At 55.3% G+C, this 56,099-nt stretch carries 56 protein-coding genes and 2 pseudogenes (1 of these 58 running past the window's edge); 37 read left to right on the top strand and 21 right to left on the bottom strand.

The window, feature by feature from the left end:
- Both CWM52_RS08855 and CWM52_RS08850 read left to right on the top strand, forming a co-directional pair.
- Nucleotides 1-609, top strand: partial view of a serine hydrolase domain-containing protein gene (locus tag CWM52_RS08855; RefSeq protein WP_100683753.1) — the 3' portion only. The gene continues 483 nt to the left of window position 1, outside the view; only the last 609 of its 1,092 coding nucleotides appear in the window; the start codon falls outside the window, past its left edge; the stop codon is at nt 607-609.
- A 20-nt stretch (nt 610-629) separates the two neighbouring features.
- Nucleotides 630-986 (top strand): hypothetical protein, encoded by a 357-nt coding sequence (locus tag CWM52_RS08850; RefSeq protein WP_100683752.1) that lies wholly within the window; start codon nt 630-632, stop codon nt 984-986.
- Between the two features lie 170 nt (nt 987-1,156).
- Here the strand turns inward: CWM52_RS08850 and CWM52_RS08845 are convergent, their stop codons facing one another.
- Nucleotides 1,157-1,726 carry a hypothetical protein gene (locus tag CWM52_RS08845; protein ID WP_100683751.1) on the bottom strand — a complete coding sequence of 190 codons (570 nt, stop codon included), beginning with the start codon at nt 1,724-1,726 and terminating at the stop codon, nt 1,157-1,159.
- Between the two features lie 396 nt (nt 1,727-2,122).
- On the opposite strand from CWM52_RS08845, the gene CWM52_RS08835 reads away from it, so the two are divergent.
- Complete coding sequence (locus CWM52_RS08835; RefSeq protein WP_100683749.1) at nt 2,123-2,605, top strand: glutathione peroxidase; 483 nt, start codon at nt 2,123-2,125, stop codon at nt 2,603-2,605.
- Nucleotides 2,606-2,786: 181 nt separating this feature from the next.
- On the opposite strand, the gene marB is transcribed toward CWM52_RS08835, so the two are convergent.
- From marB to marR, 3 genes are read right to left on the bottom strand one after another with little or no spacing between them, the layout of a single operon-like run.
- Nucleotides 2,787-2,993 carry a multiple antibiotic resistance protein MarB gene (marB, locus tag CWM52_RS08830; RefSeq protein ID WP_100683748.1) on the bottom strand — a complete coding sequence of 69 codons (207 nt, stop codon included), beginning with the start codon at nt 2,991-2,993 and terminating at the stop codon, nt 2,787-2,789.
- Nucleotides 2,994-3,023: 30 nt separating this feature from the next.
- On the bottom strand, nt 3,024-3,404 hold the full coding sequence (marA, locus tag CWM52_RS08825; protein WP_100683837.1) for an MDR efflux pump AcrAB transcriptional activator MarA: 381 nt from the start codon (nt 3,402-3,404) through the stop codon (nt 3,024-3,026).
- Between the two features lie 17 nt (nt 3,405-3,421).
- Nucleotides 3,422-3,856, bottom strand: coding sequence for a multiple antibiotic resistance transcriptional regulator MarR (gene marR, locus CWM52_RS08820; protein ID WP_100683747.1), 435 nt, complete (start codon nt 3,854-3,856; stop codon nt 3,422-3,424).
- Nucleotides 3,857-4,083: 227 nt separating this feature from the next.
- Between marR and CWM52_RS08815 the strand changes: the two genes are divergently transcribed.
- Nucleotides 4,084-4,752, top strand: a complete 669-nt coding sequence (locus CWM52_RS08815; protein ID WP_100683746.1) for a MarC family NAAT transporter — start codon at nt 4,084-4,086, stop codon at nt 4,750-4,752.
- A gap of 87 nt (nt 4,753-4,839) precedes the next feature.
- On the opposite strand, the gene CWM52_RS08810 is transcribed toward CWM52_RS08815, so the two are convergent.
- Nucleotides 4,840-6,039 carry a sugar transporter gene (locus CWM52_RS08810; RefSeq protein ID WP_100683745.1) on the bottom strand — a complete coding sequence of 400 codons (1,200 nt, stop codon included), beginning with the start codon at nt 6,037-6,039 and terminating at the stop codon, nt 4,840-4,842.
- Between the two features lie 204 nt (nt 6,040-6,243).
- Here CWM52_RS08810 and CWM52_RS08805 point away from each other — a divergent pair, with 204 nt between their 5' ends.
- Both CWM52_RS08805 and CWM52_RS08800 read left to right on the top strand, forming a co-directional pair.
- Nucleotides 6,244-7,035 (top strand): PhzF family phenazine biosynthesis protein, encoded by a 792-nt coding sequence (locus tag CWM52_RS08805; protein ID WP_100683836.1) that lies wholly within the window; start codon nt 6,244-6,246, stop codon nt 7,033-7,035.
- Nucleotides 7,036-7,185: 150 nt separating this feature from the next.
- On the top strand, nt 7,186-7,668 hold the full coding sequence (locus CWM52_RS08800) for a GNAT family N-acetyltransferase (protein WP_100683744.1): 483 nt from the start codon (nt 7,186-7,188) through the stop codon (nt 7,666-7,668).
- On the opposite strand, the gene ptrR is transcribed toward CWM52_RS08800, so the two are convergent.
- Nucleotides 7,622-8,500, bottom strand: coding sequence for a putrescine utilization regulator PtrR (ptrR, locus tag CWM52_RS08795; protein WP_100683743.1), 879 nt, complete (start codon nt 8,498-8,500; stop codon nt 7,622-7,624). The genes CWM52_RS08800 and ptrR overlap by 47 nt on opposite strands.
- A 118-nt stretch (nt 8,501-8,618) precedes the next feature.
- Here ptrR and sad point away from each other — a divergent pair, with 118 nt between their 5' ends.
- From sad to CWM52_RS08760, 7 genes are all read left to right on the top strand, one after another.
- Nucleotides 8,619-10,004: a succinate-semialdehyde dehydrogenase gene (gene sad / locus CWM52_RS08790; protein ID WP_100683742.1), complete on the top strand. Its 1,386-nt coding sequence runs from the start codon at nt 8,619-8,621 to the stop codon at nt 10,002-10,004.
- Nucleotides 10,005-10,083: 79 nt separating this feature from the next.
- Nucleotides 10,084-11,010 (top strand): glutaminase B, encoded by a 927-nt coding sequence (gene glsB / locus CWM52_RS08785; protein WP_100683741.1) that lies wholly within the window; start codon nt 10,084-10,086, stop codon nt 11,008-11,010.
- An 8-nt stretch (nt 11,011-11,018) separates the two neighbouring features.
- Nucleotides 11,019-11,375 (top strand): DUF4186 domain-containing protein, encoded by a 357-nt coding sequence (locus CWM52_RS08780; RefSeq protein ID WP_416308797.1) that lies wholly within the window; start codon nt 11,019-11,021, stop codon nt 11,373-11,375.
- 115 nt (nt 11,376-11,490) lie between these two features.
- Nucleotides 11,491-12,912 (top strand): GGDEF domain-containing protein, encoded by a 1,422-nt coding sequence (locus tag CWM52_RS08775; protein WP_165457208.1) that lies wholly within the window; start codon nt 11,491-11,493, stop codon nt 12,910-12,912.
- An 81-nt stretch (nt 12,913-12,993) separates the two neighbouring features.
- Entirely contained in the window at nt 12,994-13,521 is a 528-nt protein-coding gene (locus tag CWM52_RS08770) for a GNAT family N-acetyltransferase (RefSeq protein WP_100683739.1), read from the top strand.
- Nucleotides 13,522-13,623: 102 nt separating this feature from the next.
- A complete protein-coding gene (locus tag CWM52_RS08765; RefSeq protein ID WP_100683738.1) occupies nt 13,624-15,075 on the top strand; it encodes a tagaturonate reductase in 1,452 nt (483 codons plus the stop codon).
- A gap of 294 nt (nt 15,076-15,369) precedes the next feature.
- Nucleotides 15,370-15,810: a GNAT family N-acetyltransferase gene (locus CWM52_RS08760; RefSeq protein WP_100683737.1), complete on the top strand. Its 441-nt coding sequence runs from the start codon at nt 15,370-15,372 to the stop codon at nt 15,808-15,810.
- 239 nt (nt 15,811-16,049) lie between these two features.
- Here the strand turns inward: CWM52_RS08760 and tam are convergent, their stop codons facing one another.
- The 3 genes from tam to CWM52_RS08740 form a co-directional block, all read right to left on the bottom strand.
- Entirely contained in the window at nt 16,050-16,814 is a 765-nt protein-coding gene (gene tam / locus CWM52_RS08750) for a trans-aconitate 2-methyltransferase (RefSeq protein WP_100683735.1), read from the bottom strand.
- Between the two features lie 178 nt (nt 16,815-16,992).
- Nucleotides 16,993-17,283: a hypothetical protein gene (locus tag CWM52_RS08745; protein ID WP_004862141.1), complete on the bottom strand. Its 291-nt coding sequence runs from the start codon at nt 17,281-17,283 to the stop codon at nt 16,993-16,995.
- 228 nt (nt 17,284-17,511) lie between these two features.
- Complete coding sequence (locus tag CWM52_RS08740; RefSeq protein ID WP_100683734.1) at nt 17,512-18,702, bottom strand: MFS transporter; 1,191 nt, start codon at nt 18,700-18,702, stop codon at nt 17,512-17,514.
- A 201-nt stretch (nt 18,703-18,903) separates the two neighbouring features.
- On the opposite strand from CWM52_RS08740, the gene CWM52_RS08735 reads away from it, so the two are divergent.
- The 3 genes from CWM52_RS08735 to CWM52_RS08725 all read left to right on the top strand — a co-directional run bounded on the left by CWM52_RS08735 (nt 18,904) and on the right by CWM52_RS08725 (nt 21,444).
- Nucleotides 18,904-19,350, top strand: a complete 447-nt coding sequence (locus CWM52_RS08735) for a VOC family protein (RefSeq protein ID WP_100683733.1) — start codon at nt 18,904-18,906, stop codon at nt 19,348-19,350.
- A gap of 79 nt (nt 19,351-19,429) precedes the next feature.
- On the top strand, nt 19,430-20,050 hold the full coding sequence (locus tag CWM52_RS08730) for a LysE family translocator (protein ID WP_100683732.1): 621 nt from the start codon (nt 19,430-19,432) through the stop codon (nt 20,048-20,050).
- 224 nt (nt 20,051-20,274) lie between these two features.
- The gene (locus CWM52_RS08725) at nt 20,275-21,444 is read left to right on the top strand and encodes a YbfB/YjiJ family MFS transporter (protein WP_165785364.1); all 1,170 of its coding nucleotides are present in this window, start codon (nt 20,275-20,277) and stop codon (nt 21,442-21,444) included.
- Here the strand turns inward: CWM52_RS08725 and CWM52_RS08720 are convergent.
- Nucleotides 21,441-22,283 carry a LysR family transcriptional regulator gene (locus CWM52_RS08720; RefSeq protein ID WP_100683730.1) on the bottom strand — a complete coding sequence of 281 codons (843 nt, stop codon included), beginning with the start codon at nt 22,281-22,283 and terminating at the stop codon, nt 21,441-21,443. The two genes, CWM52_RS08725 and CWM52_RS08720, sit on opposite strands and share 4 nt — an antisense overlap.
- 91 nt (nt 22,284-22,374) lie before the next feature.
- Here CWM52_RS08720 and CWM52_RS08715 point away from each other — a divergent pair, with 91 nt between their 5' ends.
- Nucleotides 22,375-23,496, top strand: coding sequence for an NAD(P)H-dependent flavin oxidoreductase (locus CWM52_RS08715; RefSeq protein WP_100683729.1), 1,122 nt, complete (start codon nt 22,375-22,377; stop codon nt 23,494-23,496).
- Here the strand turns inward: CWM52_RS08715 and CWM52_RS08710 are convergent.
- From CWM52_RS08710 to CWM52_RS08695, 4 genes are read right to left on the bottom strand one after another with little or no spacing between them, the layout of a single operon-like run.
- Nucleotides 23,493-24,152, bottom strand: a complete 660-nt coding sequence (locus tag CWM52_RS08710) for a methionine ABC transporter permease (protein ID WP_160704964.1) — start codon at nt 24,150-24,152, stop codon at nt 23,493-23,495. The two genes, CWM52_RS08715 and CWM52_RS08710, sit on opposite strands and share 4 nt — an antisense overlap.
- On the bottom strand, nt 24,149-24,940 hold the full coding sequence (locus CWM52_RS08705) for a methionine ABC transporter ATP-binding protein (protein WP_100683727.1): 792 nt from the start codon (nt 24,938-24,940) through the stop codon (nt 24,149-24,151). The genes CWM52_RS08710 and CWM52_RS08705 overlap by 4 nt, the downstream gene beginning before the upstream one ends.
- The gene (locus CWM52_RS08700) at nt 24,937-25,743 is read right to left on the bottom strand and encodes a MetQ/NlpA family ABC transporter substrate-binding protein (protein WP_100683726.1); all 807 of its coding nucleotides are present in this window, start codon (nt 25,741-25,743) and stop codon (nt 24,937-24,939) included. The genes CWM52_RS08705 and CWM52_RS08700 overlap by 4 nt, the downstream gene beginning before the upstream one ends.
- Before the next feature lie 31 nt (nt 25,744-25,774).
- Nucleotides 25,775-26,803: an isopenicillin N synthase family dioxygenase gene (locus CWM52_RS08695; protein ID WP_100683725.1), complete on the bottom strand. Its 1,029-nt coding sequence runs from the start codon at nt 26,801-26,803 to the stop codon at nt 25,775-25,777.
- Nucleotides 26,804-27,088: 285 nt separating this feature from the next.
- Between CWM52_RS08695 and CWM52_RS08690 the strand changes: the two genes are divergently transcribed.
- From CWM52_RS08690 to CWM52_RS08655, 8 genes and pseudogenes are all read left to right on the top strand, one after another.
- Nucleotides 27,089-27,364 carry a VF530 family DNA-binding protein gene (locus tag CWM52_RS08690; protein WP_100683724.1) on the top strand — a complete coding sequence of 92 codons (276 nt, stop codon included), beginning with the start codon at nt 27,089-27,091 and terminating at the stop codon, nt 27,362-27,364.
- Between the two features lie 240 nt (nt 27,365-27,604).
- Nucleotides 27,605-28,345 (top strand): annotated as a pseudogene (locus CWM52_RS08685) (amino acid ABC transporter ATP-binding protein).
- Between the two features lie 8 nt (nt 28,346-28,353).
- Entirely contained in the window at nt 28,354-29,052 is a 699-nt protein-coding gene (locus CWM52_RS08680) for an ABC transporter permease subunit (RefSeq protein WP_100683723.1), read from the top strand.
- 9 nt (nt 29,053-29,061) lie between these two features.
- The gene (locus tag CWM52_RS08675) at nt 29,062-29,814 is read left to right on the top strand and encodes an amino acid ABC transporter permease (protein ID WP_100683722.1); all 753 of its coding nucleotides are present in this window, start codon (nt 29,062-29,064) and stop codon (nt 29,812-29,814) included.
- The gene (locus tag CWM52_RS08670; protein WP_100683721.1) at nt 29,804-30,646 is read left to right on the top strand and encodes a transporter substrate-binding domain-containing protein; all 843 of its coding nucleotides are present in this window, start codon (nt 29,804-29,806) and stop codon (nt 30,644-30,646) included. Before CWM52_RS08675 ends, CWM52_RS08670 begins: the two co-directional genes overlap by 11 nt.
- A gap of 4 nt (nt 30,647-30,650) precedes the next feature.
- On the top strand, nt 30,651-31,190 hold the full coding sequence (locus CWM52_RS08665) for an L-2-amino-thiazoline-4-carboxylic acid hydrolase (RefSeq protein WP_100683720.1): 540 nt from the start codon (nt 30,651-30,653) through the stop codon (nt 31,188-31,190).
- Complete coding sequence (locus CWM52_RS08660) at nt 31,178-31,933, top strand: VOC family protein (RefSeq protein ID WP_100683719.1); 756 nt, start codon at nt 31,178-31,180, stop codon at nt 31,931-31,933. The genes CWM52_RS08665 and CWM52_RS08660 overlap by 13 nt, the downstream gene beginning before the upstream one ends.
- 25 nt (nt 31,934-31,958) lie before the next feature.
- Nucleotides 31,959-32,747 carry a pyrroline-5-carboxylate reductase family protein gene (locus tag CWM52_RS08655; RefSeq protein ID WP_100683718.1) on the top strand — a complete coding sequence of 263 codons (789 nt, stop codon included), beginning with the start codon at nt 31,959-31,961 and terminating at the stop codon, nt 32,745-32,747.
- Here the strand turns inward: CWM52_RS08655 and CWM52_RS08650 are convergent.
- Nucleotides 32,744-33,709, bottom strand: a complete 966-nt coding sequence (locus CWM52_RS08650) for an AraC family transcriptional regulator (protein WP_100683717.1) — start codon at nt 33,707-33,709, stop codon at nt 32,744-32,746. The genes CWM52_RS08655 and CWM52_RS08650 overlap by 4 nt on opposite strands.
- Before the next feature lie 108 nt (nt 33,710-33,817).
- Between CWM52_RS08650 and CWM52_RS08645 the strand changes: the two genes are divergently transcribed.
- On the top strand, nt 33,818-35,017 hold the full coding sequence (locus CWM52_RS08645) for an MFS transporter (protein WP_100683716.1): 1,200 nt from the start codon (nt 33,818-33,820) through the stop codon (nt 35,015-35,017).
- 12 nt (nt 35,018-35,029) lie between these two features.
- Here CWM52_RS08645 and CWM52_RS08640 read toward each other — a convergent pair whose 3' ends face one another.
- Entirely contained in the window at nt 35,030-35,515 is a 486-nt protein-coding gene (locus CWM52_RS08640) for a GNAT family N-acetyltransferase (RefSeq protein WP_227521272.1), read from the bottom strand.
- A 302-nt stretch (nt 35,516-35,817) separates the two neighbouring features.
- Between CWM52_RS08640 and oxlT the strand changes: the two genes are divergently transcribed.
- From oxlT to CWM52_RS08610, 6 genes are all read left to right on the top strand, one after another.
- A complete protein-coding gene (gene oxlT, locus CWM52_RS08635; protein WP_100683714.1) occupies nt 35,818-37,092 on the top strand; it encodes an oxalate/formate MFS antiporter in 1,275 nt (424 codons plus the stop codon).
- Between the two features lie 700 nt (nt 37,093-37,792).
- Nucleotides 37,793-39,244: a circularly permuted type 2 ATP-grasp protein gene (locus CWM52_RS08630; RefSeq protein ID WP_100683834.1), complete on the top strand. Its 1,452-nt coding sequence runs from the start codon at nt 37,793-37,795 to the stop codon at nt 39,242-39,244.
- Nucleotides 39,244-40,194 (top strand): alpha-E domain-containing protein, encoded by a 951-nt coding sequence (locus tag CWM52_RS08625; protein ID WP_202395528.1) that lies wholly within the window; start codon nt 39,244-39,246, stop codon nt 40,192-40,194. Before CWM52_RS08630 ends, CWM52_RS08625 begins: the two co-directional genes overlap by 1 nt.
- Nucleotides 40,191-43,535, top strand: coding sequence for a DUF2126 domain-containing protein (locus tag CWM52_RS08620; protein WP_100683713.1), 3,345 nt, complete (start codon nt 40,191-40,193; stop codon nt 43,533-43,535). Before CWM52_RS08625 ends, CWM52_RS08620 begins: the two co-directional genes overlap by 4 nt.
- Nucleotides 43,536-43,694: 159 nt before the next feature.
- Nucleotides 43,695-46,106, top strand: coding sequence for a circularly permuted type 2 ATP-grasp protein (locus tag CWM52_RS08615; protein ID WP_206057696.1), 2,412 nt, complete (start codon nt 43,695-43,697; stop codon nt 46,104-46,106).
- Nucleotides 46,103-46,984: a transglutaminase family protein gene (locus CWM52_RS08610; RefSeq protein ID WP_100683711.1), complete on the top strand. Its 882-nt coding sequence runs from the start codon at nt 46,103-46,105 to the stop codon at nt 46,982-46,984. Before CWM52_RS08615 ends, CWM52_RS08610 begins: the two co-directional genes overlap by 4 nt.
- Before the next feature lie 52 nt (nt 46,985-47,036).
- Here the strand turns inward: CWM52_RS08610 and CWM52_RS08605 are convergent, their stop codons facing one another.
- The 4 genes from CWM52_RS08605 to CWM52_RS08590 all read right to left on the bottom strand — a co-directional run bounded on the left by CWM52_RS08605 (nt 47,037) and on the right by CWM52_RS08590 (nt 51,197).
- Complete coding sequence (locus CWM52_RS08605) at nt 47,037-47,798, bottom strand: amino acid ABC transporter ATP-binding protein (RefSeq protein WP_100683710.1); 762 nt, start codon at nt 47,796-47,798, stop codon at nt 47,037-47,039.
- Nucleotides 47,799-47,806: 8 nt separating this feature from the next.
- Complete coding sequence (locus tag CWM52_RS08600; protein WP_100683709.1) at nt 47,807-48,907, bottom strand: amino acid ABC transporter permease; 1,101 nt, start codon at nt 48,905-48,907, stop codon at nt 47,807-47,809.
- A 15-nt stretch (nt 48,908-48,922) separates the two neighbouring features.
- Entirely contained in the window at nt 48,923-50,101 is a 1,179-nt protein-coding gene (locus CWM52_RS08595) for an amino acid ABC transporter permease (protein WP_100683708.1), read from the bottom strand.
- 70 nt (nt 50,102-50,171) lie between these two features.
- Complete coding sequence (locus tag CWM52_RS08590) at nt 50,172-51,197, bottom strand: amino acid ABC transporter substrate-binding protein (protein ID WP_100683707.1); 1,026 nt, start codon at nt 51,195-51,197, stop codon at nt 50,172-50,174.
- A gap of 560 nt (nt 51,198-51,757) precedes the next feature.
- Here CWM52_RS08590 and CWM52_RS08585 point away from each other — a divergent pair.
- From CWM52_RS08585 to CWM52_RS08570, 4 genes are all read left to right on the top strand, one after another.
- Nucleotides 51,758-52,360 (top strand): DJ-1/PfpI family protein, encoded by a 603-nt coding sequence (locus CWM52_RS08585; RefSeq protein WP_100683706.1) that lies wholly within the window; start codon nt 51,758-51,760, stop codon nt 52,358-52,360.
- A 79-nt stretch (nt 52,361-52,439) separates the two neighbouring features.
- On the top strand, nt 52,440-52,718 hold the full coding sequence (locus CWM52_RS08580; protein ID WP_100683705.1) for a DUF1778 domain-containing protein: 279 nt from the start codon (nt 52,440-52,442) through the stop codon (nt 52,716-52,718).
- Nucleotides 52,709-53,191, top strand: a complete 483-nt coding sequence (locus tag CWM52_RS08575; protein ID WP_100683704.1) for a GNAT family N-acetyltransferase — start codon at nt 52,709-52,711, stop codon at nt 53,189-53,191. The genes CWM52_RS08580 and CWM52_RS08575 overlap by 10 nt, the downstream gene beginning before the upstream one ends.
- Nucleotides 53,192-53,241: 50 nt before the next feature.
- Nucleotides 53,242-53,778, top strand: a complete 537-nt coding sequence (locus CWM52_RS08570; RefSeq protein WP_100683703.1) for a dihydrofolate reductase family protein — start codon at nt 53,242-53,244, stop codon at nt 53,776-53,778.
- A 159-nt stretch (nt 53,779-53,937) separates the two neighbouring features.
- Here the strand turns inward: CWM52_RS08570 and CWM52_RS08565 are convergent, their stop codons facing one another.
- On the bottom strand, nt 53,938-54,729 hold the full coding sequence (locus CWM52_RS08565; RefSeq protein WP_100683702.1) for a tetratricopeptide repeat protein: 792 nt from the start codon (nt 54,727-54,729) through the stop codon (nt 53,938-53,940).
- A gap of 209 nt (nt 54,730-54,938) precedes the next feature.
- On the opposite strand from CWM52_RS08565, the pseudogene CWM52_RS08560 reads away from it, so the two are divergent.
- Nucleotides 54,939-56,004 (top strand): annotated as a pseudogene (locus tag CWM52_RS08560) (transposase); the annotation flags it as partial.
- Nucleotides 56,005-56,099 lie beyond the last annotated feature (95 nt).

The raw sequence follows: 56,099 nt of genomic DNA, 5'->3' as shown, positions 1-56,099 counted from the left end.
CCGTGGCGTTTCTCAGAGAATGACATCATTGCAATGCTGCGTAGAACAGAAAAAGAGGAAAATAATTATTTCAGGTATTCCAGTATGGGTTACGCAGTTCTCGGTCTTACGCTGGAGAAAATGACTCATATGTCCTATAGCGAGTTGCTGAATAAACGACTCCTGGCCCCTACAGGAATGAAAAATACCTTTGTCGCGACACCAGACGATGGCGCAAAAAACGACGTCAGTCGCGGTTGGTCAGCCGCAGGATATCGTGAGGCCCCTTGGTACATGCTCTCGTTTGCCCCTGCCGGTGGCGTGAGGTCCACCATCACCGATATGGTTAAATATACGCAGGCCTTGCTCCGCGGCAAATTACCGGGAAGTGTTGCGATGGATCCGAAACGGTCAACGGATGAACGTGACACAAGGATCGGTTACGGCTGGTTTACAACAAAATTCAGAGGACGTGAGATAACCTGGCATAATGGCGAAACTGCTGGCTATGCCTCGGTCATTGCCATCGACAGGGCCAGCAAGACAGGCGTCGTCATCCTTTCTGATACCGCATGGCCTGTGATAACACCTGCAATACGCTTATTAATATCTCAGCCTGTAGATAACTAAATTTTTTCTGGAATGAAAATATGAACTGGATTGATATTATCTGGGCCTTGCTGACACTTTTCTCGGCGGGCGCATTTCACATGAGAAAATGGCTAATCAATCATAAGATGAGATTGCTGAATTATAGTCTGTTTAGCATTCTTATTATTTCTGTTTCAGAGTCGCTGCAAACTATTTCGCGTCTGTCGCCAATAGGTTCTGCTCTGCACATGTTGACATATGTTCTACAGGCCTCGCTGGTGTCCTATGGCGTGTACCATACCTGGGAGAAGCAGTGGTTCAGCGTTCATCAGGGTTCAGGTTCATCGAGAAATCCGCTAGAGAGCGGTATTTTCATCACACTGACTTCAGGCTTAATACTCCTGTTCTTCGCGTGATGCTGTTACTCCGAGGGGGGAGTAGGCTTTGATTGACTGGTAGCAGCCCTGTCAGGGATCGCTGAAACTGAATGGTTTGTTTGAGGGGGGGACTTGCCGTCTGCTCCCGCCCAAATGCAGCAAAGACCAGACGTGCTTCCGCAGCCAGGTCGTCTAAGACGTCGTGAGTTTCATATACAGGGCCCAGTGGCGCATCCGTACATCATGACCAGCGGAAACAAGGGGGCTAAAGGGATCAGGGCGATGGTTCCTGCCGTGCTCAGAGTTTGGGTCTTATCATTAATTGAGACCACTACCGGGTGTTCCAGCTGATACGGAGCTGCCAGTTCTGGTGCGTGCGATGCAGACCAAAATCCTGTCGCTTTAAACAAAACACCGAGGCGATCGTTATCCATCTGCACCGCCTGATACTCATTGGTCAGCAGCGTAAGCTGCCCGGCATCCAGTTTGCGTTTATCCATCACCACCAGGTACTCTGCCGCCACTTCATGTTGCTCTACTACAAAGTTAACCCGCACACCGGAGGCCTGTTGATGAAAGCGGTCATAAAATGTTTTATAACGCTGATATTCCTGCGGCACGCCGTTACGAAAGAAACGGTAACTGTATTTAGCTGAGCTGGCGATAATGCCGGACTCAATAGGTTTCACCGCCACGATGGTATCGGTAGGCGGCAAGTTTGGCGCGCTTGCGCACCCTGACAGAATCACTGCGACCAGCAGCGATAAATATTTCATCATTTCAACCATTCCTGTTTGCTGTTTCCTCTGGGACAACCGATGAATCTCTTTAAGACGCGACTTACTAATGTCCATCGCTGTTTATCATAGCGTCCGAACCTGCTTCAATCATTCGATTTAGCATGGGGCCACCCTGCATCTTGCTCAACGCACAGCGCTTATCGGACTGCTGCAGTCTCTGATGTTAGCGGCCTGCAGGCCATGCATCAGCTGATACATGTTAAGTGCCACGGTGCGTTTGCCCTCGCGGTCAAGTTCGCCCTCGCGAATGCGGACCTGCCACGTTATCATGAGCAGGGTCTGCCCGCCATGCCCGCGTTCCACGCGCTATGTTCATACCCAACGCACTGCGTGGCAATGTCGATGTTGAACGGCTTTTGCCCTGAGGATCCCGCCATGACTCCCTTTTATGAACTTACTGCCACCAGTCTGCGGGGCCAGCCCATCGCTATGGCCGACTACGCGGGCAAGCTGGTTCTGGTGGTGAATACCGCCAGCCACTGTGGCTTCACGCCACAATACGCAGGCCTTGAAGCGCTCTACAAGAAGTACGCCGACCAGGGCCTGGTGATACTGGGTTTCCCCTGCAACCAGTTCGGGAAGCAGGAACCCGGCGATGCCGACGAAATCGCGCAGACCTGTCATATTAACTACGGTGTGAGCTTCCCGATGTTTGAGAAGGTGGCGGTGAACGGGGCCGCAACGCACCCGGTGTTTCGTTACCTGAAAGGCGAATTGCCCGGTGTGCTGGGAGGGCGGATCAAGTGGAACTTTACTAAGTTCCTGATCGGACGCGACGGCAAACCGCTCCGGCGTTTTGCGCCGATCGCCACCCCTGAGAAAATGGAAGCCGCAATCGTTGCTGCGCTTAAACGCTAAGCGTTTTTGTCAAACAAACCCGTCATTTTTAGAGCACTGCCGGTAAACCGCAGGGCATCAAAAAGGGAGCGAGCAAGGGAACAGGCGTCTGGCAGCATACCGACGCGCCGCAGGCTGCGGGTTGGCGTCAGATGCGCAAAAAAAAGCCCCGTAAACGGGGCAAAATGCTCGGGTAGTGCAGTTAATTGTAATACGGTACGCCCAGCTCATCCGATTTGTCGCTACCGGCGGCCATATGATTGAAATCAAATGGCGAGTCGTTATGTTCGGAAGGCATAATCATCGCATCGCGCTGAGTGTGGCGAACCGGGGTAGTGGTTTGCTCCGCATAGCTCTGGCTGGAGACCAGGGCGCCCAGGACAATGGCAGCGGCAGCGAATAGTTTCATGATTTCCTCAATACGTCTTGTTGCAGGCGCTTAACAGCAGTTGTTTAGTGGCATCAGATAGCGGGATTCACCCGGCATATTATTCATGCGATATTTGTGCGGCGGAACGTCGAAGTAGTTTTTAAAGGTTCTCGTCAGCGTCTGTTGCGATTCGAAACCGTAACGCTCTGCCAGGTATAAAATCGGCTCGTTGCTCTGCTTGAGTTTTTGCGCGATTTCCGTCAGCTTGCGGCTGCGGATGTACTGGCCTAAGGAGTGGCCGGTCTCTTTTTTAAACATTCTTTGCAGGTGCCATTTGGAGTAACCAGAACGCTCGGACACTTTTTCCAGCGACAGGGGCGATTCCAGGTTATCTTCAATCCACGACAAAATACTATGGATAGTGATGGCGTCATTATTGCGTCTGGACATCATCTTACCTCTTCTTATTACGGCAGGACTTTTTTGAGTAAATGCTCAAGGTTGACCACTTCATCCGCCGACAGATTTTTTGTTAATTCCTGGTGCAATTTCTGACCCACAACCTGATGACACTGCTCACAAAGGGCCGCTCCGTCTGGCGTTAACTGCACCAGCACGCCGCGTTTGTCATTGGGGTTGGGTAACCGTTCAATCCAGCCTTTACAGACCAGACGGTCGAGCATGCGCGTCATTGCGCCTGGGTCGACCGACAGCACGGTTTTCAGCTCAACGGGGGTAATACATACTTCGCAACGAATGGAACAAAGCACCCGAAACTGGGTGGCAGTAATATCCATCGGTGAGAGATATTCGTTGAGCAGACGATCTTTTTTCTGGTTAACCATCTGGATCAAGCGCCCGAGGGGGATCATTTCGTTAAACAGATCGCTTGTGTTTTTCACAATGGTTGCCCAGGCAAGTAGTTAATTGCTGCTGATATTATTGCCCAGGCAATAATATGTCAACCTGATGAATTAGCTGATGACACGATTTGCTAAAGCGGATTTCTGACCCGGGCTGAAGCGGCCCGGAGTCCGGACGATAAGGGCTGGAATGGTATTGACGACAAAAGTTATACTTGCGCGGCGAGACTTTAAATAGCGAACGATTAACGGGGCCTTAATTAATTATGATTGAACTCTTTCAGGCGATAGGTCTGGGGCTGGTGGTCATTTTACCGCTGGCGAACCCACTGACGACCGTTGCGTTGTTCCTTGGGCTGGCTGGCAATATGAACAACGAGGAGCGCAATAAACAATCGTTGATGGCCTCGCTGTACGTATTCATTATCCTGATGGTTGCATGGTATGCCGGTCAGGTGGTGATGAGTACCTTCGGTATCTCGATTCCCGGCCTGCGGATTGCCGGTGGCTTGATTGTTGCCTTCATCGGGTTCCGGATGCTCTTCCCGCAGCAGAAATCGCATGACTCGATGGAAGCGAAGATAAAATCCGAAGAGCTGGTCGATGAACCGTCGGCCAATATCGCGTTTGTGCCGCTGGCCATGCCGAGCACCGCCGGGCCAGGGACCATCGCTATGCTTATCAGCACCGCATCGACGGTGAAACATGGCGTCGATTTTTCGCACTGGGTGGTGATGGTCGCGCCGCCGATTATCTTTGCGCTGGTCGGCATTATCCTCTGGGCCTGCCTGCGCAGTTCAGGGGCTATCATGCGGCTGGTCGGGAAAGGGGGAATCGAAGCGATTTCGCGCCTGATGGGCTTTCTGCTGGTCTGCATGGGCGTACAGTTTATTATCAACGGCGTGCTGGAAATTATTACGACCTATCACGCCTGATAACGTCGCCGTCGCGGCGTTTCGGCCCGCGAACAAAAAAGCCTGCCGGTTGTTGCATCGGCAGGCTTTTTTATCGCTTCACCCCGTTCAGGAGTGGTGGGGCTGATGATCGTCCAGCGACACCGGCCAGCGGCGGAATATCATGATTGACCACACCAGCGCCACCAGCGCCGGAATCGCCCCGATGTAGCCGATAGAGTCCATTGAAAGATGGATACTGACCTGACTACCAACCAGCGCCCCCGCGCCGATACCGATATTAAAGATCCCCGAAAACAGCGACATCGCCACATCGGTGGCATCCGGCGCCAGCGCCAGAACCTTGACCTGCATCCCCAGACCAATAATCATGATTGCGATGCCCCAGAAGAGGCTCAATATGATCAGGTGGTGGGCGTTTTGCGCAGCCGGCAACAGCAGCAGCAGACTGATCAGCAGCAGGCCAATGGCGCTGCTAATCAGCCCGGAAGCATGCTTGTTGCCCAGTTTGCCAAACAGCACGCTGCCGACGATCCCCGCGCCGCCAAGGATCAGCAGCAACACGGTGGCAAAATTACCGCTCATACCGGCTACCGTTTGTACAAACGGTTCAATATAGCTGTAGGCGGTGTAATGCGCGGTCACCACAATGACGGTCAGCAGATAGATGCTCAGCAGCGCCGGGCGACGGAACAATACCGGCAGGCTTTTCAGCGAACCGGAATGCTCGCTGGGCAGTCCTGGCAACAGCTTGAACAGGCATACCAGCGTCGCCAGCGCGCCCAGGCCGATCGCCAGGAAGGTCATCCGCCAGCCAAAATACTGTCCGATAATACGGCCGACAGGAATGCCGAATACCATCGCCAGAGCGGTGCCGGTTGCAATCAGACTCAGCGCCTGGGCACGTTTGCCCGGCGGTGCCAGACGGATTGCCAATGCCGAGGTTATCGACCAGAAGACCGCGTGCGCAAAGGCGATACCGATGCGGCTGATCACCAGAACGTTAAAGCTCCAGGCAAAGAACGACAGCACATGGCTGGCAATAAACAGAATGAACAGGCCGATCAGCAGACGGCGACGCTCCATCTGGCTGGTCAACAGCATAAACGGCAGCGACATTAACGCGACCACCCACGCATAGATGGTCAGCATCATGCCCACCTGCGCGGTTTCCATGCTGAAACTGTCGGCAATATCGGACAGCAGACCGACCGGAGCGAATTCAGTCGTATTAAAGATGAAAGCGGCGATCGCAAGCGTGACTACCCGAAGCCACGCGACTCTGCGTGAAACCGTGTTTGTAATCATAGATTCTGCGCTGGTTACTAAAGAGGAAGAAGAGGGCGCGATCTTAAAACGATTGCTGGTGAAAATACAATCGTTTTGTGATCTGGATCTCATTATGTCGCCGGTGGCAGCGAAAAGCTAACGGATTCATTTTTATATAGATCGTGTACATGCTCCGCTTTTATGTCATGTTGAAGAAAAGTAAAAAACAGGAACAGTTGTATGATGCAGGAAATTGATTTTTACCTGGTAGATGCTTTCAGCGATCGCAATTTTGGCGGCAACGCCGCCGCGGTGTGTCCACTCACCGAATGGTTACCGGACGAAACGCTGCTGAGCATGGCGCAGCAGCACAACCAGTCTGAGACCGCCTTTTTTGTGCGCACCGATGAGGGTTATGAGCTGCGCTGGTTCACCACGCAGCATGAGATTAACCTCTGCGGCCATGCCACGCTGGCCTCGGCGCATATTATCTTTGAATATCTCGACCATCCTTACGCCACTATCGTGTTCAGTACCCGTTTTGTCGGGGAGCTGCGGGTGACGCGCAACGGCGACTGGCTGACGTTAGACTTCCCGGCGTGGCAAACCACTCCGGTTAGCGCGCCGCCGCCGGAGCTGCTTGCCGGGCTGGGGCTGGACACCGCGGTAGAGATTCGCGAGGGGCGGGACTATCTGGTGGTCCTCGAAAATCGCCAGCAGGTTGAGGCCGTGCGGCCGAATATGTCGTTGCTTGCGCAGACGGGCAAAATGATCTGCGTCAGCGCCGCCGATGAGCAATATGATTTTGTGAGCCGCTTTTTCTGCCCTGGCGAGGGTGTTTTCGAAGACCCGGTGACCGGCTCGGCGCACAGTATGCTGATCCCCTACTGGGGGGAGAAACTGGCTAAGACGACCATGCAGGCGCGGCAGGTTTCCGCACGCGGCGGCGATCTGCGCTGCCAGTGGCAGGGCGATCGGGTGTTGATTGGCGGGCAGGCGATAACGTATATGACGGGCACCATCACGCTACGTTAAAGAGATACCGTGAAAGAGGTCCCTGTGTATCTGGTTTCCGCGTTCAGTGAACGGCCCTTTTCCGGTAACCCGGCGGCGGGCGGTATAAGTTAACGCTATGAGTCAGGGGGGGTGCGCTACGCTACAGTAGGCGAAAAAAGGAGCTTGCCTATGTACACCATTGCCCCGACAGCCATAGACGATGCGGATCTGACGGCTCTCATTGCCCGTCTGGATGCGTATCAGGAATCCCTCTATCCGGCCGAGAGTAACCATCTGGTTGATTTGAGCCAGCTGGCGGCGGAGTCGGTGATTGTGCTGCTGATCCGCGATGCCCGGCAACGGGCGGTCGGCTGCGGAGCGATTGTGCTCGGCAACGATGGGGTTGGCGAAATGAAACGGGTGTTTATCGATCCGCATCATCGCGGGCAACAGCTTGGCGAACGGCTGCTGGCGGCGCTGGAAACGCAAGCGCTGCACCGGGACTGCCATACCGTGCGGCTGGAGACCGGCATCCATCAGCAGGCGGCGATCAGACTGTATACCCGCTGGGGTTATCAGACCCGCAGCGCCTTCGCTCCGTATCAACCCGATCCGCTGAGCCTGTTTATGGAGAAACTGCTCGTTGCCGATCTTCGTTCAGCTGCGCTATAAACGCCTCCAGTTGACGGGTTTTCGCGCCGCGCCGCCAGACCAGCCAGGTCGTCAGCCAGCGCCACTCTTCGGCCAGCGGCCAGGCCGACACCTGATGATGACCGGGCATACTTTCCAGCATACTGCGCGGAATCAGCGCCAGTCCGGCACCGGCAATGACGCAGGCCAGCATCCCGTGATAGGACTCCATTTCATGAATCCGCCCCGGCGTTGCCCGGTCGGCGTGGAACCAGCTTTCAAAATGGCGGCGGTAGGAACAGTTGGCGCGAAAAGCGTAGACATTGCTGCCGTTCACTTCGCTGGCGCGGGTAATCGGCGGGTGGCCGAAGGGTGCCACAATCATCATCTCCTCCGGGAAGACCGGTAACCCCTCAAGGCCCGGATGGACCAGCGGCCCGTCGACAAAGGCCGCGCTTAAGGTGCCCTCCAGTACGCCATCGATCATCGTCCCGGATGGGCCGGTAGAGAGCGCGAGATGGATTTTCGGATAACGCTGGTTATACAGCGCCAGCGTCGTGGGAATGCGAACCGCGGCGGTACTCTCCAGCGAACCCAGCGAAAACAGCCCCTGCGGCTCATCCCCGGCGACCACCATTCGGGCTTCATCGACCAGCGCGAGGATCTGCTGGCTGTAGCGCAAAAAGCTGTGTCCCGCCGGTGAAAGGCGCAGGCGCTGGTTCTCACGAATAAACAGCTCGACGCCGAGATCGGCCTCCAGCTGGCGAATACGGGTCGTCAGGTTTGACGGCACGCGGTGCACCTTCTGCGCGGCCTGGGTAATGCTGCCGGTGCTGGCGACGGCGTTAAACATCTCAAGCTGGGTCAGGTCCATAGTATTCTTCTTTTGTGAATGAGTTGCTTAATATTATTCATTTTCAATGAAAGGAAGGGTAAGCCAGAATGAGGTCAATTCGCAATCACCATTCGTCATTAACAGAGAGAGCATAACGATGAATTTATCTGCAACTCACGCGGTTTCCGTCAACCCGACCACGGGAGAAAGGGTGTCGTCTCTGCCCTGGGCGAGCGAACAAGAGGTGGATTCGGCGATTGCGCTTGCTGAACAGGGCTATCGTCAGTGGCGTACCGTCAGCCTCACACAGCGCGCCGACGCCCTGCGTAATATCGGTAACGCCCTGCGCGCCCGTGGCGAAGAGATGGCGCAAACGATCAGCCTTGAGATGGGCAAACCGATTGCTCAGGCTCGCGGCGAAGTGGCGAAATCCGCGAATCTCTGCGACTGGTATGCAGAGCACGGTCCGGCCATGCTGGCGACTGAAGCCACTCAGGTGGAAAATAACAATGCGGTGATTGAATATCGCCCGCTGGGCGCGATCCTCGCCATTATGCCGTGGAACTTCCCGCTGTGGCAGGTACTGCGCGGTGCGGTGCCGATTCTGCTGGCGGGGAATAGCTATCTGTTGAAACATGCGCCGAATGTGCTGGGTTGCGCGGCGCTGATTGGCGAAATCGTCAATCAGGCGGGGCTGCCAGATGGCGTATTTGGCTGGGTGAACGCGACGAATGACGGCGTCTCACAGATGATCAACGATTCGCGTATTGCCGCAGTGACGCTAACCGGCAGCGTGCGCGCCGGGAAGGCGATTGGTGCCCAGGCCGGTGCGGCGTTGAAGAAATGCGTTCTTGAACTGGGCGGTTCCGATCCGTTTATCGTCCTCAATGATGCTGACCTCGACGAAGCGGTCAAAGCCGCGGTGATTGGCCGCTATCAAAACACCGGACAGGTTTGCGCCGCCGCGAAGCGCTTTATCGTTGAGGCCGGGATTGCCGAGGCCTTCAGCACAAAACTGGTTGCCGCGGTTGAGGCGCTGAAGATGGGCGATCCGCGTGATGAGGCCAACTATCTTGGGCCGATGGCGCGTTTCGATCTGCGCGATGAGCTGCATCAGCAGGTCACGGCCACCCTGGCTGAAGGGGCGACCCTGCTGCTTGGGGGGGAGAAAATCGCCGGGCCGGGCAACTACTATGCGCCAACGGTGCTGGGCGACGTGACCCCGGAGATGACCGGATTCCGCCAGGAGCTGTTTGGCCCGGTGGCGACCATTTCCGTGGCGCGCGACGCCACCCATGCCCTGACGCTGGCCAATGACAGCGAATTCGGTCTGTCGGCGACCGTGTTTACCGCCAGCGTCGATGAAGCCGGGCGTTTTTCTCGCGAACTGGAGTGCGGCGGCGTCTTTATCAACGGTTACAGCGCCAGCGATGCCCGCGTGGCGTTTGGCGGGGTGAAGAAGAGCGGCTTTGGTCGTGAGCTGTCCCACTTTGGCCTGCATGAGTTCTGCAATATCCAGACCGTATGGAAAGACCGTCGCTAACCGAAGACGCACCTGACGATCGTCGCCGTGCTCTGCTATACTCGCAGCCCGAATTTTGACGGCGGGCAAGGAGCCGGGTGTGGCGACGGTCATTAATAATGCAATGCTGGAGACAATTCTGGCAGAAATCAGGCCGCTGATTGGGCGTGGCAAAGTGGCGGATTATATTCCGGCGCTGGCAAACGTCAGCGGTAATAAGCTTGGCGTGGCGATTTGCACGGTGGATGGTCAATACTATGCCGCCGGCGATGCCCACGAGCGTTTTTCCATTCAATCGATCTCCAAAGTGCTGAGTCTGGTGGTGGCGATGAACCACTATCAGGAGGATGAGATCTGGCAGCGGGTGGGGAAAGATCCTTCCGGACAACCGTTTAATTCGCTATTACAGCTGGAAATCGAGCAGGGTAAACCGCGTAACCCCTTTATCAATGCTGGCGCGCTGGTGGTCTGCGATATGTTGCAAAGCCGACTGAGCGCGCCGCGGCAGAGAATGCTGGAAATCGTGCGTCGTCTGAGCGGAGTGGCGGATATCGCCTATGATCCGCTGGTGGCGCGTTCGGAGTTTGAACACTCGGCACGCAATGCCGCGATCGCCTGGCTGATGAAATCATTCGGCAACTTCGATAATGATGTCGCGACGGTGCTGCAAAACTATTTTCACTACTGTTCGCTGGAAATGAGCTGTCACGAACTGGCGCGGACGTTTCTGTTTCTCGCCGATCGCGGGGTGGCCCCGCATCTGGAGACCCCGGTGATTGCCCCAATCCAGTCGCGGCAGGTGAATGCCTTAATGATGACCAGCGGGATGTACCAGAACGCCGGCGAGTTTGCCTGGCGCGTCGGGCTGCCGGCGAAATCTGGCGTCGGCGGCGGTATTGTCGCGATCGTCCCGCAGGAGATGGCCATCGCGGTGTGGAGCCCGGAGCTGGATGCGGCCGGTAACTCGCTGGCGGGGATCGCGGTGCTGGAAAAGCTGACGCAACGCCTGGGAAGGTCGGTATTCTGATGGAGAAGATGGATTATTTATTTGCCCGCCTCCAGCGTTCGACTTTTCGCTCGCGCTTCCATCTTGGCAGCAAAGAGCGGCAGTACTGTGTCGAGAAAGGGCCGGAGACCATCGACCAGCACGCGGCGGATTTTATTGCCCGCCGTCTGGCGCCAGCGCAGATCGCGAATGACGGTAAACAGACGCCGATGCGCGGGCATCCGGTGTTTATCGCCCAGCATGCCACCGCCACCTGCTGTCGCGGCTGTCTCGCGAAGTGGCACGATATTCCCGCCGGGCGCGAGCTGACGGACCGGGAGCAGCAATATGTGGTGCAGGTGATCCATCGTTGGCTGGTTATCCAGATGAATTCATCCGCACGCTAATCATGCGCATTTATCCGGCCTGGGGATGCTGGATAAATATTCTCATGCTATGATAATCCGCTAACTAATTATTAACATAATAATTGCCTGAAACAATTAGACGGATTATCTCTGAATGTCTTCACTGTCGATTCGGTCATTCACGCTGTTTCGTGAGGAACATCCCGTGCGTGACGCACTGGTGTTATTCACCTTAACGTTGTTGCTCCATTTTTTTGGTGCCATGCTGCGTCTGGTCCAGGAACTGTCCTTTTTCTGGCCGCTGAATGCCGTGATGGTCGGGATCTTCGTCCGCTATGTCTGGCTCAATCGTAGCTATTTTTATGTCACCTGTTTTGTGGCGATGATGGTATACGACGGCCTGACCTCGCGCTGGGGAATGGGCTTTGCCTCGCTGCTGATTAACTTCTCGAATATGGTCTTTATCGTCAGTCTGGCGCAGCTGCTGCTGTGGGATAAGCGGCGGACGGATTCGATGCCAGGCCCGATTAATGTGCTGAATTTGTTCTGCTATTGCCTGCTGGCGGCTTTTCTCAGCGCCGCGGTGGGGACGCTTGGCTCAATGGATGTCGAGCGGGAGACATTTCTCTCTCTGCTGGGCGACTGGTTTAGCGAACAGTTCTCGACGGCGGTGCTGATCCTGCCGTTTATCCTGACGGTGACTATCCCTTCGACGCTCAGCGGTTTCCGCTGGCGTCAGCTGCTACCGGTTTTAGTGCTGGTGCTGTCCATTATTCTTGGCGTTGCCGTCGGGGGCGCCGAAACTATCACTTTCCCGCTGCCGGCGCTGATCTGGTGTGCGATTCGTTATCCGCTGCCGCTGACCTGTCTGCTGACTTTCCTCACCGGAATCGGTGAGATCCTGCTGGTGGCGAACGCGTTAGTTCATCTTTCTCCCGATGCGCATCTGCAGCCGTGGCAGCTGTTCTCGACCCGGCTGGGCATTGCGGCGATGTTAATTAGCCCGGTAATTGTCGCCTCAAGTGTTGACGCGATTAATAACCTGGTGAAACAGCTGGCGCTGCGGGCTGATTTTGATTTCCAGACGCGGGTTTACTCACGTTCCGGGTTGAGTGAGGCGCTGAAACGCCAACCGCAATCAGCAACGCAGCAGCTAACCGTGATGTTGCTGGATATCGATGGCTTTAAGCGGGTTAATGATAGCTGGGGTCACGAGTGCGGGGATTGCGTGCTGACTCAGTTCGCTCAGCGGGTACGCGATCTGGTGGGCGAACAGGGACTGGTGGCGCGCGTTGGCGGGGAAGAGTTCGCCGTCGCTATGCTGAGTGCGACGCCGCGCGAGGGCGAACTGCTGGCGGAGAAAATCCGCCAGGGCGTAGCGGCGCAAACCTTCGTCTGGGGGCCGCACAAGATCAAACTGACCCTCAGCCTGGGGCTGGAGTGTCGTCCGCTTAGTAACGGGCGGATCACCGAACTGTTTAATCAGCTGCTGATGGCTGCCGATGATTATCTTATTAACGCGAAGAAAGCCGGGCGCAATCGAATTTGTACGCCGACGCTGGCGGAAAACCGGTAATAAGAAAACGCGATGACAATTTCGCTTGTGTTAAATATTATTTAAAAACATAGTGATGTGGTCAATTTCATGGAGTGAGCAATGACCGCATCCTTTTCCCTTCGCACGCTATCGCGTGCTGATATTCTCGAAAACCTTTCCCCACTGAGCGATATTCTGGCCGATTGCGTTAACGGCGGCGCTTCCGTCAGTTTTATGCTGCCTTTTTCACGGCAAACCGCGCGAGCATTCTGGCTGCGTATCGCCGAAAGCGTGGCGGCCGGCGAGCGCCTTGTCGTGGTGGCCGAACATGCCGGGCAGATTGTCGGCACGGTACAGCTGGTGATCGATCAAGCGGAAAACCAGCCTCATCGCGCCGACGTGGCCAAACTTTTGGTTCACCAAAATGCGCGACGGCAGGGGCTGGCTAAGGCGCTGATGAATCACCTGGAGCAGCTTGCCCGCGAACAGGGGAAGTCTGTTCTGGTACTGGATACGGCCACCGGCAGTGGGGCGGAATGCTTCTATGTCCAGTGCGGCTGGGAAAAAGCCGGGGAAATTCCGCGTTATGCGTTAATGCCGGATGGAACGATGACCGCGACCTCACTGTTCTATAAGATCCTGCAATAACCGAGACAGGTTTGATCAAAACACGGTTTTACTCTTAGAAAAGCTGTTAAGTTATTACACCAATTGCACAGGCTGTATGACCACTCTACGAGGGAACCTATTGTGAAAACATTAAACCGTCGTGATTTTCCCGGCGCGCAGTATCCTGAACGTATCATCCAGTTTGGTGAAGGTAACTTTCTTCGGGCATTTGTCGACTGGCAGCTTGATCTGCTGAATGAGCATACCGACCTGAACGCCGGCGTGGTGATTGTGCGCCCGATAGAAAGCGCGTTTCCTCCCTCGCTGAGTACCCAGGATGGGCTGTACACCACCATTATCCGCGGTTTGAATGAACAGGGCGATGCGGTCAGCGAAGCGCGTCTGATCCGTTCGGTCAACCGGGAAATCAGCGTTTACGCTGACTACGACGCGTTCCTGCAGCTGGCGCATAACCCGGAGATGCGTTTTGTGTTTTCCAATACCACGGAAGCCGGCATCAGCTACCACGCTGGCGATCGGTTTGACGACGCGCCAGCGGTGAGCTATCCGGCAAAACTGACCCGGCTGCTGTACGAGCGTTACAGCCACTTCGCCGGCGCGAAGGATAAAGGCTGGATTATCATTCCTTGCGAGCTGATCGATTATAACGGCGAAGCGCTGCGTGAACTGGTGCTGCGCTATGCCGATGAATGGGCGCTCCCGGCGGCATTTATGACCTGGCTGCAGGAGGCAAACGCCTTCTGCTCAACGCTGGTTGACCGTATCGTGACGGGCTACCCGCGCGATGAGGCCCAGGCTATCGAAGCGCAGCTGGGTTACAAAGACGGTTTTCTCGCCACCGCCGAACATTTCTATCTGTTTGTTATCCAGGGGCCAGCATCGTTGGCCGCTGAACTGCGACTGGATAAATTGCCGCTTAATGTCCTGATTGTTGATGATATTAAACCGTATAAAGAGCGGAAAGTGGCGATTCTTAACGGCGCACATACCGCGCTGGTGCCGGTCGCCTACCAGGCAGGGCTGGATACCGTCGGCGAAGCCATGAGCGACCCGCAGATCTGCGCCCTCGTCGAGAAAGCGATTTATGCCGAGATTATTCCAGTACTCGACCTGCCGCGGGCTGAACTGGAGTCTTTTGCTCGCGCGGTAACAGGGCGTTTTCGTAATCCGTATATCAAACATCAGCTGCTCTCCATTGCGCTAAACGGCATGACCAAATTCCGCACCCGCATTCTGCCGCAGCTGCTGGCAGGGCAGGAGAAATCAGGTAAACTACCGCCGCGTCTGACCTTTGCGCTGGCGGCATTGATTGCCTTCTATCGCGCAGAGCGCAATGGCGAAAGCTATCCGGTGCAGGATGATGCCGAATGGATGACCCGTTTCCAGACGCTGTGGGCGCAGCATCGTGATGCGCGGCTCAGCACCGCTGAACTGGTGAAAGCGGTGCTCTCGGTGACCTCTCATTGGGAGCAGGACCTGACGCAGGTTAACGGCCTGGTTGAACAGGTGACGCAGGATCTTGACGCCATTCTGCTGCGCGGGATGCGCGAAGCGGTGAGGCCGCTGTGTTGATCTAAAGTGCTGGTCTAAACCGTTGATTGCAGGTGACCCGGCCACGGCCGGGTTCTTTATCAACCCAACTTAGTTACAACATACAATAAGTCTGAATAAAAAAAAGCTGCCGGTCTGTAGCACCTGAAACGACTAGCGCTCAGCAGCGGAAAATGCGCTTACCGAAAAAGACGAATAACGGCAAATCGTGTCTGCGGCGCTTGAAGAAATAGCGGGGCAGGAAAATAATAGGCTATCGTAACTGCACTGTGTCAGTCGCTCGCCCGTGCTGTTCGGGCATCAGGAGATAAAACAATGGTTGTTGATATTCGTGAAGTCTGCGCGCAAGACAAATCGTCATGGCTGCTGCTCTGGGAAGGCTATACCTCTTTTTATGGCAGCCCGCAGCCGGCCGATGTCACGGAATATACCTGGCAGCGTTTGCTGGACCGCCACTCGCCGGTGCTGGGTCGTGTGGCCGTGGTTGACGATCGCGTGGTGGGGTTTGCGATTTGCGTTCTCCATGAAGGAACCTGGGTGAAAACTCCAATTTGCTATCTGGAAGACTTGTTCGTCGATCCGCAGGTCCGGGGCCGCGGCATCGCCCGCCAGTTGATGCAGGCATTACGGTCGGAGGGCAAAGCGCAAGGATGGTCGCGTCTTTACTGGCATACGCGCACCGACAATCCGGCCCGCCGACTGTATGACGAATTCACTCCCGCCGATGATTACGTGCGTTATTGCATCACCTGTTAAGACAGGTTAGAAGAAAAGCCGTTGTTCAGCGTCGCCTGGCGGCTGAAAACAACTCAGGAGAATCAAAATGGAAAAACGCATCGACACCGCCATTAACCTGATTATGTTTCTTTCGCTGCTGGCCACCGCGTGGGATCTCTCGCTGGTGCACCATCTTTCCTGGTAACCACGACAAGCAAAACAATACCGACGCCCGGCGACACAGCACGCATTGGCTATGCCGCCGGACGTCTCGGCCATCAGAGGCGCGGTTTACGCTGCGCGACAATAAACAGGCGCGGGAACAGTAGCAAAACCTTTCCGTTACACTGTAACGGATAGTGCTGCTGCAACAGCGTCAGATAGCGCTGCAGAAAAGCCTCCTGCTGCCCGGCATCGAGCGGTTGCAGATAGGGGCGAAGTCCCGTGGATTGCAGCCAGTCGATAATCGCCTGGTGCGACTCCAGCGGGTGATAATATGTCGTTCGCCAGATATCCACCTCGCAACCGCAGGCGCTAAGAATATCGTAATACGCCTGCACGCCCGGCAGCGGATGACGTCCGCTCTCCTGGAACCCCATCTCCTGGGCGACCTGGCGCATCAGCCGATGGGAAGGTTCCTGCCAGTTGTCCGGCATTTGTACCGCCAGCATGCCGTTATCCGCCAGTTGATTCACCAGATGTGGAAACAGGCTTTCATGATCCGTCAGCCACTGGAGCGATGCATTGGCATAGAGAAGATCGGCCGGCCGTTCGGGTTGATACTGGCGAATATCGGCGGCGACGAAGCGGCAGGTTGGTAGCGCCCGGGCGGCGTCTTCGAGCATCGCCGGCGAACTGTCAACGCCGATCAGCGTCGCTTCCGGCCAGGCCTGATGTAGCAAAGCGGTGCTGTTGCCGGGACCGCATCCCAGGTCGACGGCGAATGTGACGGGATGCCGGGCAATACGGGTGACTAATTCCGCGGCGGGGCGCGTACGTTCAGCGCCAAACTTCACATAGAGAGAGGGATTCCAGTCGGCCATGGGTGACTCCGGGTAAAATATACGCGTTCACCAGCATAGAGGGCAATGTCGGCAGATTAAACGTCTTTTCATCGCTATGAGGAAATTGTCGCCATTTTTGTGACAATGTCACGCATGCGGTGAGCGGGCGGTAGGGAGTACGCATGAGCCATGCCGGGGAGCCCGGCATGGGCGTGAGTTAATCGCTCTCTTTGAGCGCTTCGGCGCGTTTTGCCGTGGCATAGACGAAATCCAGCATCGGCTCCAGATCGGTGTCATATCCGGCCTGGATAATTTTACCGCGTAGCCATTCGATTTCGCTGGTGATATCCGGGTGGAAGATATTATTGTCCTGAGCTTTACGCAGCCATTTCAGCAGGAAGTTGTTCTTTCCCCTGATTCCCCCCGATTTTTTTGATTTACCATGAATTTTCAGCGCGACTAAGATGCAGTAATAGAAATGAACGCGCTGATTAAAGCTTTGATGCATTTGCGTATTTCCCGCCAGGCTCAAGAACTCACCATCGTGGTCAGTGATTTGGATTGGGTTACGTCACGGGCCGGATCTTTTATTGCGCGATCTCTGGTATGCCACCCGCCACGTCAGTGCGCCTGTAACCAGACGTGACAAGGATGTTGGCACGGATGCCGAATCGCCGTCAATTATTGATTAGTTTTTTAGCGGAACCGGCAACCAGAGGCTGCCGGAGACCCTCTTTCATAGGTGGCGCAAACCGACGCGTTGCTGCAGATAAATGCGTAAAACCAGCAGGAATGCCAGCACAACGACCACTGCGGCCAACAGATAAATCGTATCCAGAGCATAATACCCGGCGACCCAGCCCGCGACGGGACCCGTCAAACCGAGCGCCAAATCGAGAAAGGCCGAATAGGTTCCCAGCGCCGTACCCTGGTTTTGTTCTTCAACCTGTCTGACCGCTTCCACCCCCAGCGCCGGGAAAACTAAAGAGAAACCGGAACCGGTCAGCAGCGCGCCAAGGCCGGCTATCCATGCACAAGGCGCCAGCCAGATAATCACCAGCCCGAGAGATTCGACAACGAAGCAGACCAGAGAGACGCGAACGCCGCCGTAGCGGGTAATCATATTACCCGCCACCAGGCGCACGCAGATAAACCCGGCGCTAAACAGCGAAAGGGTAAATGCCGCACCTTGCCAGCGATGTGCGGAAAAGTAGAGCGTGATAAAGGTCGCGATAACCCCGAACCCCACGGTCCCCAGGGCCAGACCCAGGCCATAAGGCCAGATTTTGCGCACCACCACGTGGAACGGCGCCCGAACACCGGCGGTGACGCTGACATCCTGGCGCGTACGGGCAAAGAGCAGGCCAACCAGGGCCACCACGACGACCACGGCGGCAAAACCGCTGATACCAAAGTTGCTGTTCAGCATCACGCCGAGCGGCGCGCCAACCGCCATCGCCACATAGGTCGCTACGCCATTCCACGAGATCACCCGCGAAGTATGCATCGCCCCCACGGTTTTAATGCCCCACAGCGTAGCCCCCGTCGCGGTAAAGCTTTCACCGACGCCAAGAAAAAGACGGCCAATCAGCAAAGCGCTAATCGCCAGCAGCGGCACCGGTTGCAGCGCCACCGCAACGAGAGTGAACAGCCCGCTCAGCAGACAGCAGACGATCCCAAGACTGACGACTTTTTTGGGTCCCCAGATATCCGTATAACGTCCAGCGTGCGGGCGGCTGAACAGCGTAGAGATGTACTGCAGGCTGATAACAACACCGGCGATAAGCGTACTGTATCCCAGCTGGTAATGGATATAGCCAGGCAAGACGGCGAGCGGCAGACCGATAGAGAGATAGCAGATACAGGTAAAAACGACGATCGAAATAATGCGTAGATTGAGTTGCGTATTACTGACTGAAGAGGTCATAACATCATGGTATTTCAAACGAAGGTGTGAGCAGCATAGCGCAGACCCGGTCATCCGGACGAGCACAGGATGCGTTTTCCCGTTGTTTTAGCCAAACCCACCAAAATTAGTCCCCGGACAAGACGAATCTGTGCAAGTCTGCGTATTCAATGTATAAATTTTCTGCCGATTCTATTTCTGTCTTCACCCTCTGGAGGGAACATGACAAAAGATTTCGCCGATATCTCCGTGCTGTTTGTCGCAGGATTTGGTCCCATCACGCAAAACACCGCGCTGAGCCATGCCTTTTATGGCGAGACGTTAGGTTTACCTTTGCAACGGATGGCGGGTAACGATGACTATCTGCTGACCGAACAGGATGCGCTGGCGGGAGTGAAACATTTTGCCCTCTGGCCGCTGTCTCAGGCGGCGACTTCCTGCTTTGGCAGTGAACAGTGGCCGGCAGATCTGCCCGTCCCGCAGGCATGGATAGAATTTGAAGTCCGCGATATCCAGGCCGCCACCGACGTGCTGATCGCCAAAGGATACCGGCTGCTGATTGCCAACCGGGAAGAGCCATGGGGTCAGACCGTCACCCGTCTGCTCAGCCCGGAAGGACTGCTGACCGGCGTCACGATTACGCCATGGCTACGCGAGGAGACGCGGTGAAAGCGCCGTCGTTAACCCGCGTGAATTGATTGCCAGGATGGACCATTTTCCATAGAATCAACCCTTTCGGAGAGAGCAAATGTCCGTTGCCGATGCCCTTCTGGCTTATTCCTTAGCCGCGTTACTTCTGACCTTAACCCCTGGCCTTGATACCGCGCTAATCCTCCGCACCTCAACCGTCGAAGGTGGCAAAAAAGCCTTTCAGGCGGCCCTGGGTATCGATACCGGTTGTTTTATCTGGGGCGCAATCGTTGCTTTCGGTTTAGGCGCGTTGCTTGCGGCATCGGAAGTCGCTTATAACATCCTGAAATGGTGCGGGGCGGCCTATTTATGCTGGTTAGGCTTTCAGCTTCTGCTTCGTCCACGCCGGGCCTTTGATACGCCGCAGGTTGCCGCGTCTTCTGGCCGTAACTGGTTTGTAAAAGGGATGCTCGGAAACGTCCTCAATCCCAAAATGGGGGTATTTTACGTCTCCTTTTTACCGCAGTTTATCCCCGCAGGGCACTCGCCGGTTATCTGGACCTTCCTGCTGGTCGCCATCCACGTGTTGATCGGCACGCTGTGGTCACTAACCCTGATCCTCGCGACCCGTTATGCCTCCGGGCTACTCAAAAGACCACGTTTTATCCAGTGGATGGATCGCATCACCGGCGGGGTGTTTATGCTCTTTGCCGCCAGACTGGCACTCAGCCATCGTTAATTGCCCCTGGGGGCAGCAGGCCCCCCGAATTTCTCTGCCGCGTTGACCACCACACTTCGCCGTTCAGCGAAGCATCTTTATCAGGCTCCTCTACTGTGATAGTCGATGGCGGGCGCGATCTACGTATCTTGCTCGCCGGTCTTTTTCTTACCATAATAAAAAGAGAACAATAGTAAGATATGGTTCTCTCTTTGAGATTAAATGCCGCGGAGCAGGATGTGAATATGACCCCACAGCGGACCGAGCGTCAGGCTTTGCGGCTGGCGCTGGCCGGTTCAGTCGTGCTGATTATCGGCATGGGATACGGGCGTTTTGCCTATACCGGGATTCTGCCGGTTATGCTGGATGAGCAGATCCTGTCGCTGCGGCAGGGGAATCTGGCAGCCTCGGTCAACTACGCGGGCTATCTGATCGGGGCGCTGTTGCTGTCGAAAGCCCGGCCGGCGGACAGCACCCGCCTGACTCTCGCCTCGGTGGTGTCCACGTTAGTATGCCTGGCGCTACTGGCGTGGGTGAAGTCGCCTTTAGCCATAATCCTTATCCGCGGGCTGGCCGGAGTGCTGAGCGCTGTGACGCTGATCGCCGGCTCGCTATGGCTCCTCCAGCATATGAAACACCCTCATGGCGCGCCGGTACTCTTTTCCGGCGTTGGGATGGGGATCTTTTTATCCGCCGAATGTATCTCGCTGGCAAAATACGCCTCGCTCTCCAGTCCACAAATCTGGCTTATCTGCGCCGCGAGCGCAACGATCCTCTTTTTACTGGTCGTGCGCCTGCTGTTGACGCCGGCTGATGCGGCGCTGGCCTGGCCGCAGCCGTCACCGGCGATAACCGGGGCGGATGGAAAAACCGCCGATGCCTGGCGATTACTGGCGATATATGGTTTTTCTGGCTTTGGTTACATCATTACCGCGACCTACCTGCCGCTGTTTTTATCCGGCTCGCTGGCGCAGATCGATCCCGTGCAAATCTGGGCGCTGTTTGGGCTTGCGGCGGTACCTTCATGCTTTATCTGGCACAAACTGGTTATCAGGCTGGGCTTCCGGCGGGCGCTGACCGCCAATCTGCTGATACAGGCGGCGGGCGTTGTGCTGCCTGCTCTCAGCCAGGGATTACTCGCTTGTTTGCTCAGCGCGTTGCTGGTCGGTTTTACCTTTATGGGCACCGTTACCATTGCGCTTGCGGAAGCCAGAAGGCTGAATCAGCGGGTAAAATTTAACATGATCGCGGCGATGACGGCCACCTACGGCGTCGGGCAGATTATCGGGCCCGTTGTCGCCGGGGCGCTGCATAATCTGACGGGAGCGTTTACTCCCTCACTGATGGCGGCGGCAGCGTCTCTGTTTCTGGCGGCGGGGCTGGTTGCGGTCAGGTCAGGGCGCGCGCACCCTTAAAACGATGTGGCTGACATCAGCAGCTGCCGCATTTCACTGAGCGCAGGGGACATCGACTCCCGGCGCCAGATGAGCTGAGTCTGCGCCTGCTGAACCGGTTGAATCTGGCAATCGTCAGGCAGGGCCAGGATATCGATGACGCTTTGCGGCAGGATAGCGCTATAGCCGCCGGACGCAATGCAGGCGATCATGGCGTGGTATGAGCCCACATCCTGAACCTCGATGCGCCGGTCGGCGGCGAAAAACGCTTCCCCGATCGCCCGATAGCTGCAGCCCCTGGAGAAGGCGGCGAGCCTGATCTCCGCGTGACCCGGTGGGCTCACCAGCATCAGTTGCTCGACAAAAACGGGGAGTGCGTCGATCTCTGTCGGGCAGACCAGCTTACCGTCAGCGCTCAGCGGCAAACTGACCAGCGCGCAGTCGAGGGCGGCACGCTGCACCAGCTCAGTCAACTGCTGAGTAGGCTGGGTATGCAGCGTCAGCTCGACCTGCGGACAGATCGCGCGAAACCGTGGAAGAAGGTGAATTAGGCGGCTGGCGGCGGTCGCTTCCATGGACCCCAGGCGCAAGCGTCCGCCAGGTTTCGACGGGTGCAGCGCTTGTTTCGCCTCTTCGCCAAGGCTCAGTATTCTTAGCGCGTAGTCGAGGAACTGCTTTCCGGCGCAGGAGAGCACCATTTTTTTATTGCCCCGCACGAACAGCTCAACGTCCAGCTCCTCTTCCAGCTGCTGGATGCGCGTGGTGATATTCGATTGCGCACGGCCCAGCTTTTTTGCTGCCCGGGTGATGCTTTGCTCTTCCGCGACAATTTTAAAGATCTGTAACGTGGTGTGGTTCATGTTTTTCTTCTAAATATGGAAATGATATTGATCTTAACATCTCAAAAAGAGATGTTAAACATTCGGTATCACACATTCAGACAGGGTGACTATGCACAATCGCTTAACGCAGAGACTGGATATTGCTTATCCCATTATCCAGGCGCCAATGGCCGGCGTCTCAACGCCAGAGCTGGCCGCCGCGGTGAGCAACAGCGGCGGGCTCGGCTCTCTGGGGCTGGGAGCCGCGACCCTTTCCCAGGCCGAAGCGCTGATCGCGCGTACCCGGAATCTGACCACAGGGCCCATCAACGTCAATCTGTTTTGCCATGCGCCGGCGCGCCGGGACCCGCACACGGAAGCGCGGTGGATAGCGCTGTTGCGCCCGCTATTCGCCCGTTTCGGCGGGGAACCGCCCGAGACGCTGACGGAAATCTATCACAGTTTCCTTGCGAACCAGCCGATGGCCGAGCTGATACTGGACCTCGCACCTGAAGTGGTCAGTTTCCACTTCGGTATGGCGGATAAGACACTCATTCGGCGCCTTAAGGAAAAAGGCGTGGCGATCATGGCCAGCGCCACCAGCGTAGACGAGGCGCAGCGGGCCGTCGCCCAGGGCGTCGATATCGTGATTGCGCAGGGGTATGAAGCCGGAGGCCATCGCGGGATCTTCGATCCTCATGGCGACGATCGGCAAATGAGTACCTTGACGTTGCTCCAGGCGCTACAGCGGACGCTGTCGATACCGGTTGTCGCCGCAGGGGGGATTATGGACGGCGCCGGGATCCGCAGCCTGCTGCAGCTGGGCGCGGAAGGGGTTCAACTGGGGACCGCGTTCCTGCTGTGCCCGGAATCGGCTACCGACGCCGGATATCGTCAGGCGCTGAGCGCTGAACCGCCGCCACAAACCGTGATGACCGCGGCGATTTCCGGCCGCCCGGCGCGCAGCATTGATAATGCATTTTGTGAAATCGGCAGGCGTCATGCCGGAGTGATACCTCCCGACTACCCGGTGGCCTACGACGCGGGGAAAGCGCTGGCGGCCGTGACGCGAGCGCAGGGCGAGTGGGGATTTGGAGCGCCGTGGGCAGGAGAGGGCGTCGCGATGATCCGGGCGCTGCCGGCGGCTGACCTGATGCAGGCGCTGATCCGTGAAGGCGGTTTTTGTACTCAGCAGCCGCGGCGGGATGGCGACCTGCCGCGACTGCCGATGTCCGACCGTGCGGATGTCTAACGGCGGTGGGCCAGGCGGCGAACCAGACGGTCGCCCGCCATCTGCACGCCCTGCACGAGAGCCACCAGAATCAGCACCGTGCCGACCATCACTTGATCATTAAAGCGCTGATAGCCATAGCGAATCGCCAAATCGCCCAGCCCGCCGCCGCCAATGACGCCGGCCATTGACGAGAAGCCAATCAGCATAACGATAGTCAGCGTGACGCCCGCCAGCAGGGTTGGCAACGCTTCCGGCAGTAGCGATTTAAAAATCACATGCCAGACCGTGCCGCCCATCGACAAAATGGCTTCAATACGGCCGTAATCCACTTCGTCGAGCGCGTTTTCCGTCAACCGGGCGAAAAAAGGGAAGGCACCAATCGTCACCGGCACCACTGCCGCGGTACTCCCGAGCGTAGTGCCGATAATCAGCCGGGTAAACGGGATCAGGGCGATCAGCAGCACGATAAACGGCAGCGAGCGACCAAAGTTAATCACCGCCCCCAGCAGGGCGTTGAGTTTCGGCATCGGCAGTAGGCCGTTTTTACGCGAAATAAACAGCACCACGCCGACAGGCAGGCCGAGCAGAACGGTAAATAGCGCCGCCAGACTTACCATATACACCGTGTCCAGCGTACCTTCCATCAGCAGCGGCCAGAGTTCATCCCAGCTCATGCGACTGTGCATAATGGCCTCCGGTGATAACCGTGACGAGCGAGAAAATCACGTTCCGACTGCGGATCGTGCAGCAATGACTGGCGCAGTTTCGACCACGGCGCCACCAGCAGTTCGGCGATACTGCCGCTTTCGACGATCTCGCCATTTTCCAGCAGCGCGGCGTGGTCGCACAGGGTTTTGACCACCTCCAGCTCATGGGTGATCAGCACAATCGTCAGATTCAGGCGCTGATTAATATCCGCCAGCAGCGCCAGAACCGAGGCGGTGGTCTCGGGATCCAGGGCGCTGGTCGCCTCGTCGCACAGCAGGACATCCGGCCTTGCCGCCAGCGCCCTTGCGATGCCGACGCGCTGCTTTTGCCCGCCCGAAAGCTGGGAAGGGAACGCATGCGCTTTATCGCTAAGCCCGACCAGCTCCAGCAGTTCCGCCACTCGCGTCTGACGCGCCGTTTTGGCCATGCCGGCGATTTCCAGCGGCACAGCGATGTTGTCGGCGACGTTGCGCGCGTGCAGCAGGTTAAAATGCTGGAAGATCATCCCGGTGCGCAGACGATAAGCGCGCAGCGCGGCTTTATCCATTTGCGTAATATCCTGTCCGTTCACAATAATGCGGCCCGATGTGGGCCGCTCCAGCAGATTCAGACAGCGGATCAGCGTACTCTTGCCCGCACCGCTGCGCCCGAGGATGCCGTAAATCGCCCCCTTCGGCACATGCAGCGACACCTTGTTCAGCGCCGGTCGGCCTGTTCCGGCATAGGTTTTACTCAGCCCGATGGCGTCAATCATGCTTTCGGGGCCACCGGGATAACCGAGCCGTTATAACGCTGACGGATAAAGTCAGCCACCTGCGGCGAAGTCAGGTCTTTTGCCAGCTGTTTGATGCGCGGGTCGTTTGCCAGAGAGGGGGTGGTGACCAGAATGTTGGCATAAGGGTTATGGCTGGCGCTCTCAAGGCCCAGCGCGTCTTTTGCCGGCGTCAGCCCGGCTTCCAGCGCATAGTTACCGTTGATCACGGCCAGATCGACATCATCGAGAGAGCGCGGGATCTGCGGTGATTCAATTTCCAGAATCTTCAGATGTTTCGGGTTTTCGACGATATCTTTTGGCGTCGCCAGCGTCGTGGCCGGGTCGGTGAAGGTAGAGGCCAGTTTGATCAGCCCCTGGCTTTGCAATAAGAACAGCGCGCGGCTCAGGTTGGTGGTGTTATTGGGCACGGCGACGGTGGCATTTTCCGGCAGCGAAGCGAAGTCTTTGTGCTTGCGCGAATAGATGCCCAGCGGCTCAATATGGACCGTGGCGGCGACGGCGAAGGTCTTGCCCAGCGCCTTTTCCTGATCTTTCAAATAGGGAACGTGCTGGAAATAGTTCGCATCCACGTCGCCGTTTGCCAGCAGTTCATTGGCATTCACGCCGCTGGTCAGTTCAACCACCTTCAGATCCAGACTGGGGTCGATTTTTTTGATGTAGTTAAGTATTTCCGCATGCGGAACCGGGTCCGCCGCGACGCGTAATGCGGCGGCCTGCGCTGAGGTCCAGGCTAAAGAGAGAGACAGAGCGACCCCTGCCAGTTTAAAAGCGGCAATTTTCATGGTGTTTTCCTTTATCTTTGAGTTTTTATCTTTAAACGATCGGTTGCGCGGCGCGTTCGCGAAACACATCCTGGTAGTAACGTGCAGCCACATCCGGGTGGGAGCGCAGGCGGCCCTTCAGGTAATTCCAGCCCACTTCGCGCAGCAGTGGATTCTGCGGATCGCTGTCCGGCCCGAGCGCTTCCTGCGCCAGCTCTGGCGGAAGGGTATAGACCGGGACGGTGGCATCCAGCTGTGCGCCGAGGAAAAAGGCGATGGAGAGGCGCTCCTGGTGCGCTGGCGGAGACACCACCCGATGCACGGTGGCGCGCAGATAGCCATTGGTGGCCAGCTCCAGCAGTTCGCCAATATTGACGACAAAGCTGCCGGCCAGCGGGGTCGCGTCGATCCATTGTCCGGGAGCCACTTCCACCTGCAGACCCTTTTGCTCATCCTGAAGCAGGAAGCTGAGGAACCCGGAGTCCTTATGCGCGCCGACGCCCTGATGGCTTTGCGCCTCATGCTGACCGGGATAGCGGATCAGTTTGATATGCTCGTTGGGTTTATTGCCATACAAGGTGTCAAAGGCGTCATCAGGCAGCGCCAGCGCTTCAGCAAAGGCGCGCAGCAGGGTGGTGCCGACCTGGGTCATGGCGCGCTGCCAGCTGAGCAGCGTGGGTTTCAGCGTCGGCAGGGCTTCCGGCCACAGGTTAGGCCCCTGCAGGCGCTGCCAGCGCGGTGCATCATCCTTAAGATGCAGCGCCGGACGCTCGGCGCCAATATCAAATTGTTCTCGCCAGTCTGGCTGCCCGCGGGTCAGCTCCGATGCGGCGCGGTTGTAGCCGCGAAAGTGTGGGGAATGAATCATTGCGACCGGCTGTTTTTGCTCATCAGACAGGGCAAAAAAGCGGCGGGATTGCTGCTGGACAGCCTGTTGTAAGGCATCGTCGACGCCATGATTGATCAGATAAAAGAAGCCTATCTCGCGAGCCGCATAGCGAAGGTCGGCCAGAAAAGCCGTTTTCTCAGCCGGATCGGCGTAGCGAGCAAGATCGAGAATCGGCAAAGTCGTTGCGTTCATTGTGTTCTCCGAAGACAGCGTTCAGGGAAGAGCGTTTATTCAGGTTCAGGGTTCGGGGACAACAACAGCGCATGGCGATTTCCTCATTCGGTGGGGTGAGCACAGCTTGCCTCAACGGCAAATAATCAACCAATAACCTTCTTTTCTAATTTATGACCGCGCGGGGTTCTGTGCTTTTGCGAATAATGGATAAAGGCGGCGCGAACTCTCTTTCTGCCTTGCACAGGGGCGAGGTAGCCAGTATGGTGTGCGACATTTCTCAGGTATTCAGGATTCAACATCGCAATGCAGCCTTCCAAAGATCCTCTTCATGGCGTCACCCTCGAGGCTTTACTGAACGCCCTGGTGGCGAGGTATGGTTGGGCCGGACTGGCACAACGGATCAATATCAACTGTTTTAAGAGCGACCCGAGCATCAAATCGAGCCTCAAATTTTTACGTCGGACCCCCTGGGCGCGCAAAGAAGTTGAAGAACTGTATATTGATTCGCTGTCCGAAGCCGATACGGCAAAAGAGGACGTTCCGGCGGATAATCCGTGGGCCAACTGGCAGAAAAAGTAAAGCGGTAAGAAACGAGTCCCCGGAAGCTTACTTCAGAAAGCTCCGGGGATACTCCGCTTTGCTCACAACATTTCATTACAATCCAGTCTCATTATTATAACAAATCTATAAAAAGTTATTTTTTAACTTTCGATAGACTATTTTCTTGTTTGCTATCACCTGAACCCCGGCAATATAGTTTTTATACCGCAATAAATGCCGATGTGTGGCAAATAAAAAATCATTCACGAATATCTCATTATGATGACTCTCAATAAGATCAGTAAAAGCTTCTCCGGTGAAAGAGTGCTAAAAGAGGTGTCACTTAGCATCAATTCTGGTGATGTTATTTGCATTCTTGGTCCCAGCGGTTCAGGGAAAACCACACTATTACGCACGCTTAATTTCTTAGAACCCGCCGATAGCGGACAAATAATAATAGATGATGTGGCGGTGGATTGCGCAAAAGCGAGCAAAAAGGACATTGAAAGGCTACGGGAAAAAACCGCCATGGTTTTTTAATCGTGGAATCTTTTTCATAACCTCACTGCACTGCAAAATATTACCGAAGGATTGATTTACGCTAAAAAACGCCCGCGTCAGGAGGCTCTGGATATTGCTGAGCGACTCTTAAAGCAGGTGGGGTTATTGCATAAAAAAGACCACTATCCCCACAGTCTTTCCGGCGGGCAAAAGCAGCGTATCGGTATTGCGCGGGCGCTGGCAATTAACCCCGCCGTTCTGCTGCTGGATGAGCCGACCTCCGCGTTGGATCCGGAAAAAGTCGGTGAAGTGCTGGAACTTATTCAGACCATTGCCGCTGCGGGTCAGACGATGATCATCGTGACGCACGAAATGGCATTCGCTCGCCAGGTCGCTTCCCGGGTGGTATTTATGGAAAACGGCGAAATCGTTGAACAGGGCCCGGCGGAACAGATATTTAGCGCGGCGCAGCAGGGCCGAACCCGGGCGTTTCTTGCGCAACTTCACTATCACGCCTGAGGGTGACGATGAACAATAACCCGCTGTTCAGCTGGCAGGATATCGCCGGGATACTGCCGAAACTGCTGGAAAATTTACCTGTAACCCTCGGAATAACGCTGGCATCGCTGCTGCTTGGCTTGACCATCGCTCTGCTGGTTGTGCTGCTGCAGTTTAGCCGCTTTACCCCGCTCAGCGCGGCGGCAAACGGCTATACCGACATTCTGCGCGGCGCGCCCCTGGCGCTGCTGATCCTGCTGTTTTTCTTTGGCGGCAAATTGATTTTGACTGCGCTGGCGCTGCCGCCGCAGTGGATTAGCGATACCACCTTTGCGATTTTGTCTATCTCGGTCAGCATCAGTCCCTATTTTGCAGAGATGATGCGTTCAGCGTGGGGGGCGGTGGATATCGGCCAGAAAGAGGCCATTATCAGCCTGAATATCCCCTGGTACAAAGGAATATTACGGATAATCTTTCCCCAGGGGCTAATTATTGCTATTCCCGTTTTTGGCAATCTTTTAATAAATCTGGTGAAAATGACTTCGCTGGTCAATATTATTGGCATTGTTGATATTTTTGGTCGTGCGCAAAAGATTTCGCAAAATAGCTACGGAGCTAAACAGGTTGCGGCATTTATTAGCGTTATTATCATCTACTGGGTGCTGAATAGCATTATTCTCTATTTGACCACTCGTATTGAAAAGAAATATCAGTTCCTGCTGGAGTGATAGATTAACATGTTTAGTTTTGCATTCATTCGGGATAATTTTACTTTTATTTTAAGCGCACTGCCGGTCACTCTGGCGATAACGTTATTATCATTACTGTTTTCCACTCTGCTGGGCGCGGTGCTGGCGTGGGTGATTATTCGTCAGGTACCCGGCGTGCAATTTGTAGCGAAGGTATTCCTCTCCTTTGGCCGTTCGGTCCCGGTACTGGTGATGCTGTATTTCTTTTTTTACGTCTGGCCGTGGATTGCCGCCGGACTGTTTGGCGGCCCGCAGGATAATATGTTCAGCTACAAACTCTCGCCGCTGGCGGCGGCGGTCACCGCACTATCGCTGATTTTCAGCGCCTATTTCGCCGAGACCTTTCGCGCAGGATGGAACGCGGTTGATAAGGGGCAGCGGGAGGCCGCATGGTCAATTGGGCTGAGCGGGTTCACGCAGTTCCGGCGCATTATTTTTCCGCAGGCGGCGGTATCCGTGCTGCCGAATTTTACCAGCGTGCTGATCGATCTTATCAAAGATACCTCTCTGGTTTACACCATCACTGTTATTGATCTGATGGCGAAAGCCAATATCGCCGCCGCGCGCGGGTTTCATTTTGTCGAAGCGTATTGCGTCGTGCTGGTGATTTATATCGTGCTGTGCCTGGCGATTGCCAGAGCATTGCGCAGTGTAGAAGTGTTTCTGAGCGCCCGCTGGCAAGGAAACGTAGAAAAGAGTGTTCCACGGTTATCTTTTTGGGGAAAGTATTTTGAAAAATAAAATTTTACTGGTGAGTTCGCTAGTGTTGGCAATGGGAATCAACGCCGCGCAGGCGATTGAAAAAAGTCCGAATGCAAAAACGGTTGAGGTTGTCGTCAATGCTAACGGTTTTCCCTTTAGCTTTGTTGACGATAACAACAATATTACCGGCTACGATGGCGATCTGTTAAAGATACTGGACCAGCGGTTAATCGACTATAAGTTTCATTTTAATGCGGTGTCGCGCGACGCGATGATTGTCGGCTTATCGACCGGTGCCTATACCCTCGCGGCGGATCACTTTTATCTCACTAAAGAGCGGGCGGAAAAATACGACCACTCCGGCGAACCGACCGGGATCAGCGATTTGCGCCTGATCGTACGTAACGATGAGAACGATATTCATCATCTCGGCGATCTCGCCAGCGGTAAGAAAAAGCTGGTACCGATTCATACCACTGACGCCCGTTATACCGTAATTGAAAACTACAATAAAAAACATCCAGGCCAGCAAATTAACCTGCAGCCAAACGGCGAACAGTCCGCCGCCGATATCTTTAAAGCCGTAGCCTCGGGGGAATACGATGCGGCGATTTATCCGATTGGCGCTCTGCTGGCATTAAATAAAGCGTTAAATCTTAATTTAAAAGCTTCGGATTCCGTCGGCCTGTTTCCTAACGTCTATTTGTATAAAAAAAATACCGATCCGCAGTTGATCAAAGCGATTGACGCTCAGCTGCTTGCGCTGAAAAAGGACGGCACGCTCGCTGAGCTGTCGCGGAAATGGCACGCCGAAGATGTGTATGCCCTGCCGGGCGCCAGCGACGTTAAAGTGAATACCGACTGGGAATAAGGGTATGACGCCAATACGCTCAGAATCGCCGCATAACGCTGCCACCTTAAACGACGAGGTGACCCTGGCGCTGCGCGCGATTACCGAAAAACGTGCGGCAACGCTCGGTTACCTGTTGGACGAAAGCCGCCAACGCCATATCGCTGATGATTTTGCCCGTGAAGCAATACGCCACTATGGCCGCGATATCGGGCACAAGCTGCGCGCGCAAGTGCGCGATCCCCTGGATTTGCAGGAGTTTGCCCGGCTTTTCACCCGCGGTCTTGAATCTCAGGTTTATGAGATGGAGCCCGTTAGCGCCAGCCGGAGCGAGTTTATCGTTCTGTTTCACTACTGTCCTTATGTTAACTGCTGGCGGCAGCAGGGGCGAGGCGCCAGCGAAATTGAGACACTGTGCGATATCTGCATGGCAGGCGATCATGCGTTAACCGACGCATTTCCGGGGCTGCATTTAGACGTACAGACCGCGCTGGCCCGCGGTGATGCAGCCTGTCGTCTGCGTTTTTATCAGTCAGAGGAGCGGGAGGGAGAATGGCAACCTTAAAGTGGGACCACGCGGTCCAGTTTGTTAATCACCCGGAAGCGGCGATTCAGACGCTGAACGGGCAAAAGCTCAACGCGGTATCCGGTGGACGCCATCCCGGCTGGGGAACCTGGAACGCATTGAGCTATTTCGGCCTGACCTATATCGAATTTCTGGCGATTGCCGATGATGCAGAACTGCTTTCCGCCGCAGAAAAGTTTTTACTCTCCCGGGATGCGTCACGACTGCTGCCGGATAATGAAGCGCTGTATCGGGTGGCGCTGCGTAGCAGCGATATTGAGCGTACGCACGCATGGTTGCATGAACAGGGCTTGCGGGTTTCATCTATCGTCGACGGTCAGCGCAACGATCCGCAGGGCAACGCTATCCGTTGGCGGATCTTCACCATTGACGGTGATTTTGACGGCCTGGTCTATCCCTTCGTTCTGCAATGGGGAGAAGACGATGACGCCCGGTTGAGCCGACTGCGCGCGCAGGGTCTCGCTGTGCCGCATCCGCTGGGGGAGATTGAACTTCGCCGCGCGGTTTTTACGGTACCACATCCCCAGGCGGTGCGTGACCGCTGGCAGTTGCTGTTTGGTTTTCCCCCTGCGGGCGAGCTGGGGCTGGAGGTCGGCGGTCGAGAGTTTGTTTTCCGCCAGGGGGTCGCGAACCAACTGACTGAACTGGTGTTTCAGGTTGCCGATCCGGCGCTCAAAGGCCAGCGCTTTCGCGTTGGCAACGGCGAATATCTTTTTGAATAAGGATTTTGAATAAGGAGTAAGAGCCATGGCAAATGTCCATTTTATTGGCGCCGGACAGATGGCGGAGGCGATTATTCGCGCGTCATTAAACCACGGTGCGCTACGGGCGGACGCGATCTCGCTGGAGGATATCGACGACGCACGAGTCGAGTCTTTGCGCGCCCGTTATCGATTGTCGAGCGGCAGCGGCTTAAGCGAGGCCTCTTTGCTGGTACTGGGCATCCGTCCGCAGGACGATCTGGCGGCGGTGGCGAGTCGCGTGCGTGCACAGCTAAACGGCTCGACGACGGTGGTTTCTCTGATTGCGGGAGTGACGCTGGAAAAACTGGCCTCCCTGTTTGGCGCGACAACGCCGATTGCCAGGGTCATCCCCAACACCCTGACCGATACCGGATTTGGCTATAGCGGCGTGACCTTAAACGCCCACGCCAGCGCGGCCGGGATCGAAACGTTTCTGCGCGGCTTTGGCAAAGTACTGTATCTGCCTGAGCGGTTGATCGATATCTTTACCGGTTTTGGCGTCGCAGGCCCTAACTATATTTACTACTTTATTGAGGCCTTTACCGATGCCGGAGTACTGGCGGGGCTGTCACGCCCCCAGGCAACGGAAGTGGTGCTGGAAAATCTGCTCGGCGCGGTCGAGATGCTGCGCCACAGCCAGAAGCATCCGCGCCAGCTTCTGGATATCAACAATTCTCCGGCGGGAGTCGGGATCCACGGCCTGTATGAGCTGAACAACAGCGATTTTGCCGCAGGACTTCAGCGTAGCGTACTGGCGGCGGTCAGGCGTACCCGTGAACTGGGGCAGGGCTAAAACCCTTCTTCCCCCGACAGATCGCGCAGCGCGCCCGGCGCTTTGCCGGTGATGCGTTTAAAGGCGCGGCTGAAGGCGGCCAGCGAACTGTATCCCAGGCGGAAGGCAACCTTTTCCAGGGGCTGACCTTCATCCGAAATATACTGTGCGGCCAGCCGCATCCGCAGTTCCGTGAGGTAACGCGCGGGTGTGGTACCGGTGGCGGCGAGGAAACGCTCCGCAAAAACGGAACGCGAGGTCCCGGCCTCGCGAGCAAGCTCGGCGACTTTCCAGTTGACGCCAGGCTGCTGATGCATCGCGTAGATAGCTCTGGCGAGTTTGGGATCGCGCAGCACCTGTACCCAGCCGGTGGCGTTGCCGCAGCCGCACTCCACCCAGCCGCGAACAATCAGCGCCGCCACCACATCGGCAAGTCGCGCCAGAATACCGGCGTAGCCCGCCTGCCGGGTGAGCGATTCGCGCTCCATCGCCAGCAGCAGCGGGTGGATTTCGGGCCAGGTTTTCAGCAGACGGCTGACCAGCATCACTTCCGGCATCGCTTTGACCAGCGGCTGCATGCCCCCCAGTTCAAAATCCATGCAGCCGCTGAAGATGACGGTATTTTCCGTCTCTTCCGTCTCTTTCTGCACGCCATCATGCTTGACGCAGCACACCGTCGCGCAGACCGGTTCGCTGGCTAACTGCACTACATCAATCACCTGCGCCTGGTCATCGGAGATTAACGCATGGCTCTCGCCGTTGGGAATAAACAGCGCATCGCCGCTTTCCAGCGTCAGCCGCTGGCCGCTGGCCATCCGCAGCAGCGCCTGTCCGCGACTGACGAAGTGGAACTGGGCTTTCCCCGGCACGGAATTGAAGGCCACCCCGAACGGGCGGCCGGTTTCGATACGACGGTAATTGACCCCGGAGAGGCGCATGCCGCGCAGGAGTTCACTGGTCAGGTCGAGGGTCTGGCGAGTCATCTAGGTAATCCCGGACGAATTATCAATAATTGCAGAGTATGCATCATAGATCGTCCGACAGGAAAGCCCTAACCTTGGCGCAATGTTAATTAATCTGGAGAGATGTATATGAGTTCCTGCATAACTGCCGAAGAGGGAATGACCGCGGCCAAACCCGCATGGCGCGCGGTGTATGCTCTGGCACTGGGCGTTTTCGGCCTGATTGTTGCAGAGTTTCTTCCCGCCAGTCTGTTAACGCCGATGGCCGCCAGCCTTGGGGTCAGCGAAGGGATGGCGGGGCAGGCGGTGACCGCCACAGCCCTGGTGGCACTGGTGACCGGATTGCTGATCACCCCCGCGACCAAAAATATCGATCGCCGCTGGGTGCTGATGTTCTTTTCCGTCCTGCAGATCGTCTCCAGCCTGATGGTGGCCTTCGCCAGCTCGCTGGAGTTTCTGCTGCTGGGACGCCTGCTGTTGGGGATAGCGATCGGCGGGTTCTGGTCGATGTCGACCGCCACGGCGATGCGTCTGGTGCCTGCCGCATGGGTGCCGAAAGCGCTGGCGGTGATCTTCTCCGCCGTGTCGATAGCCACCGTGGTGGCGGCGCCGCTGGGCAGCTATCTGGGCGGTTTGATCGGCTGGCGCAGCGTCTTTATTCTCTGTACGGTCCCCAGCGTACTGGCGCTGCTGTGGCAACTGTGGGTACTGCCCTCAATGCGTCCGGAAAGCGTCGGCAGCTTTGCTACGCTGTTTAAGGTTCTGCGCCGTCCCGGCATGGTCGGCGGGATGCTGGCCACCATTTTAATCTTCAGCGGACATTTTGCCTTTTTCACCTATCTGCGGCCGTTCCTGGAAACCGTCGCCCAGGCCAGCGTCGAAGGCGTCTCACTGATTCTGCTCGGATTCGGGGTGGCGAACTTTATCGGCACCTCTCTTGCCGGGCATCTGCTGAGCCGCAGCCTGCGTTTAACGTTGGCGCTGGTTCCGCTGGTCATGAGCGTGCTGGCGCTGATGATGGTGACCTTCGGCCACATCGCACTCCTCGACGGACTGCTGGTCGCCATGTGGGGCTTTGCCTTCGGCCTGGTGCCGGTCGGCTGGTCAACCTGGCTGGCGACGACGGTACCGGATGAAGCAGAAAGCGCGGGCGGACTACTGGTTGCCTCTATTCAGCTGGCTATCAGCGCCGGGGCGGCCGGCGGTGGGGCGGTGTTTGATCTCAACGGCGCCAGCGGCGTCTTTACCGGCAGCGGTTTACTCCTGCTGAGCGCTATGATTATTGTTTTTGCCGGTGTGCGGGTGACATCCCCGGCCAGCGAAAAATAAACCCGCGCCGCGTCAACGATGCGCTTGCGGGCGCATTTTCTTCGCCGCCTGTTGCGGCCACGCCCCTTTGCGTTCCAGCAGGCGATACGCGCCCTCGTCGCTTACCCCTTCGTCAATCGTGATAAAGCCGCTGGCGGCATAAAACGCCAGCGCGTTGCGATTACGCGTCAGGCACTTGAGTCGATAGCCGTGCTCTTGCCAGCCGGGTAGTGCCTGCAGCAGCATTTTGCCCACTCCGCATCCCTGACGGGCAGAAGCGACATGCAAATGGTGAATAAAGTGGTCTGGCAGCCAGACGGCAATAAACCCGGCCAGCTCTCCCTGCGGATCGTACGCCAGCCAGATCGTTTCACCTTCAGTCTGCTTTTCCAGATCGGTTAAGCGAAAATCGGTGACGTTCAGCCACGTAAACGTATGGCACCGCGATAAAAGGAACAGCCGCTGTAATGCTGGCCAGTCATGACGAGTTGCCTGACGAACGGAAATAGTCAATCTCACTCCTTTCTCTTTCTCTGCCTGACCGGAACATTCCCGGCGGCGGCGAGGCGATTATAGCCAATCTCCCTTTTTATCTGCACGCCGGGCACACAAAAACCGCACTTCGGCGGTGCAGGGCAACGCCAGGTTGAACCCGCGAAGATAAATAAAATATTGATAAATAACAAATAAGTAACGTGGCATGGTTAATGCTTAGCACTGTAAGTATTGGGATGCGCAGGGGATGGCCGGGGTTTCAAGGACCCCATCACCGTCGCGGCCGTCATTTTTGATTTGTGGCTAGCGGATTACTGGAGCTGATTATGACCGTTCTCAGAGAACCTTTGGTTGTCGCCAGATATGGCAAATGGACGCAACTCTCACTTGGCCTGATCTGTATGGCTTCGATATCCAGTCCACAATATGTCTGGACGCTGCTGACCAGACCGTTGACCGAGAAGCTGGGCGTCGGGTTGGCGGAATTACAGGTGACCTTTTCGCTGTTGATTATCCTGCAGACCTTTTTCTCGCCGTTTCAGGGACGGCTGGTTGAGCGCTTTGGCCCGCGACTGCTTATCTCTATCGGCACGGTCATGGCGGGGCTGAGCTGGGTTCTCTCGGCTCAGGTCAGCGGCCTGGCCGCGCTGTACCTCGTCTATGGCTGCCTCGGCGGTCTGGGTACCGGTATTGTCTATATCGGCGTCGTCGGTTTAATGGTGCGATGGTTTCCCCGCCAGCGCGGATTTGCCGCCGGTGCCGTCGCCGCGGGGTATGGCATGGGGGCGATTATGACCACCTTTCCGGTCTCCGTCTCGTTGAGCCAATACGGACTGGAACAGACCATGACGGTCTTCGGCATCCTGTTTGCCGCCGTGGGATTTCTCGCCAGCCAGGGGCTGAAGCTGCCGCCTGATAGCGGTGCGTTGCCCGCCAGTCAGACCGTCGCGCAAAGTACCCGGCAATTCACTTCGCGTGAAATGCTGCGTGAACCGCTTTTCTGGCTGATGTTCGCCATGATGGCGATGATGTCGACCTCTGGACTGATGGTGACGTCGCAGATGGCGGTCTTCGCTGAAGATTTCGGCATCAGCAAGGCGGTGGTCTTCGGTATGGCCGCGCTGCCGCTGGCGCTGACTATCGATCGTTTTACCAATGGCCTGACGCGCCCGCTGTTCGGTTTTATTTCCGATCGCTATGGCCGTGAAAACACCATGTTTATCGCCTTTGCGCTGGAAGGGGTGGCGATGACCCTGTGGCTGGCCTGCCGGGACGATCCGATGCTGTTTGTCCTGTTGTCCGGCGTGGTGTTTTTCGGCTGGGGAGAGATTTTTTCGCTGTTTCCCTCTACGTTGACCGACACCTTCGGCAGCGAGTACGCGAGTTCTAACTACGGCTGGTTGTATATCTCGCAAGGGATCGGTTCGATCTTCGGCGGCCCGCTGGCGGCGCTGCTGTACCAGCATACTCAAGGGTGGGGCGTGGTCTTCAGTTGCGCGATAGGACTTGATTTTATTACCGCCGCGCTGGCGATTGCGCTGCTGAAACCCTGGCGCTCGCGCTTTATCCGTAAGCACAGCGATGCCACCGTAATTCGTTAGTTCTCCCGGCGTTCACCCCGGCGACAGCCCGCCGCCGGGGTCATTGTTAAAATGCGTGAGCAGGGTTATATCCGATAAACAGCCCGTTTGCCGCTCACTCGCGGCGAAGGGCAGGGAATGCCTTTTTCACCGATCGGCCTGGCAGGTCTGCTCAGGAAGTTGCATAACATCTCATATCATTCAACCCCAGTGAATATTGTCGCGCAGATAATCAGGCAGAAGCAAAAACAATGCTTCGTTTTGGTGCCCCACTAAATTTGTCATGCATCATCGTGATGCAAAGCAGATCCGCAGTACACCACAACTCATTTCATATCTTGTTAATATTAAAGTAATTAATTAATGGCATGCTTTGTGCTTATCTTTGTAACAGAAGATATAAAGCGTGGGGGAATTTTAATCTTTCTTTGTGGCGACCATAAGCAGTACCGATGTTATTGCCGGCGAGGAGTAGACAATCAACGTTGTCATTATGGGGTTTGAAACGGATCTCAGTATTCATATTCACCGTTATTTTTAAACAGGATACCTGATTCACACATAGCCCTGTTAACCGCATTGCTACGCGGATAATTATTTTGTATTGCCGTTGCTAACAACGTCACGACCCTTTTGAGGAGATAAAAGGGGCCCGGACTGAGTTCTGCGCAGGTGCAGCATATACTGTCACGATCGGCGATTTCACAAGGATACAATGCTGATGCATAAACTCATAAAAAATTACGAAGCCGACATCTTTTTCGATGAGCTGATCGACCATGAGGGCAATCCACGCCTTTCCGCGCAACGTCTGATTCAATGTCTTGATTCTCTTCCTCCGGATGAACTGGAGAAACGTCGTCTGACGGCAGAGGCGACAATTCAGGAGATGGGGATTAGTTTTACGGTCTATACCGATAAAGGAAATATCGACAGGATCTGGCCATTCGATATTATTCCCCGCATCATTGATGCGAAAGACTGGGCGATCGCGGAAACCGGACTGAAGCAACGTCTTACCGCCCTGAACCGCTTTATTGATGACCTGTATAATGAACAAAACTGCATCAAAGATGGAATTATTCCTGAATATATTATTAAGGAATCTAAAAATTTCCGTCCTGAGTGCGTTGGCATGTCACCGCCTTATGGCGTATGGGCGCATATTTGCGGCACCGATTTAGTGCGTGATGAAACAGGGCAGTTCTACGTCCTGGAAGATAACCTGCGGGTACCATCCGGCGTCTCGTATATGCTGGAAAACCGCGCCATTACCAAGCGCGTTCTGCCTGAACTGTTTGAAAGCGACGATATTAAGCCGGTTGATGCCTATCCTGCGCAACTGCTGGAAACCCTGACAGCCCTGTCGCCCCGCCAGGTTGAACGCCCGGAAATTGTGGTGCTGACCCCGGGTATTTATAACTCGGCCTACTTCGAGCACGCTTTCCTGGCCCAGCAAATGGGGGTGGAACTGGTCGAGGGTGCCGATCTGTTTGTCGGCGACGACGACTGCGTCTACACCAAAACGATCTACGGCCCGGAACGGGTGGATGTGATTTACCGACGTATTGACGACTTGTTCCTCGATCCGGAAGCCTTTCACCCTGATTCTGTTCTCGGGGTTCCCGGCCTGATGCGGGCATGGAAAGCCGGAAACGTCGCGCTGGCCAATGCGCCGGGAGCAGGGGTTGCGGATGATAAAGTCGTCTATGCGTATGTGCCGGCTCTGATTCGCTACTATCTGGACGAAGAGCCTATTCTCCCTAATGTCGAAACCTACCTTTGTCAGAATGACGACGATCGCGAATACGTGCTGCAGAATCTGGATAAGCTGGTGGTTAAACCGGCCAACGAGTCCGGCGGTTACGGCATGCTGGTGGGGCCGCATTCGACCAAAAAAGATCAGCAGCTGTTTGCCGAACTGATTCAGGCGAATCCACGTAATTATATCGCTCAGCCGACGCTGAAGCTTTCCACCGCCCCGGCGCTGATCGCCAAAGATTATCTCGAGCCACGCCATCTTGATTTACGCCCGTTTATTTTGCAAAGCAAAGAGACTTACGTGACGACCGGCGGGTTGACGCGGGTGGCGATGAAAAAAGGCTCGTTAGTGGTTAACTCATCGCAGGGCGGTGGGAGTAAGGATACCTGGATCGTGGAGAGCAAAAGATAATGAATATGCTATCAAGAGTTGCCGCGCGCCTGTACTGGAGCGCGCGTTATCTGGAGCGAGTGGAAAATATCGCGCGGTTAGTCAGCGTGTATGACGATCTGCTTTACGATCTGCCGCGAGACATCGCTGTATCCTGGTATAACCTGATTGAAATTAACAGCGGCGTCGCGTTATTTGGCCAACGCTACAAAGTTAAAGATGAACGCAATGTGCTGAAGTTTCTGCTGGCCGACGAGAGCAATCCCGATTCTCTGCTGTCGTCTTTAAAAATGGTCCGGGAAAATATTCGTACCAGCCGCGATGTTGTGCCGGGAGAGATGTGGGAACTGATCAATGAGCTGGATCTCTACGCCAGACAGAACATCCGCCTCGGTATCAACCGCTCTGAACGGCATACCTACCTGAATACCATCATCGAAGGATGTCAGAAAATTATTGGTTTACTGACGGGTTCGATGAGTCGTGATGCCGGCTGGTATTTTCTGAACATGGGGCGCTATCTCGAGCGCGCCGATATGAATACGCGCATTCTTGACGCCGCGAACTCCCTGATGATGCAGGCGCGTGAGGAAGAGAGTATTAAGTTAGGCCAGGTCGTGTGGTCTAAAGTACTGAAATCACAAAGTGCCTATCTCAGCTTTCGCCGGGTGATGCGCTGCTCGATTAAAGGCTCGCTGGTGGTCACGCTGCTCCTGACGGACAGGCATTTTCCCCGTTCGCAGCGCTTTTGCCTGGAGCAGATCAAACTGGCTGCCGCTGAACTGCCGCGGGCGTCAGCCGTTTCGGAGCACATCGACAGTTTGCTGCTTGCGACCCGGGGCGTGGATCACTCCCACGATCTGAACCGCGAGTTCAGCCTCTATCTTAATGAAATCCAGCTCAGCCTGATTGCGCTTCATCACCTGATTACCGATAACTGGTTTCATTTCCTGCAAGGAGATGCCGTATGACCATCCGGGTAGCGATTCAACATAAAACGACCTATGACTTCGACCGTTTGATCAACGTGGCGCCACATATTTTGCGTCTGCGGCCTGCGCCTCATTCACGTACCCATATCCATGGCTACTCCCTGAAAGTGACGCCAGAGGACCATTTTATTAACTGGCAGCAGGACCCGTTCGGTAACTATCAGGCGCGGCTGGTGTTTCCTGAAAAAGTGAAGCGCCTGGAGTTTGCGGTGGAGGTGATCGCGGATATGACCGTGATCAACCCGTTTGACTTCTTTATCGAAGAGTATGCCGAGAATTTCCCCTTTGCCTATGATGCCTTGATGCAAGAAGAACTTGCGCCTTATCTCAAGGTCACCGAGCAGTGTCCTGAACTGGAGGCGTGGCTGGCAAGCGTTGATTGTGAGGAAATGGTGCCTATCGTGACCTTCCTTGTGCAGCTCAATAGTCGGCTGGCCAACGAAATTGACTACGGTATTCGCCTTGAACCCGGCGTGCAGAGTTGTCAGGAGACGCTGACGTTGAAAAAAGGCTCCTGCCGGGATACCTCGTGGTTGCTGGTGCAGATACTGCGTAATCTGGGGCTGGCCGCGCGCTTTGCCTCCGGCTATCTGGTGCAGTTAACCGCTGATGTGAAAGCGCTGGACGGTCCGTCTGGCCCGGAACAGGATTTCACCGATCTGCACGCCTGGTGCGAGGTCTATTTGCCCGGCGCCGGGTGGGTAGGGCTCGACCCGACCAGCGGTCTGTTCGCCGGCGAAGGGCATATTCCTTTAGCCTGCACCGCTGACCCGCAGTCGGCGGCGCCGATTACCGGCGCAACCGACCCGTGCGAATGCGAGTTCAGCTATTCCAATATCGTCACCCGCATTCATGAAGATCCGCGGGTCACACGGCCTTATAGCGAAGACGAGTGGCTGAACATCAACGCGCTGGGGCGCGCCGTTGACGCCGAACTGCAATCTAACGATGTGCGCCTGACGATGGGGGGCGAACCGACGTTTATCTCCATTGACGATATGGATTCCGCGCAGTGGAATACCGATGCGCTGGGTAAAGATAAATTACGCCTCGCGAAAGATCTGTTACTGCGCTTAAAAACGCAGTTTAGTCGCGGCGGATTGCTGCATTATGGCCAGGGCAAGTGGTATCCGGGCGAAGAGGTTCCGCGTTGGGCGCTCGGGTGCTTCTGGCGCACCGATGGCGAGGCATTGTGGCACGATCAGGCGCTCTTAGCCCGCGTCGATCGGGATTATGGTCATACCCTTAGCGACGCGGAACGGTTTGGTCAGGCGCTATGCCAGCAGTTAGGCGTTGCCACCCGCTATTTGCAACCCGCTTATGAAGATTCGCTCTACTATCTGTGGCTGGAGCGTTCTCTGCCGGAGGGGGTCGATCCGAGGAGCGCGAATCTGAATCATGACCTCGAACGGCGGAGACTGGCGAGTTTACTTAGCCGCGGTATGGGAAACGCCACGGGCTACATCCTGCCTGTCGAATTCGATGGCACATGCTGGCAAAGTAGCCCCTGGCCAATGCGTGCCGGGCTGATTACGCTGATCCCCGGAGATAGCGCGATGGGCTACCGTCTGCCGCTCAATTCGCTGCCGCCATTAGCCGATGATGAGATCGTCGTCGAACGGGATCCTTTTGAACCTCGCGACCCCCTGCCGGTCTTTGCGATGGGCGGAGAGGCGGCCCCTGTCCGTGCCCGACAGACCTTGCAGCAACAAAAAACGCTCGCCAACGGTACTAAAAGCGTGGTCCGTACCGCGCTGTGTCTCGAACCGCGCGAGGGCAAGCTGCATCTGTTCCTGCCGCCGGTCACCCATCTCGAGAATTACGTGGCCCTGGTGCATGCCATCGAGGAGGCTGCCAGTGAACTGCAGCTGCCGGTGGTGATTGAAGGTTATGAACCGCCAAAAGATCCTCGCTTGCAGAAGCTGTTGTTGACCCCCGACCCGGGCGTTATCGAGGTCAATATTCACCCGGCCAGCCACTGGGATGAGCTGGTGCATAATATTGAAACACTCTACGAGCAGGCGCACCAGGCAAGGCTGGGTGCCGAGAAGTTTATGCTTGATGGCCGGCACACCGGTACCGGAGGGGGGAACCATGTCACCCTGGGCGGGAGTACGCCAGCCGACAGTCCGGTACTGCGACGTCCCGATCTCCTGCGTAGCCTGGTGACCTACTGGCAACATCATCCCGGTCTTTCCTATTTATTCTCCGGCATGTTTATTGGCCCAACCAGTCAGGCTCCGCGTCCGGATGAAGGGCGAGACGAAGCCCTCTATGAAATGGAAATCGCCTTCCAGAATATGCCGGAAGGGCTGGTTGATACGCCATGGCTGGTGGACAGGCTGATGCGCAACCTGCTGGTGGATGTCACCGGCAATACCCACCGTTCAGAATTTTGCATCGACAAACTCTATGCGGCAGGCAGCAGTAGCGGCCGCCTGGGGCTGCTGGAGTTCCGCGGCTTCGAAATGCCCCCTCACGCTCGCATGTCGCTGGTGCAACTACTGCTGCTCCGCTGCCTGGTGGCGCGTTTCTGGAAAGAACCGTATCACCAGCCGCTGGTCCGCTGGGGGACACAGCTGCACGATAAATTTATGTTGCCGCATTTCGTCTGGCAGGATGTGAAAGAGGTGGTGGATGACCTGCAGCGTCATGGTTATCCCTTCAAACTGGCGTGGCTGTTGCCGTTTGAAGAGTTCCGTTTCCCGCACTATGGTCGTCAGCAAATTGATGATATTGAGCTGGAGCTGCGCTGGGCCATCGAGCCGTGGCATGTTCTGGGCGAGGAGGTGACGCTGTCCGGGACCTCGCGCTATGTTGACTCCTCGGTCGAACGTATACAGGTACGCCTGTCGGGTTTAACCGAAGGGCGCTACGTGCTGGCGTGTAACGGCCGCCGCGTGCCGCTGCGGGCGACCGGAAGACAAGGGGAGATGGTGGGGGCGGTACGTTATCGGGCGTGGGCGCCGCCGTCGGCGCTGCATCCGACGCTGGGGGTGAATACCCCGCTGGTGTTTGATTTGATTGATACCTGGAATGGTCTTTCCATCGGTGGCTGCACCTATCGTGTCAGCCACCCTGGCGGACGAAACTATGAGACGCGACCGGTCAACAGCAATGAAGCCGAAGCCAGGCGTGTCAATCGCTTCTGGGATCATGGTTTTACCCAGGGCGCATTAGTTCCCCCGCCGGCATTCAGCGCGCTCAGAACATTCTATGAGCATGAGCAGGTTCCCCGCCCGATGGCTCCGCCTGCTGAGGAACCTGGCGACGAATACCCTCATACTTTGGACCTTCGCAGGAAGTATACTAGGATTTAGTTTTGAGCCGGGTAATCAGAATACATGACCGCATCTTTTTCTGAATCAATCACGCCGGCCTGTGAGCCGGCTTCTTTCGCTGTCGATAGCGCTTCGACAGCCATTTATAACGAGGCCTGCGATCTGACGAACACCCTCCGCCCACACTGGACAGAGGTGATGAACAGCGTCAGTGAGATGGGTGTGGAAGGGATGGAAAACCGTCTGCGCCAGGCCCAGCGTATTTTGCGCGACGATGGTGCCACCTATAACCTGAATGGCGATCCGCTTTCGCCAAACGTCTGGTCGCTGGATATCATCCCCAATCTGTTGGCGGAGGAGGAATGGTCAAGCGTGGAACGCGGGCTGGCGCAGCGTTCGCGGCTATTCGACCTGATGCTTAAAGATCTCTATGGCGAACAGCGGCTGCTGAAAGAAGGGGTTATCCCCTCGGAAATCGTCTTCTCTCACCCCGGTTTTCTGCGCCAATGCCACGGTATCCGTTTGCCTGGGGCCCATAATCTTATCTTCCACGCGGTCGATTTGGTTCGCGGCGGGAATGGACAGTTTGTGGCGATTGGCGATCGCACCCAGGCCCCGAGCGGTACCGGTTATGTTCTGGAAAACCGAATCGCCGTTTCCCGCGTCCTGCCATCGTTGTTTCGTAACAGCCATGTCCGGCGGCTTTCCGGTTTCTTTCATGCGCTACGGCATACGCTGGCCAGCCTCGCCAGCCACAAAACCGATACCCCACGGATCGTCGTCCTGACTCCCGGCGCCTACAGCAGTACCTATTTTGAGCACGCTTATCTGGCAAACTATCTCGGTTTTCAGCTGGTGCAGGGGGGCGACCTGACCGTGCGTAACGGCAGAGTATGGTTGAAATCCCTGAATGGGCTGTCGGAAGTCGATGTGATTGTGCGCCGGATGGATGATGCCTACTGCGATCAGACCGAACTCCGCTCCGACTCGCGCCTGGGGGTGCCGGGGCTGCTTGAAGTGGTGCGCAACGGTAACGTCGTGCTGGCTAACCCTCTGGGCTCAGGGGTCCTTGAAGCACCGGCGTTGCTGGCGTTTCTCGCGGAAATTAGTCAGTTTTTGCTGGGCGAACCGCTGTTGATCCCCACGGTTAAAACCTGGTGGTGCGGCCGAGTGGAGGACCGAGACTTCGTGATCCACCACCTTGAGCAACTGATCATCAAACCGTCTTATCGTAGTTTTGATAGCAAAAGTATCTATGGTCATAGTCTGGATGACGCGGGCCGCAAGCTGATTATTCAGCAAATCACCGCCAGCCCGCACAGCTACGTGGCGCAGGCCTATATTCCGGGCTCACGCGTCCCGGTGTGGGCTAATCAGCAAATTGAGTATCGTCCGACGATTTTCCGCGCGTTCACCGTTGCCGCACCGGAAGGATACTGCGTCATGCCAGGAACGTTGTCGCGGGTAGCAGAGTCTGCTGATGATTGTATTGTCAGCGACTTATCCGGGGCGTGGAGTAAAGATACGTGGATACTTGGTGAAAGCTTCGATACCGCGCAGCCACTTCTGACAGACTCGATTCCCCGCGATGAGGGAAATTTGCCCAGCCGGGTGATAGAAAACCTGTTCTGGTTCGGCCGCTATGCGGAACGCGCGGAGATGAGCCTGCGTCTGATACGTATTCTTTTCAAGCAGCTTAACGGCGTTGAGCATTTTATGCCGGAAAGCCGCGAGATTCTGCTGGGGGCATTATCTGCGCTTACCGGGACGTTGCCAGAAAGCGGCGCTGTCGGCGATCAGAATCATGAGCTTTCTTCCCTGGTGTGCGATGGCCAACGCACGGGATCGATAAAATTTAATATTCTCAACATGCTGGCCTGCGGTGAGCAGGTGAAAGAGATGCTGTCGGCCGATACGCGCATTATCATCAATGAATTACGTGATTATATTCGGACGGTGGAGGTCGCATATCAAGACGGGCTGCCGGAATTGCCGGAAGAGTCGCTGGATAATCTGGTCACCTCTTTACTGGCCTTGTCCGGACTGAATCATGAAAGCATGCTGCGGGGCATGGACTGGCGGTTCCAGGAGATTGGTCGCCGCGCCGAACGAGCGCGTCTGACCGCCATTCTGCTGAAACATACTTTGACCCGCGCCGTTCCGGGTTTACAGCAACAGCAAATTTTAGAATCGGTACTGATGAGCGTCGAGGCGTTAATTTCTTTTCGACGACGTTACCGGGGGCAGATGAATATCATTTCCGGTCTGGATTTATTGATGCTGGATGGGACGAACCCGCGTTCGTTGATTTATCAGGTCGATCGGTTGCGTAAGTATCTCCTCGATTTGCCGCGCCAGGAGGGACAGACCTCCAGCCTGACATCGGATATGCGCCCGGTGATGAAATCACTCACGGATATACAACTTGCCGATCTCGATCGACTGGCGCAAGTCGATGAACCCACCGGACTGCGTGAACAACTGGATACGTTAATGACGCAGATAATCAGTCAGCTGGAGCAATTCACTACCTTGCTGAGCGACAAATATTTCGACCACGCCAATGGACCGCAGCAACTGATTAACACCCAGTGGAAGACCGACTTATGAAATACCGGGTACGACATCTTACAAAGTACCAGTACAACTCTCCGGTGACGTTATGCTACAACATGACGCACCTGTTGCCGCGCAATACCGCCAGTCAGCACTGCGTACAGCGGCGGATAACCGTAACGCCGATGCCGGTTTATCAGAACGAAGGGTATGATTATTTTGGCAATCTGACGTTTTATTTCTCGATCCAGGTCCCGCACGACACCCTGACCATTGAGATGGAAAGTGAGCTTGATATTGACGAAATCAACCACGCGGATCTGCTGCATAGCCACTCTCTGACCTGCGGAGAGTATCGGCAGCAATTGCATGAGTCCGGGACGCCGGAGCTGCGGATGGCGAAGGAGTATTTGCTCGACTCCAGTTTAATTCGCCGTTCTGAGCGGCTGGCCTGCTACGCGGCGGATATTTTCCATGATGATGCCCCGGTCATTCAGGCGGCGGCGGCATTGACCCATCGCATTTTTGAGGAGTTTACTTTCGATCCGATTGCGACCAGCGTCAGCACCCCGCCAGAGCAGGTCTTACAGGAAAAGCGGGGGGTCTGTCAGGATTTTGCCCATCTGGCGATCGCCTGCCTGCGTTCCGTCGGCTTACCCGCGCGCTATATCAGCGGCTATATTGAAACGCTACCGCCCGAGGGGCAGGAAAAATTAGTCGGGACCGATGCGTCGCATGCGTGGTTTGCCATTTTTATCCCCGACGCAGGCTGGCTGGAGTTTGACCCGACCAACGATCTCATGCCTCAGGGGCAACATATTGTCACGGCGTGGGGCAGGGATTACGCCGATGTTGCTCCGTTGCAGGGGGTTATTTTCGATGGCGGGGTAACGCTGGCCCTTGAAGTTGCGGTCGATGTGCAGCGCGGCTGAGCGCTATTATTTCCCCCCTCAGCGAGAGCCGAGGGGGGAAAACCCCGGACGTTTAGTGTATAACCTGCGACAAAAACGTCCGGGTACGTTCTGATTTTGGATGGGAGAAGAACTCCTGTGGCGGCGCCTGTTCGACAATCTCGCCGCGGTCCATGAAGATCACCCGATCCGCCACCGTGCGTGCAAAGCCCATTTCATGGGTGACGCACAGCATCGTCATGCCATCTTCCGCCAGGCCAATCATGGTATCGAGCACTTCTTTGACCATCTCCGGATCAAGCGCGGAGGTGGGCTCATCGAACAACATGATTTTGGGTTTCATGCACAGGGAACGGGCGATCGCCACGCGCTGCTGCTGACCACCCGACAGCTGTCCGGGAAATTTATGCGCATGTTCCGCGATGCGGACACGTTGCAGATAGTGCATTGCCAGCGCTTCCGCTTCTTTCACCGGCATCTTACGCACCCAGGTCGGCGCCAGGGTACAGTTCTGCAAAACGGTGAGGTGAGGGAACAGATTAAAGTGTTGAAATACCATGCCGACTTCAGTGCGTACGCGCTCTATGTTGCGGACATCATCGTTCAGATGAATGCCATCAACGACGATCCGCCCCTGCTGGTGTTCTTCCAGGTGGTTGATGCAACGAATCGTGGTCGATTTACCCGATCCTGAAGGCCCGCAGAGGACAATGCGTTCACGCGGTTTCACCTGCAGGTTAATGTCTTTCAAGACGTGAAACTGGCCGTACCATTTATTCACATTTTCGAGCGTAATCATCATTGCGTCAGCAGAATTAGTCATTGTGTGTGTCATGTAAAACCTCAGTGCGATTTGCGCCCGGTGTGAAAGCGCTTTTCCAGATACTGGCTGTAGCGCGACATGCTAAAACAGAAAATCCAATAGACGAGGGCGGCGAAAACATATCCCTCAGTCGACATACCCAGCCAGGTAGGGTCAACCGTTGCCTGCTGTACGCTACTGAACAGATCGAACAGGCCAATGATGATAACCAGGCTGGTGTCTTTAAACAGCGCGATGATGGTGTTAACCAGCCCCGGGATGGTGAGCTTGAGCGCCTGGGGGAGAATGACCAGAACCTGCGTTTTCCAGTAGCCCAGCGCCAGCGACTCCGCCGCTTCATACTGCCCTTTGGGAAGCGCCTGTAACCCCCCGCGTACGACTTCAGCAATATAGGCCGACTGGAACAGGATCACCCCGACCAGAGCGCGCACCAGCTTATCGATAGTGCTCCCTTCGGCCATAAACAGCGGCAGCATCACCGATGACATAAACAGCACGGTAATCAGCGGCACGCCTCGCCAGAACTCAATAAAGATCACCGACAAGGTGCGAACCACCGGCATCGTTGAGCGCCGCCCCAGCGCCAGTAAAATCCCCAACGGCAACGCGCCGGCAATCCCGACAGCGGCGATAATTAACGTCAGCGTCAGGCCCCCCCACTGGCGGGTTTCAACGCGATCGAGGCCGAGAAAACCGCCGTACATCAGACACCAGACGATGAGGGGATAGACCACGGCCCAACAGGCGATATAACGGCCCCGGTGCGGCATCGACTTGATAAACATCGGGATAATCGACAGCAGGCCGGTTACCAGCGCGAGGTTAATGCGCCAGCGCAGTTCATGCGGATACAGCCCATACATAAACTGGCCAAAGCGTGCATGGATAAACACCCAGCAGGCGCCTTCTTTGGTACAGTCGGCACGGGTGGTGCCCAGCCAGTTAGCCTGAAAGACCAGCCAGTTTAGCGCCGGCGGTATAACGTTGCAGATAACCCACAGACACAACAGTGTCAGCAGCGTATTGAACCAGCTGGAGAACAGATTTTTACGTGCCCATCCCCAGGCTTTACGCACCGGGTTAGTGAGGGCTGGCGGTGTTTCATGTGTGGTAGCAAACATAGTCATTCCGTTCTCTTAACGCTCAACCAGCGCAATTTTGCGGTTGTAGAGGTTCATCAGCAGCGAAATCATCAGACTGATAAGCAGGTACACCGCCATGGTGATGGCAATGGTCTCGATAGCCTGACCGGTCTGATTCAGTACCGTCCCGGCAAACAGCGAGACCATATCCGGGTAACCGATCGCCGCCGCCAGTGAGGAGTTTTTCACAATATTGAGGTACTGACTGGTCAGCGGGGGAATGATGACCCGCATCGCCTGGGGGATGATCACCTGCCGCATGGTCACGGGATTCGGCAACCCCAGCGACCGGGCCGCTTCACTCTGTCCATGCGGCACTGACTGGATTCCGGAACGAATCACTTCGGCAATAAACGAAGAGGTGTAGATCGACAGCGCCAGGGTCAACGAAGCCAGTTCCGGGATCATGACGAACCCGCCCCGGAAGTTAAATCCGCGCAGCTGTGGAACATCCCAGTGAGTAGCGGCGCCAAACAGCATATGAGCGATCAGCGGGAAGATGACGATCATCGCGGCGGCCAGCGGCCAGGTTCGCCGCAGCTGACCAGTTTTCAACTGATGCTGACGGTTGTAATGCCGTAAACCAACGCTGCCGGCGATCGCCAGTGCCAGGGCGATAACGAACGGCCAACTGCCTGGCGCGTAGGTCGGCCAGGGGATGTACAGACCGCGGTTGCTGACAAATGCCAGGTCGAATGCGCTTAATGCCTCTCGCGGGCCAGGTAAATTACGCAGCACGGCGAAATACCAGAAGAAAATTTGCAGCAGTGGCGGAATATTACGGAACGTTTCGATATAGAAGGTCGAGAGCTTGCGCAGCAGCCAGTTATCCGACAGACGCGCGAGGCCAATGAAGAACCCGAGCACCGAAGCGAATACAATGCACAGAGCGGAAACCAGCAGGGTGTTGGTTAACCCCACAAGGAAGACGCGAGCATAGGTATCGCCTTCCGTATAATCAATCAGATGCTGGACGATACCGAAACCGGCGCTTCGCTCAAGAAAACCAAAACCGGAGGTAATACCACGATTGGCCAGGTTGATTACCGTGTTGTGGATCAGATATCCCACAATAGCAAGCACGGCTACGATGGCGGCCATCTGGTAAAGCCAGGCGCGAACCGTAGGGTTACCGAATGAAAAATCCCTTTTTACGGTTGGGCGTTGAGACATGTTGAAACCTCAATAAAAATAGCGCACTGGCTACCGCCCGTGCGGGGCGGCAGCCGTCTGGAAGGCAGTATTAACGTACCGGCGGTGCGTACTGGATGCCGCCCTGGTTCCAGAGCGCATTCTGTCCACGCGCGATTTTCAGAGCACTATCTTTACCGACGTTGCGGTCAAAACTTTCCTGATAGTTACCAACCTGTTTAATGATGTTGAACGCCCATTTGTTGTCGAGCTTCAGGTCTTTGCCAAAGTCACCTTCCGCCCCCAGCAGGTGAGCGATGTCCGGGTTAGACGGTTTTGCCGCCATCTGCTCAACGTTTTTCGACGTGATCCCCATCTCTTCTGCGTTCAGCATGGCGTACAGCGACCATTTAACGATGGTGAACCAGTCATCATCGCCACGGCGAACAACCGGGCCCAGCGGCTCTTTCGAAATCACTTCCGGCAGAACAATAAATTCATCCGGTTTGCCCAGCTTAATACGCAGCGCATACAGCTGAGACTGGTCGGAAGCCAGCGTATCGCAACGACCGCTGTCGAGGGCTTTCGCCGACTCGTCAGAGCGATCGAAGGTTACGGGCGTGTATTGCATTTTGTTGGCTTTGAAGTAATCGGCCACGTTCAGTTCCGTATCCGTACCTGCCTGGATACATACGGTGGCGCCATCCAGCTCTTTAGCGCTTTTGAGGCCCGCTTTTTTATGGGTCAGGAAGCCAATGCCGTCGTAGTAGTTAACCCCGGCGAACAAGAATCCCATCCCGCCATCACGCGAAGAGGTCCAGGTTGTATTACGCGACAGAATATCCACTTCACCGGATTGCAGAGCGGTAAAGCGCTCTTTTGCCGTCAGCGGGGTATATTTGACCTTGCTCGCATCGCCAAACACTGCCGCTGCCGTAGCCCGACAGATATCGACATCAATACCGGTGAATTTGCCGTTAGCATCGGCATAAGAGAAGCCCGGTAAACCATCGCTGATACCGCACTGAACAAAGCCTTTTTTCTTAATTGCATCCAGCGTAGTACCCGCATGCGCTTGCTGCGCGACAGCGAACAAAGAAGCCGCGGCGACCAGGGTGGAGAACATTATTTTTTTCATAAAGCATCCTGTATGGAGATATCGTGTTGTTATGTGGTCGTGGTGCGCATTTAACCGTACGTTTGTTACTGTGTCGGTCTGCCATGTCGATAAAGGCAATTTTGATGCCATCTTTGTATCTTTATGAAACACATAGAAAGATTTCGCCTTCTACTGACGTCTCCAGAAAGCTATGGATATTATCGAGCACCAAAATGGAACAATTGCGGCCATCGCCGTCGCAAACGGTGCAAGAGTTTCACAAAAAGAAAGCAGGGCGCGCAGAGCCGCCGCCGGGATTGTTATATTCACGGTGGGCCTGCCGCGGCCTTGAGAGATATCTATTGGCGAGAAGGGGGAAGGTATCGCCAACGGGCGGGAGAAATGAAAAGGAAAAACCGCACGCGAGTTGCTGTCACTATCGCCACCACAATGACGATAACTGTTTCATCCGCGACCCATCCCATTAAGGCTCAATATCTGTATATTAATAAAAAGAAGAAATCAGGGAATATCGTAAACGCCATGGTCATGTTGATCGGCTATTTTGCTTTTTTTCGTATTATCGAGGGAGTTAATCTATGCCTGTACAAGTGGGAATCTATATTTTCGATAATGTTGAAGTTCTCGATTTTGCCGGGCCTTATGAGGTTTTTACATGCGCCTCCAGGGTGCATCGGGGAGAGCCGGCACTGTTTAATGTTTTTACGATAGGCGAAACGCAGGAAACCGTACACGCACGCGCTGGCCTCAAACTTACCCCTGAAGTGACGATAGCCAACGCCCCACCAATAGACTGCCTGATTATTCCCGGCGGCGTGGTGGATGCAGAGCTAAAAAAGGACCATGTCATTGCCTGGATCCGTCAGCAGTCATTCACCACGGCGATCACCGCCTCCGTGTGCACGGGGGCGTTTTTACTCGCCAGGGCTGGCATATTATCCGACAAAGCGGCCACCACCCATTGGGAGGATATCGCCGATCTGCGAACGATGTTCCCGCAGCTAGCCGTAAAAGAGGGCGTGCGTTGGGTTGATGAGGGGCCGATTGTCTCCTCCGCCGGGATCTCGGCGGGTATTGATATGTGCCTGCATTTAGTCGAACGCTTTTCCGACCGGGCGCTGGCCGAGCGTACGGCAAAACAGCTGGCGTTTGACTGGACCGAGAATACGCCAGGGGTTTGAGTTTGCTGTGTTGATTTGTGTAGCATTTCTATATACGAAGTCTATAATTGTATATAGAAATGCTACACAAGAGGTATCTATGAAACCGGACATCCGTGAAGCCCCGATAAATATTCGGGCAAAAACATCACAGCGCGATCTTATCGACATGGCCGCAAACCTTGTATCAAAATCACGTACTGATTTTATGCTCGAGGCGGCCTGCCGCGAGGCCCAGGACATTCTGCTGGATCAGCGCTTATTTCTGCTGGACGATAAGCAGTTTGAGTCATTTATTGAAGAGCTTGATGCCCCTATGACAGCGGAGCGCCAGGCGCGTATTGATAACCTGATGAACCGCAAATCGCCATGGGAATGAGGCCCCCGGAATCACTCACCCCTGAACACGACATTGCTGAATTTTGTTGCCAGGACCCAGGTCTTAATGAGTGGTTGAAGAAGAAAGCACTGAAAAACCACAGTACGGGCATTTCAAGGGTCTATGTGGTCTGTGCCGGGAACACAAACAGGGTGATCGCGTATTACTGCTTGTCTTCCGGAAGTGTGCACCGAAACACAGTTCCTGGGTCTTACCGTCGTAATGCACCTGAGTCCGTACCGGTCATCGTTCTGGGAAGGCTTGCGGTCGATGTATCCTGGGCAGGAAAGGGACTCGGAGCTGCGCTGCTTAAGGACGCCATATACCGCACCCAAAACATCGCAGTGCAGGTTGGCGTGAGGGCGCTTCTCGTCCACGCCCTGAATGATGAAGTCAGGGATTTTTATACCCGGTTTGGTTTTGAGCCTTCTATTGTTAACGTTCTGACATTATTGTTCCCGATCAGACTCTGAAATTGCGCCGCTGTAGCGGCTCTGCCAGCACCTTGAATACGGAGCGCCTTATGGTCACCACACATGTTTTTATCGCGGTCAGTCTTGATGGCTACATCGCCCGCCAGGATGGCGATATTGGCTGGCTGTTACAGCGCGATGATCCGACTGAGGATCATGGTTATGCCGCGTTCATCGCTGATAAAGATTGGATCGTTATGGGCCGGGGGAGCTATGAGAAGATACTGACTTTTGACGAATGGCCTTATGACCGGCCCGTGCTGGTGCTCTCCCGGCAGTTAGCCGATACCCCTGTGCCCGGGGCACTAAAGGGCAAAGTGCAGTTCTCTAATCGCACGCCGAAAGAGGTGATTGATGACCTGGCGACGCAGAACGCGCATCGCGTCTATATCGACGGCGGGCAGCTGATACAGTCGTTCCTGCGCGAAGGGCTGGTTGCCGATATTGTTATCACTACCATTCCTGTTCTGCTCGGTTCGGGAAAGCCGCTGTTCGGATCCCTTCCCCATGATATTGATTTGACGCTGTTATCAAGCCGGAGCTTCCCCTCGGGTCTGGTGCAGTCGTACTATCGTCTGACGCCATAAACCGCATATAAACATAGCGTTGGCCTGCGCTTAAGCGAAATCTCCCAGTCGGTAGTCAGTAATGAAGGGCAGGGAAGTTCCATTTTTTAGAATTAAAGACCGCAAGAAATGGCTTATAGTTGAATTAATGATGGAGGCCTGAGTAATCGCCTGCATCATTTAAATGCGATTGACAATCCATTCAATTGCACCAGGGGTGCGAATCCAGGGCTTTATATTATTATTCACGTAATAAATGGCTTCATCCATTCCACCTAACGTGATGTATCCACTGTTAGACTTGGGCTGCAATCTGCACTTCGATAACAACCCGGGGATGTGTCTATTAGAATCAATCGCAGCTTTAGCGATATCATCGGCATCCGGGGATGACTGTCGGTAGGCGAGGAGGGCGCGTGTATACTGAAGAAACGGGCGCACATCACCTGAATAATCATCCAGTAATAAGGTCAGATCATCCACCATTTCGAGTTCAAGGTAATAGTTCGTTAATAAATGACGAATCCCCTGGTTATCGTTCGGATTGAGCTTAAGCATTTCTCGGCAATGAGCCATGGCCGGGTAGAAATTACCTGACTCCCATAAGGCATCAGCCAAAGCCGCTTTTGCTCTCATATATGGACGCGTTTCGACAAATCCCCAGAAATTGCCCGCGAATTCCTGGAAATCTTCACCAAGTGCAATGCTGGCCGCATACAGCGCCGTTTCAAGATAACTGACTTTTGACTCAGGAGACTCTTCAGATATCTTGCTGTAGAAGGAGTATGCGTCAGCGCAGAGCGGAGATTTTTTGATAGCTTTTCTTATGAGTTTCAGCACCGCGTCCAGGTCATCAGTTTCCCAGGCATCGAACATAAACTCCTGAGCTGCAGCCAGATCCAGCTGTAATTGCTCAGAACTGACGGCGTTTTTATATACATCAACGCGCTTTTTAGTTGGGAATTTAATCATCTCAAATATCCTTTGGGTGCTCACCGTTACCCGATACTTTGCAGCACTGATGGTCGATTCTACCGCTTTGAACTATAGCCATAGAAAACTCCTCATCAGGAAAAGTGAGTTGTTGACCAAGCATACAGGTTTGAAAACTATAGCCTGGACATTCCTATAATGAGCCCAAGGGGGTGCGGACGATTTCCTGGACCTTCAGGAGATAATTCATGCACTCATATGAGGATCGGATCCGGGCCGTGGAGCTTTACTTCAGGTATGGCAAAAGGCTGACAGTTGTTGTCAGAGAGTTGGGCTATCCATCCGTTAAACAGCTTTCCCGGTGGGTTCGAATTTATGAAGAGGCCGGTGACTTACCCAGGGAATTAAAGCCAAGAAAACGCTATTCACACGCACAGAAAGTCGCCGCAGTTGAGCATTATCTTACGCACGGCGGCTGTCTGGCTTTCACGCGGCGTGCTATCGGCTATCCCAGCAACGAAGTACTCAAGAGCTGGATCGAAGAGATTTATCCGGGACGGCGGCCCCTGATTATTCGCTCCAACACACATAAATGCTTCAGTCAGGAAGAAAGAACTCAGGCGGTCCGTGAGATCTGCACCCGGCGCGGAACGGCCCTTAAAGTTGCACAAAAGGTAGGTATCAGTGTTCCGGTCCTGTACAAATGGAAGAAAGACCTGATCGACGATGAGGCTTATCAATCCATGCGTAAACGAAAACCAGCTCCTCCGGATAAGCAGCAGGATGCACTGCACGATGAAATAAAGCTGCTTAAACAGCAGGTTCATCAGCTACAGCTTGAATGTGACATCCTGACAAAAGCGAATGAACTGATAAAAAAAGACATGGGCATCAGCGTCCTGACCCTGAAGAACAGGGAGAAGACCCGGCTCGTTGATGCCCTTAAGGAAATCTATCCCGTTGCTGAACTGCTCAGTGCTCTGCAGCTTGCCCGCAGTTGTTATTTTTATCACAAAGCAAGCCTGCGTCTGCATGACAAGTACGCGAAAATACGCGTAACCATGGCAAAGATCTTTGAGGGAAAATGAAAGGCCGGTGATACACAGTGACAGAGGAAGCCATTACCGATGGCCGGGCTGGCTGGATCGTATCAATGGATCGGGTCTTATAAGGTCCATGTCACGCAAGGGTTGCTCGTCGGATAATGCGGCGTGCGAAGGATTCTTCGGGCGGGTCAAAAATGAAATGTACTATGGCAGAAACTGGGCGGGCACATCGCTGGAAGATTTTATGTGCTTCCTGGACAGGTACATTTATAAATCTTATTGTATTCAGGGCTAAAGTATCTAATTAAGAGACTGTAATTTAAATTGTGTAATTGCCTGTTTTTGATATGTTCACTCCAACAA

The organism is Raoultella sp. T31 (genome assembly GCF_002806725.1).
Taxonomy (GTDB): Bacteria; Pseudomonadota; Gammaproteobacteria; order Enterobacterales; family Enterobacteriaceae; genus Klebsiella; species Klebsiella electrica.
The sequence above is the reverse complement of the archived record's forward strand: the minus strand, read 5'-3'. Positions and strand labels throughout refer to the sequence as shown.

Excerpts from the sequence above, each read along its gene's own strand:
- oxlT (WP_100683714.1), top strand. The coding sequence starts at position 35,818 with ATGACCGTTCTCAGAGAACCTTTGGTTGTCGCCAGATATGGCAAATGG.
- CWM52_RS08690 (WP_100683724.1), top strand. The coding sequence starts at position 27,089 with ATGCAGCCTTCCAAAGATCCTCTTCATGGCGTCACCCTCGAGGCTTTA.
- CWM52_RS08605 (WP_100683710.1), bottom strand. The coding sequence starts at position 47,798 with ATGACACACACAATGACTAATTCTGCTGACGCAATGATGATTACGCTC.
- CWM52_RS08615 (WP_206057696.1), top strand. The coding sequence starts at position 43,695 with ATGAACAGCGTCAGTGAGATGGGTGTGGAAGGGATGGAAAACCGTCTG.
- CWM52_RS08725 (WP_165785364.1), top strand. The coding sequence starts at position 20,275 with ATGACCCCACAGCGGACCGAGCGTCAGGCTTTGCGGCTGGCGCTGGCC.
- CWM52_RS08630 (WP_100683834.1), top strand. The coding sequence starts at position 37,793 with ATGCATAAACTCATAAAAAATTACGAAGCCGACATCTTTTTCGATGAG.
- CWM52_RS08600 (WP_100683709.1), bottom strand. The coding sequence starts at position 48,907 with ATGTTTGCTACCACACATGAAACACCGCCAGCCCTCACTAACCCGGTG.
- CWM52_RS08610 (WP_100683711.1), top strand. The coding sequence starts at position 46,103 with ATGAAATACCGGGTACGACATCTTACAAAGTACCAGTACAACTCTCCG.
- CWM52_RS08705 (WP_100683727.1), bottom strand. The coding sequence starts at position 24,940 with ATGATTGACGCCATCGGGCTGAGTAAAACCTATGCCGGAACAGGCCGA.
- CWM52_RS08745 (WP_004862141.1), bottom strand. The coding sequence starts at position 17,283 with ATGCATCAAAGCTTTAATCAGCGCGTTCATTTCTATTACTGCATCTTA.
- CWM52_RS08665 (WP_100683720.1), top strand. The coding sequence starts at position 30,651 with ATGACGCCAATACGCTCAGAATCGCCGCATAACGCTGCCACCTTAAAC.
- CWM52_RS08730 (WP_100683732.1), top strand. The coding sequence starts at position 19,430 with ATGTCCGTTGCCGATGCCCTTCTGGCTTATTCCTTAGCCGCGTTACTT.
- CWM52_RS08680 (WP_100683723.1), top strand. The coding sequence starts at position 28,354 with ATGAACAATAACCCGCTGTTCAGCTGGCAGGATATCGCCGGGATACTG.
- CWM52_RS08625 (WP_202395528.1), top strand. The coding sequence starts at position 39,244 with ATGAATATGCTATCAAGAGTTGCCGCGCGCCTGTACTGGAGCGCGCGT.
- CWM52_RS08775 (WP_165457208.1), top strand. The coding sequence starts at position 11,491 with ATGTCTTCACTGTCGATTCGGTCATTCACGCTGTTTCGTGAGGAACAT.
- CWM52_RS08565 (WP_100683702.1), bottom strand. The coding sequence starts at position 54,729 with ATGATTAAATTCCCAACTAAAAAGCGCGTTGATGTATATAAAAACGCC.
- CWM52_RS08655 (WP_100683718.1), top strand. The coding sequence starts at position 31,959 with ATGGCAAATGTCCATTTTATTGGCGCCGGACAGATGGCGGAGGCGATT.
- CWM52_RS08720 (WP_100683730.1), bottom strand. The coding sequence starts at position 22,283 with ATGAACCACACCACGTTACAGATCTTTAAAATTGTCGCGGAAGAGCAA.
- CWM52_RS08835 (WP_100683749.1), top strand. The coding sequence starts at position 2,123 with ATGACTCCCTTTTATGAACTTACTGCCACCAGTCTGCGGGGCCAGCCC.
- tam (WP_100683735.1), bottom strand. The coding sequence starts at position 16,814 with ATGGCCGACTGGAATCCCTCTCTCTATGTGAAGTTTGGCGCTGAACGT.
- CWM52_RS08805 (WP_100683836.1), top strand. The coding sequence starts at position 6,244 with ATGCAGGAAATTGATTTTTACCTGGTAGATGCTTTCAGCGATCGCAAT.
- CWM52_RS08695 (WP_100683725.1), bottom strand. The coding sequence starts at position 26,803 with ATGAACGCAACGACTTTGCCGATTCTCGATCTTGCTCGCTACGCCGAT.
- marB (WP_100683748.1), bottom strand. The coding sequence starts at position 2,993 with ATGAAACTATTCGCTGCCGCTGCCATTGTCCTGGGCGCCCTGGTCTCC.
- CWM52_RS08575 (WP_100683704.1), top strand. The coding sequence starts at position 52,709 with ATGGGAATGAGGCCCCCGGAATCACTCACCCCTGAACACGACATTGCT.
- CWM52_RS08675 (WP_100683722.1), top strand. The coding sequence starts at position 29,062 with ATGTTTAGTTTTGCATTCATTCGGGATAATTTTACTTTTATTTTAAGC.
- ptrR (WP_100683743.1), bottom strand. The coding sequence starts at position 8,500 with ATGGACCTGACCCAGCTTGAGATGTTTAACGCCGTCGCCAGCACCGGC.
- CWM52_RS08650 (WP_100683717.1), bottom strand. The coding sequence starts at position 33,709 with ATGACTCGCCAGACCCTCGACCTGACCAGTGAACTCCTGCGCGGCATG.
- CWM52_RS08595 (WP_100683708.1), bottom strand. The coding sequence starts at position 50,101 with ATGTCTCAACGCCCAACCGTAAAAAGGGATTTTTCATTCGGTAACCCT.
- CWM52_RS08590 (WP_100683707.1), bottom strand. The coding sequence starts at position 51,197 with ATGAAAAAAATAATGTTCTCCACCCTGGTCGCCGCGGCTTCTTTGTTC.
- CWM52_RS08735 (WP_100683733.1), top strand. The coding sequence starts at position 18,904 with ATGACAAAAGATTTCGCCGATATCTCCGTGCTGTTTGTCGCAGGATTT.
- CWM52_RS08620 (WP_100683713.1), top strand. The coding sequence starts at position 40,191 with ATGACCATCCGGGTAGCGATTCAACATAAAACGACCTATGACTTCGAC.
- CWM52_RS08570 (WP_100683703.1), top strand. The coding sequence starts at position 53,242 with ATGGTCACCACACATGTTTTTATCGCGGTCAGTCTTGATGGCTACATC.
- CWM52_RS08585 (WP_100683706.1), top strand. The coding sequence starts at position 51,758 with ATGCCTGTACAAGTGGGAATCTATATTTTCGATAATGTTGAAGTTCTC.
- CWM52_RS08580 (WP_100683705.1), top strand. The coding sequence starts at position 52,440 with ATGAAACCGGACATCCGTGAAGCCCCGATAAATATTCGGGCAAAAACA.
- CWM52_RS08850 (WP_100683752.1), top strand. The coding sequence starts at position 630 with ATGAACTGGATTGATATTATCTGGGCCTTGCTGACACTTTTCTCGGCG.
- CWM52_RS08770 (WP_100683739.1), top strand. The coding sequence starts at position 12,994 with ATGACCGCATCCTTTTCCCTTCGCACGCTATCGCGTGCTGATATTCTC.
- CWM52_RS08800 (WP_100683744.1), top strand. The coding sequence starts at position 7,186 with ATGTACACCATTGCCCCGACAGCCATAGACGATGCGGATCTGACGGCT.
- CWM52_RS08815 (WP_100683746.1), top strand. The coding sequence starts at position 4,084 with ATGATTGAACTCTTTCAGGCGATAGGTCTGGGGCTGGTGGTCATTTTA.
- CWM52_RS08710 (WP_160704964.1), bottom strand. The coding sequence starts at position 24,152 with ATGAGCTGGGATGAACTCTGGCCGCTGCTGATGGAAGGTACGCTGGAC.
- CWM52_RS08780 (WP_416308797.1), top strand. The coding sequence starts at position 11,019 with ATGGATTATTTATTTGCCCGCCTCCAGCGTTCGACTTTTCGCTCGCGC.
- CWM52_RS08660 (WP_100683719.1), top strand. The coding sequence starts at position 31,178 with ATGGCAACCTTAAAGTGGGACCACGCGGTCCAGTTTGTTAATCACCCG.
- CWM52_RS08845 (WP_100683751.1), bottom strand. The coding sequence starts at position 1,726 with ATGATGAAATATTTATCGCTGCTGGTCGCAGTGATTCTGTCAGGGTGC.
- CWM52_RS08700 (WP_100683726.1), bottom strand. The coding sequence starts at position 25,743 with ATGAAAATTGCCGCTTTTAAACTGGCAGGGGTCGCTCTGTCTCTCTCT.
- CWM52_RS08715 (WP_100683729.1), top strand. The coding sequence starts at position 22,375 with ATGCACAATCGCTTAACGCAGAGACTGGATATTGCTTATCCCATTATC.
- marA (WP_100683837.1), bottom strand. The coding sequence starts at position 3,404 with ATGTCCAGACGCAATAATGACGCCATCACTATCCATAGTATTTTGTCG.
- CWM52_RS08645 (WP_100683716.1), top strand. The coding sequence starts at position 33,818 with ATGAGTTCCTGCATAACTGCCGAAGAGGGAATGACCGCGGCCAAACCC.
- CWM52_RS08810 (WP_100683745.1), bottom strand. The coding sequence starts at position 6,039 with ATGATTACAAACACGGTTTCACGCAGAGTCGCGTGGCTTCGGGTAGTC.
- sad (WP_100683742.1), top strand. The coding sequence starts at position 8,619 with ATGAATTTATCTGCAACTCACGCGGTTTCCGTCAACCCGACCACGGGA.
- CWM52_RS08740 (WP_100683734.1), bottom strand. The coding sequence starts at position 18,702 with ATGACCTCTTCAGTCAGTAATACGCAACTCAATCTACGCATTATTTCG.
- CWM52_RS08760 (WP_100683737.1), top strand. The coding sequence starts at position 15,370 with ATGGTTGTTGATATTCGTGAAGTCTGCGCGCAAGACAAATCGTCATGG.